Raw genomic sequence first — 57671 nt, 5'->3', positions numbered from 1 at the left:
CGAGTATTGCAATATGGCGCAGGATATTAATCGCATGCTCAATATGCATGCCGATATCCTGCACAAAACCAGTCAGTCCATGCAGTTGCTGGGGCACGGTGATTTTAGCGCCCAGCTGGAAACCTTGCCAGGCGATTTAAATGCTTTGAATGTCAGCTTTGACAGCTTGAAGAATAACGTCAAAACACTGATTTCTGATATGGCACAGGTCTCTGCGGCACATGCACAAGGGGAGATTGATGCCTTGCTGGATATTAGCCAGTTTGATGGTGACTTTAAAGCGGTGGCAGAAGGCGTGAACCACATGGTGACGGCTTATGTCAGTGATACCGAGAAGTTTATTGCGGTGATGGACAACATTGGCCGTGGCGACCTGACAGTGCAACTGGAAGCGATGCCTGGTCAAAAAGCCGCCATGAACAAGAGCGTAGACCGCATTCGCGGTAACCTGAAAGGCATTGTCGACTCTGTGAATTGGGTCAATGCCGAGCATGAAAAAGGCAATATTGACATGACCTTGCGTGCAGATATGTTTAAAGGCCAGTTCTCAGTGCTCGCTGCCAGCATCAACCAGATTGTGGCCGGGCACATTGAATTGAACCAGAAAGCCATGGCCTGTGTGCAGGCGTTTGGCGATGGTGACTTTGACGCACCATTAGAGCGTTTCCCTGGCCAAAAAGCCCAAATTAATCAAACCATTGAGCAAGTACGCAGCAATTTGAAAGCATTGAATGCAGATGCACAAATGCTGGCAGAAGCGGCCCGTGAAGGCCGTGTGACGGTGCGCGCCAATGCCACACAACACCCTGGCGACTATCGCAAGATTGTTGAGGGCATGAACCAGACGCTGGATATGATTGTTGAGCCGGTGCTGACCGTGAAAGCGGCTGCCGAGTCCATCAATATTGCCGCCAAGGAAATTGCCCAAGGCAATGCCGACCTCAGCCGCCGTACCGAAGACCAGGCCGCTAACCTTGAAAAAACAGCGTCCAGCATGGATGAACTGGCTTCGACCGTGAAACAGAATGCTGACAACGCCAAACAGGCCAATCACTTGGCTGCGCAGGCATCAGAAGTCGCCGTTAAAGGCGGTGAAGTGGTCAATGCCGTGGTGAGCACCATGAGTGATATCAACGAAAGCGCACGCAAGATTGAAGACATTATTTCTGTCATCGATAGCATCGCTTTCCAGACCAATATCCTGGCGCTGAATGCGGCCGTTGAGGCGGCACGTGCCGGCGAGCAGGGCCGTGGTTTTGCGGTAGTGGCCAACGAAGTGGGTAGCCTGGCGCAACGTTCATCCGTGGCCGCACGTGAAATTAAAGAGTTGATTAATGATTCCGTAAACAAGACAGCAGAAGGTAGTCGCCAGGTTGAAGAAGCCGGTAACACCATGCATGAGATTGTGGATTCAGTAAAACGCGTCAGTGTCATTATCGGTGAAATTGCCTCCGCCTCTAACGAACAGAGTGCAGGCATTGCCCTGGTCAATGATGCCGTGATCCGCATGGACGATGTGACGCAACAGAATACCGCCTTGGTAGAAGAGGCAGCAGCAGCGGCTGAGTCATTGATGGATCATGCCAATGAACTGGCAACCGCTGTCGGTGTGTTTATCGTGGATGGGCATGCAACAACGCCCGGCCACAAAGCAGGAAATGCAGGCTGGGGCGATGCTTATCGCCAGGTCAGCAACGGTTAGGGTGGTCGCAATCGCCCTTTAATAAGTAGTACTTTTATCAGGAGTTAAAAAAATGGCTGTGATTGATCGAGTGTTAATTGGTGAAGGTTTGGTTATCGAAGATCGCCCAGAGGGTGGCTTGGATTTAAAAAATGTGGCGCACATTGACTTAATTATGGGCCCACGCGGTAGCGCTGCAGAAGACGCATTTTGTCGTACGCTCACCGACCAAAAACAAGGGGTAAACGGTTTATTGGCGATTGCAGCGCCAAACATGATGGTAAAACCAAACACTGTAATGTTTAACAAAGTGACGATTAAAGATGGTCGTCAGGCAACACAGATGTTTGGCCCAGCGCAACGTGGCGTGGCCATGGCTGTGATGGACTGTGTCGCTGATGGCACGATCCCACTGGAAGAGGCTGATGACGTATTTATCTGCGTTGGCGTGTTTATCGACAGCAAAGCAGACATGGATGACCGTATCCAGGACTGGAACTACCGCGCAACGAAAATTGCGATTAAAGCCGCGATTGCCCGCGAGCCTAAAGCCGCTGATGTGGTGAAACAGTACAAAGAAGCCTTGCATCCATTTGCAGCACAAACCCCAGAAGCACAAAACCGCCGTGCTGATGACCAGGCTGCTGCATTGGCAATCTCTCAAATGAAAGAGCGTAGCCAGTTTGCACGCACCAGTGCTGAAACCAAAGCACGTGAAGACAAGCAAGTTGAATTGGCAATTGCACAAATGAAAGATCGTATTGATACAACAAAGGCTTAATTTTTAGCCAATGTTCACCCAACGGATTTGCATAGGATAACGAAGTGAGTGCATTGAAAAAACAAGAACAGGAAGAGCGCGAGTTTTTGTTTACGCGCGATGATTTCGTCAGAATTAAAAGCCTGATTTATCGCCATGCAGGCATTTCATTATCCGATGCAAAGACCGATATGGTGTATAGCCGTATTGGTCGGCGGTTACGCGCATTGGATATGCTCAGCTTCAAGCAGTATCTGGACACGTTGGAGAACCATAACAATGCAGATGAGTGGCAGGCATTTACCAATGCACTGACCACGAATCTGACCTCATTCTTTCGGGAAGAGCATCACTTCCCGATATTAGCGGAACATTTGAGCAAGCTTGCCGCACGCAAGCCTGCCAAACCGATACGCATCTGGTGTTCAGCGGCATCGACCGGGGAAGAGCCTTATTCGATTGCCATCACCGCATGCGAGGCCTTTAATACACTCAAGCCGCCGGTTGAAATTATTGCTACTGATATTGATACCAATGTGCTGGCAACGGCCGCAGCAGGGGTTTATCCTCTGGATCGCATCAAAAAAATGGAAGATGCCAGAGTACGCAAGTTTTTTGAAAGAGGCACTGGCAAGCACGATGGACTGGTGCGTGTGAAGAAGGCGGTACGCGAGTTGATTCATTTCCATCAGCTCAACTTGCTGGATACACAATGGCCATTTCACGACGGCTTTGACGTGATCTTTTGTCGCAACGTCATGATTTATTTTGACAAGCCGACACAAGGCAAGATTATTGATAAATTTGTCACCTTAATGCATGAAGACAGCTTGTTGCTGGCCGGACATTCGGAAAACTTTTTATATGTTTCCGATCACCTGCAACTGTTAGGAAAAACCGTCTATAAATTAAAAACCAGTGGCGCGGCACGTTCCAGCCTGTTTACGCATCGGAAATCGACATGAGTGTCATGCAAGAAGAAATTTCAACCACCCTGTATTTTGACAGGACGTTTAACACAAACGCCGCCAAAATCTCACCAGGGGAGTATTACTACACCGATAAGGACATGCTGATTGTCACTGTGCTCGGTTCGTGTGTGTCTGCCTGTATCCGCGACAGCCGTACCGGCATTGGCGGCATGAACCACTTCATGCTACCGGAAGGTGGCAGTGCGGATAAAGACAGCCCGGTTTCTGAATCTATGCGCTATGGCACCTATGCCATGGAAGTATTGATTAACCAGTTGCTGCGTAATGGCGCCAAACGAGAAAACCTGGAAGCGAAGATTTTTGGCGGCGGCAATGTGTTGCGCAGTTTTACCACCAATAACGTGGGTGACCGCAACGCGGCTTTCGTTAAAAAATACCTCAAAGAAGAAGGTATTAAAGTGACTGGCGAAGACTTGCTGGATATCTATCCGCGTAAAGTCTACTTTTTTCCCAAAACGGGCAAAGTGCTGGTTAAAAAACTGAAACAACTGAACAACTACACCTTGGTCAAGCGCGAACAGGCTTACTCCAGCAAGCTGCGGACCAACGATGTGGGTGGCGATATCGATTTGTTTTAATAATAATTAAAAAGAGGGCATGCCATGAAAACAAAAGTGCTCGTGATAGATGATTCGGCACTGATCCGCAGTCTGCTGAGCGAGATTATCAATGACACCAAGGATCTGGAAGTGGTCGGTACCGCGCCGGATCCCCTGGTGGCTAGAGAAATGATCAAGCAATTGAACCCGGATGTATTGACCCTGGACGTGGAAATGCCACGCATGGATGGGTTGGATTTTCTGGAAAAACTCATGCGCTTGCGCCCGATGCCAGTGTTGATGGTGTCTACGCTGACTGAAAAGGGCTCTGAAATTACACTGCGTGCGCTGGAACTCGGCGCGACAGACTTTGTGACCAAGCCTAAAATGGGCATTGCACAAGGCATGCAACAGTATGCGGACGAAATCACAGACAAAATCCGCACCGCCTCCAGGGCTAAAGTCAGTACTTTGCAAAGTATTGCCAAGGCCTCGAATACGCAGGTGCAACAAAATGCGATCCGCAATCCGCTGATCAGTAGTGAAAAGCTATTGATTATCGGTGCCTCTACAGGTGGCACCGAGGCGATTAAAGCAGTATTGATGCAAATGCCATCAGATTGCCCGGGAATCCTGATTACCCAGCATATGCCAGCCGGATTTACCAAGTCTTTTGCCGAGCGCCTGAACAGTTTGTGCAAAATTGCGGTGAAAGAAGCGGTGGATGGTGAGCGTGTCTTGCCAGGCCATGCGTATATCGCCCCTGGTGACAAACATTTGTTGCTGGCCAGAAGCGGTGCGAACTATGTGACCAAGCTGTCAGACAGCGAGCCGGTCAATAGACATAAACCTTCAGTCGATGTATTGTTTGATTCTGCAGCCATCAATGCGGGTAAAAACGCAGTGGGTATTATCCTGACTGGCATGGGCAAGGATGGCGCTGCAGGGATGCTGCGCATGAAGAATGCTGGTGCCTATAATTTTTCACAAAATGAAGAAAGCTGCGTAGTGTATGGCATGCCGCGCGAGGCAGTCGCGCATGGTGGCGTCCATGAGGTGGGGCATCTGAAAGACCTGCCGCGAATGGTGCTACATTATTTAGCTACTAATAGTGAACGTGCCCTGCGTGTGTAACGTAGTGGTGAACAAACAGACAAATCCCGGTTTTATTGACAATAGCATTGCGTGTCATTTGTCAGATAATCAATGCTACGGGATAGGTAACTAATGATAGTGGAGTAACAAATGGGCAACCCTAATACAAAATTTCTGGTAGTGGACGACTTTTCCACCATGCGTAGAATCGTACGTAACCTGCTCAAGGAGTTGGGTTATAACAATGTGGAAGAGGCCGAAGATGGCGCGGATGCATTGAACAAGCTGCGTAATGGTGACTTTGAGTTTGTGGTCTCGGACTGGAATATGCCGAACATGGATGGTTTAACCATGTTGCAGAATATCCGTGCAGATAACAAGCTCTCTAAATTGCCAGTACTGATGGTGACCGCCGAAGCGAAGAAAGAAAACATCATCGCAGCGGCACAGGCGAAAGCAAATGGTTATGTCGTGAAACCATTTACGGCAGCCACCCTGGAAGAGAAATTATCCAAAATCTTTGAAAAATTGGAAAAAGGCGAGGTGTAACCATGACCGAAGCTGTCAATCCTAATCAGGATAATCTTGTCGTGGACATTGCTGCCACCATCATGCAAGACCTGAATGGAAATCAACAAGAAGAAATGATCAGCCGGATTGGTCACATGACACGCTCGCTGCATGACAGCTTGAGTGGCTTGGGCTATGACAAAGTGCTTGAACAGGTCGCCCAGGAAATCCCTGATGCACGTGACCGTTTGAGCTATGTCGCTAAAATGACAGAGCAGGCTGCAGAGCGTGTGTTAAATGCGACAGATCAGGCCACGCCGCTGCAATCTGAATTGGCAGACCGTGCCGGTGCATTAAAACAGCGCTGGGAAGAGGTGATGCAACGTGCCTCACTGAAGTCAGAATATGATGCCGTGGTGCAGGAAACATTGGCTTATTTGGCATTGGCCAACGAACATACCACCACCACGAAGTCGTTGCTGATGGATATCATGATGGCGCAAGACTTCCAGGACCTGACTGGTCAGGTGATTAAGAAAGTCACCACGCTGGCGCAAGACCTGGAAAGACAACTGGTGCAAGTGCTGGTTGATTTTGCCCCACCAGTGAAAAAAGACGATGATTCTTTATTGAACGGCCCACAAATTGATCCGCATAATACGGTGGATGTGGTGGCTAACCAGGAACAGGTCGATGATTTGCTGGAAAGCCTAGGCTTCTAATGTTGTATCGGCTTATCAAAAAAGGCATCCTTGGATGCCTTTTTTATTTACTGCAAGCCTATGCGTTGCTCAGGCTGCAACTGCGTCAACTCTTCATCTGAATATAAACGGCCACGTGTAATAAACGCCATGCCACTGCCACAATCCAGTGAGAATGAACCGCTGGAACCAGGCATCGCATCCAGTATGGTATGCGTGCTGTGCATAAAGCTGAAGTGGCTGTCGCTCATGTAAAAAATGGCGCCGCCAGGTAAATCACCCAGCTTCACGTCTGCCGGGCTAGGCCTGAATTCTGCGGCTGGCAGACACATGGGGCCACTGCCTTCGCAACAGCCACCAGACTGGAAAAAAACGATAGGGCCATGTTGTGCCGTCAGTTGTTCAATCAGTGCAACGGCCGCTGGTGTTGCAGAAACGCGCTCAGTCATTTATCTCTCCCCGTTGATCTTGCCATCATGACATTATAGATAAAAAAAGGAGCGAAAAATTCGCTCCTTTTTTAAGCCTTCATACTTGCCTGGCGTTTACCCGGAAATTAGAAGAATCCCAATTTTTTCGGGCTGTAGCTGACCAGCATGTTTTTCGTTTGCTGGTAGTGATCTAACATCATTTTGTGGGTTTCACGGCCAATACCAGACTCTTTGTAACCACCAAATGCGGCGTGTGCAGGGTAGGCGTGGTAACAGTTGGTCCAGACACGGCCAGCCTTGATGCCACGACCCATGCGATACGCACGGCTGCCGTCACGTGTCCATACGCCTGAGCCCAGGCCGAAGATGGTGTCGTTAGCAATGCTCAAGGCTTCCGCTTCGTCTTTAAACGTCGTCACAGCCAAGACCGGTCCAAAAATCTCTTCCTGGAAGATACGCATTTTATTATGGCCTTTGAACAGCGTTGGCTTGATGTAATAACCTTCTGCCAAATCACCGCCCAGAATATTGCGCTCGCCACCACACAGTTGCTGCGCGCCTTCCTGGCGGCCGATATCCATGTACGACAGAATCTTGTTCACCTGGTCCTGAGAGGCTTGTGCGCCTATCATGGTGTTTGGATCCAGCGGGTTGCCTTGCTTGATTGCGGCCACGCGTGGCAATACACGCTCCATAAACTTGTCGTAAATGGATTCCTGGATCAATGCACGGGAAGGGCAGGTACAGACCTCGCCCTGGTTAAAGGCAAACAGCACCAGGCCTTCAACAGCTTTATCCAAAAAGTCATCGTCAGCGGCCATGATGTCTTCAAAGAAAACGTTAGGCGATTTGCCACCCAACTCCAGCGTCGCAGGAATCAGGTTGTTGGCAGCCGCCTGGGCAATATAACGGCCAGTGGCGGTTGAGCCGGTAAAGGCGATTTTGGCGATACGTTTGCTGGTAGACAACGGCGCGCCGACTTCACGGCCAAAGCCATTCACCACGTTAATAACACCAGGTGGCAGCAAATCTGCAATCACTTCCATCAAAATCAACAAGCTGATCGGGGTAAACTCTGCAGGTTTCATCACCACTACGTTACCTGCTGCTACCGCTGGCGCCAGTTTCCAGGCTGCCATCAGAATAGGGAAGTTCCATGGAATAATCTGGCCAACGACGCCCAGCGGTTCATGGAAGTGATAAGCCACGGTGTTTTCATCCAGCTCACTGATGCTACCTTCTTGCGCGCGCAAAGCACCGGCAAAGTAGCGGAAGTGGTCAGCGGCTAACGGGATGTCAGCATTCAGCGTTTCACGAATCGGCTTGCCATTGTCCACGGTTTCTGCAGTGGCAATCAGTTCAAGGTTTTGCTCAATGCGGTCAGCAATTTTCAGCAAGAGGTTAGAACGTTCAACGACTGAAGTTTTGCCCCATTTGTCTGCCGCCGCATGTGCCGCGTCTAATGCCAGCTCGACATCTTCAGCGCTGGAGCGTGCAGCCTGGGTATATGGTTTACCGGTAATGGGTGAAATCACATCAAAATATTCACCTTTCACCGGCGCAACCCATTTGCCACCGATAAAGTTGTCATACTTGGCTTTGTATGGGACTTTGACGCCCATCGCCTTAAGAAGATCCAAACTCATAGTTACTCCTGTACTTTTTCTATTAATGTTATAGCAGAACTGCTCTCCAAACCGCTTGCATCAAATCGCAATTAGCTATCGCGATAAACATGCCTTAACACCTTATTTTACAAGGCTTAGGCGACTGTTTGTGTGCTAAACATTAAACCTTCATGCTGACAAAAGCAAGCCTTTTTAGATAACTTTTTGATGATTTATAAGAGTGCTGAGTGGTGTTATAGAGTGCGTTTTTATGGCCTGTTTTGACCGATGCGCGCCTGAAAAAAATCCATTAAATTGTTTGGCGGCAAAGAGTTTTATGGGCTATAATCGCGCCTTCTTTCGGAGAGATGGATGAGCGGTTTAAGTCACCACCCTGGAAAGGTGGCATAGGGGCAACTCTATCGAGGGTTCGAATCCCTCTCTCTCCGCCAGCAGTAAAGTGAAGCCTGTTTTCTGTTACTAATCAATATGTTACAGAGTGCAGGCTTTTTCTTTTTACCTTACGCTTTTACCTTACGTTTTGCGTGATGTTTCTTAGCTCGTTGATGTATTTTTACGACAACATATATAAGGAATAAACATGCAGCGCTTAGCTTCAACTCTTAACAAACTGACAACACCTTTCGCTCACCGTATCGCTTTCGAGACAGTAGAGTCCTCTGGCTTATTCGAGACATGGAGAGAGGGTGGGGCGCTTAATGTGTTGCTTGGAGGGAAGCTTAAGGTCATCCTCTGCTAATGTATACTTGAGGCTATGCATTACTTTTCTGAAAAGCAACGAGTCGAGCAGTTGAGAAGCCTCATAGGCTTTATTAATTTGCTTATTCCTGCCCTTCAGGAAAGTAAGCAATATGTGGATAGTATTGAGACCCTCCAAGAGGCCGCTTTAGAAGCTAATAGGCTTTTGGTAGAAGGGTTTGTTCAGGATGACTTAAGCAATCTTAGTCGAAGCGTCCCACGCCTTTTCTGGTTACATAAGGAATGGTGTCCTCCCCTGGAGGCTGATGGTTTAAGTGAGCCATTATGGTTTAAAACGCTAGCGTCATTAGAAGCGAAAGTGACTGAAGCATCCGAAAGGTTACGAGTTATAGGTGAATACTAAGCTCATCCTTTGGCTTAATCTACGAAGCATACATAGATACAGACATTAATACCCGACTAAAGCATAAGGTTATTAACAAAATAGGTAGCGAGAGAGTCCCTTTAAGGGTCAGCTTTCACTACCTATTATCGTTTCTACTGCATGGCTTGGAGTTTCTTAAGGTCAATCTTGAGGCTGTAACGCTTCTTCAGTAGAGGCTTAATCTTTCTCCATGGAATGTTACATTCATACAGCGATACCGCGAAGGCGTGGGCATCATTGTATAAGTCCAGATACTCAGGAAAGCCCTCAAGGATGTCTCGAATGGTTTTCTTGTACTTTGTGCGAACTTGTCCAGCAGTAAGGCCAGTTAAGACCTCACAGAGATTGTTCAGATGCTTGCTCGAATACTGCACAGAGTTAGCTATGCCGAATCGTATGCATGATGCAACATACAGGCGCTTGTCTAACCGCACTGGCACTGAAGCTCGGCTAAAGTTGAACTCAGCAAGCTTAAAGACAATGCGCTCCATGTCTAGGAAGTAAGAGCGCACCTCCCAGCCTTGCTCAGTGTTTGCTTGCATCGCCAAATGAGCAGCAATGTTCCTGCTTAGGATGTAATCCTTCGTCGGCTTACCTGCTTTGCTAGAGTCTTCAAATACGGAAATTTCCGCATTTAGATTTGGGTTGTCTATATATCCTTTAAGGTGATAGCTAGCCCAATCGGTAAATCGTTTATGGGGCTTCCCAAGCTTAGACCACAGCTTTCTAGCGTCAATGCACGGGATAGTTGCATCCTCCATGTATGGCAAGACACGTCTCACACGCATGGCTCGCTTAGCTGAAGCTACACTCAGACCAAACCTAAGCAAATGCTTAAAGGTGACATTGGAATGGCTGATAGTTAATGAACGTCCATCACGGACTTGGTTAATACTCATATTGATTACTTCCTTATGTTGTACCTCTCCTGACTGTCCCTTCTCCCATAGCCTCATCACCAGCCATCAATAAGGGCTAGCTATAGAAGCAATCAAGAAAGGTACGACAGAAAGATGGTGATTAATTAAAGATGATTAGCCTAGGGTTAGGCTGGAGGGTGTTACTTAGATTGGTATTACTAATGAAACGATGGTTATCGGTAATGACACATTGAGATAATGTCTAACCATTGTTTAAGGCTCACTCCTAACTAGAACTAGGAAGATACTTAAAGGAACGCTTAGAGTGTTTCCTTACCACTAGGGGGAGTTGTAAGTAGCGTTTAGAATTAGCTTTAGTGTTGCTCTACCACTAGTGGGGGGAATTAAAGATAAACACTTTAAGATAGAGCTTGAGTGTTTCCTCTCCACTAGGGCGGGGAACTAACTTCAGCCAGCTAAAGAGTGAGTTTGAGCATGTCTTTACCACTAGTGGGGTAATCCTGAAATAGCTTAAGGAATGTATTGGTGTTGCTCTACCACTACAGGGGGGAATTGAATTGTCTAAAGCTAATCTTTTAGGAGTGTTCTGTTACCACTAGTGTGGGGAAATAGTAACTCATTGTTTTTAATAACAAATGTGTATCTCTTAAAGCAGTCCTAAAAACGCTTCAAAATCCAGCCAATACCGAAGCCTAGGTCAACCCAAAATAACGCGCTGGAGGTCGATTCTGAGGGGCCTGCTACTGTTTGCGATGTCTTAACTTCATCCCCAAGAGAGCTAGTCCAGCAATGCTCAAGGTGAGGGGCTCAGGTTCAGGGACGGCTGAGATTTCAGCTTTAAATGCTAAAACGCCAGTCGAAAAGCCTCCTCTGTGGCTCCAGTCGGTAGAGGTGATTTTTGAGAAGTCATTGCCCGAGTCGGTATAGACAAAATACCCGTCATCATAACCTCCTACTGATAACTGCCAAGTATTAGTATTGGCGGTACTATCATGTAATCCTGATGTGGACAGAAATAATACATACCTCAGCATTCCATCCAAGAAGACATTTGGGTTAAAAGTAACCTCCTTAAACCCAGTAAAATTATCTCCAATGTTGATTACAGAGCTTTCGAATACAGCAGAGCCTGTAGCCTTTAAGCCATCCCACTCGTAAACATAGGCTTTAATGTTTTCATCCAAAGGGCTTAGATAAAATGAAAAGGAGTTAAGTATTCCATCTTCCCCTTTCATTGATATCGTTTGCCCATATGTTGCCGTTTCAGGTTGACCAAATGGGGTCACAGTTGAAAGAGCGTAAGGTGTCGTATCGATAGTACGAGCACTAACGGATTGGAATGAGAGCAGCAAGACAAGGCTTAGTATTATTTTATTCATTTAGAAATTCCGTTAGCGATTAACAATAATTTAGTCATATTAGTTCTCAAATATGACACCTTTATAAGCCGTACATGCGCCGAGAAAGCGCCAACCAACTTTTTTACTTATGACGACGTATAGCTATACCTAACAAGCCAAAACCAGCCAAAAGCATCACTAAGCTGTCAGGTTCAGGCACAGCCGCTATTTGCCCAGAGCTAACTACCCAAGCGTGCGATGAAGCATCTTTGAATTTATCAAATTGAAATCCATATAAATTTATGAATGCCCAGGCTTGGTATCTACCAAAAGGTAGGACATCTGCTGCCAATTCAGTACCCGTCCAAAATATTGCTGTTTCATTGTCAAAGGTAATCGTGTCAGGTACGCTGTAATAGGGCTCGCCTTTTAGTTCGTGATAAAACAATTCAGTTAATTCATCGCCCTCTATAACGCCATTAGTATTCGTGTTATATGCATCATTTCCGATATATGCTGCGGTTGGTAACCTCCACTGGGAGCTACCGCCATAATTTATGCTGTTTAAATAGTTTGCAAAAGCCATTGCTCCCCACCACGTAGTAAGGCCAGTGGGGTCAACGAAATCGGATTCAGTGACGGTGTAAATGCTATTCAACCTGTAGAAGCTGTGGTCGTTGTAACTAATATACCCATTTGGAGTGTTCGTTATAGTAGGGCTTGAGGCAATAATCGCATTCACCACAGTATCGAATCCTTGGCTTGCAATCATGCTGCCAAGTAAATTGCCATCTTTAGTCCAAGTCACATCGCTGACTGAGCTATAAACCAAGTCAACACCGTTTGAGCTATAAGAGGTGAGCGTGGCCTGAGCACACAGGCTATTCAACGCGATAAGTCCACTTATAACAGCCTTACCCATACTGCAACTGGTGAAACGATTAAACATATCTCTCTCAATATTAATTTTTTTGTACAAAACTCTTTAGGATTAAATGTTATTTTTGTGACATACAGCAGAATTCAAATAAGCCTAACGGACTAGAGCAGTATGGGCCTGCCTAGGTCGACCCAAAATAACGCGCTGGGGATCGATTCTGAGGGGCGCTTTGGGGGCATAATCGCTTTGAATACATGTCTTTGGGGAGGATGGGGCAATGAAGGGTGTATGCAAGCTATGTAGTGAACATAAGGTCTTGAAAGAAAGCCATATCATTCCAAGATTCGTTGGTAAGTGGCTTAAGAATACATCCATAACTGGCTACCTGCGGATGAATACTCAGATGGATAAACGCGCCCAAGACACGGCAAAAGAGTATTGGCTTTGTGAAGATTGAGAACAGTTATTTTCTAATTGGGAAAGAGAGTTTGCTAACAAGGTCTTCTATCCTCATGTAGAGAAGAATATTCCAAAGCTTAACTATGACAGTTGGCTGTCCAAATTCTGTGCCTCAATGAGCTGGAGATGTCTTACTTATATCCGAAGCCAGAATCCACGCCCTAAAGATGAGTCAGAAGTAGCCCTTAAAGATGCAGCCGAAAAGCATTTAAGAGCGTATCTATTGGGAGAGGCTGATAATTTACTTCAATACGAACAACACCTAATACCATTAGAAGCAATCCATAAAACAAGCATGACGGATATGCCGCCGAGCATGAATCGTTATTTATTAAGAGCCATAGCTATGGATATTATTGGGAATAACAAGTCGAAATTCATTTATACAAAGCTGCCTTCATTCATTCTGCTGGGTGTACTTGATGTCGCGAATATTAAAGATATGCGCTCCAGCAGAGTTGCGCTTAAATCAGGTCAGATTTCACCTAGGCAGTACATTTTGCCTGCTGGATTTCAGGGGTACCTCTATGATAAAGCTAACCAAATGACAGAGCTGCATAGGACTATTCCACAAAAGCATCTAGATAGCTTCGACAAACATATCAGAGCAAATCCAGAAAAAACCGTAAAGTCTAAACAGTTTCAGGCTTTTCTTCATGACTATAATAGGTTTGGAGATGATGTTTTTGACCGTCCCGTTGACATCGAAACTAGCATTGTAAAACCAACCAAAGAGGGTTAAATCTCCTAGCAGTTCCGAGCTCATACCTGTAGCCAATGTTAGTGCCTCAGCATTCACCAGATAACGCTCTGTAGGTAGTTGCTGGGCGTATAATCAACTCGTACCGACTATGTTCAAGGTTCACTAATGGCAAGCTGCTGCGAAGACAAAGGATGTGAAGTAACGGCTTTAAGGGAATCTCATGGCCGAGTGCTTTGGGCTGTCCTAGTCATCAATGCTGTGATGTTTGTCGTTGAGGCATATTCCGGCATAGTTGCTCACTCAACGTCACTGCTGGCTGACTCCCTGGACATGCTAGGTGATGCAATTGTCTACGGCTTCAGCCTGTTTGTCTTGGCTAAGTCACTCCGCTGGCAGGCTTTAGCTGCTGTGATTAAAGGCGTATTCATGCTGGCCTTTGGTGTTGGCGTATTGCTGGAGGCTGGCTATAAGGTCTTAAATCCAGTTGTGCCTAATGCTGAACTCATGGGGGCGATAGGTGTGCTTGCTCTGTTTGCTAACCTTGTTTGCTTTGGCATGCTTTATAGACACCGAAGCGACAACTTAAACATGAGTTCGACCTGGTTATGCTCTCGCAATGACCTGATAGCAAATGTTGGAGTATTGATTGCAGCAGGTGCTAGTTATTGGCTGACTTCTCGTTGGCCTGATATTGCGGTAGGTACACTCATTGCTGGTCTGTTCCTTCATTCCTCTGCGTCTGTCCTGAAAGATGCGCTTGAAGAGTTGCGTCGGCCGTCGTCTCTAGTGCCAGTTAAGCAGCCTCAGGCTGTTGCGGTAGGTATGCCAGTTAAACGCGGAAAATTCCGCATTTAGGATTGGATGCAGCGCTCTTTCTCTTCAGTAACTACTCTTTTATATTTGGACTCCAGAATGCCTGGGAGATAAAAGGGGAGGCTAGAAGGGTGTCTACAACTTGATTGAGTGAGTCGGTCTCAACGGAGTTGGCTAAGAGTGTTGCCTCAATCTCGATGCTATCAGCACCAAACACATGCATTTGTAATTGCTGTACAGGGAAGTTGCCAGCTTCTAGGGTGCTTTCTAGCAATGCCAAGGCGTCCTTCTGGTTCGCTTTGAGTGCAATGACATAGAACGTGTTAGTCGCTTCAACACGCATGGTGTCAATCGGCTTCCTGTTAATCCCATTCACAATGGGTCTGAGCACCGTATTGGTTGCTAAGACGAAGATAGTCCCCAGCACAGCCTCAAGGATTAAGTCAGCTCCAGCACAAGCTCCGACAGCAGCAGACCCCCAAAGGGTTGCAGCAGTGTTTAGGCCGCGCACATTACCTTCTTCACGCATAATGACACCAGCACCTAAGAAGCCAATACCAGACACCACATACGCAACAATATGGACTGCTCCCTCATTGCCTGTGAGACGGTTCCCCATATCGACAAAGATGGCAGCTCCAACTGCTACCAGCACGTTAGTCCTCAGTCCCGCTGTACGTTGTCTGAACTGACGCTCAAAGCCAATCACCGAGCCGCATATAAAGGCCATGGTCAGGCTAATGGAGCTATCTAACAGAGATACCAGGTTGATGTTTTGAATAACTTGTAATGTCATGGCTTATCCCACTATCCGAATCGCAGTTATTATTCTCAGTGCGCATAGTACACGCTGTGGCAACGCTTGGCACTAGCGAAAGGTAAGCCTCAGCTCGGGCTGGATAGGAGGCTGTAGGTCGTTCCTGAGCGTCACTTAACCCTCGGCAATGAGCCGCCAGTTCAAGAGTCCTAACTTTGCCAGTTGGCAGGAGTTCTCTAAGGCAGTGGGGGTGGCGGGTGAGGAGGCCATTTTATATTTGGAAACTCTAAGAGGAAACGTTCATGCAAAATTGTAGTGTATGCAGAGTAATATTTATCACACTCGGCAGAGAACCAGTGTGGCGGTGGGCACGTGCCATACGGTGTTGAATATGTACCAATTGAGCAAACATATTTTGATGTGTCTTCAATATAAATATCTATCCTTCGGTCAATAGTTCCACGCTCATATTCCATGATTGCGTAACCGCCACATGAAAGTCTATTGTAGATGTCTCTGGTAAAGTCTTCGGGTTTGGTGGGAATTACAATCTCTGCTTGAGCTGTATTGAAGCAGACAAAGAGCAACATAAGGCAAAGACTAGATACTGATTTAGACATGTCTATCACCTCTCCACATCCCTCCGCTTAGCCGTGATGTAGTGGTCTTTAGTACACTCAATAACCTCATTGTTGAGCGTATCAGTGCCTAGGTCTGCCATACACGCTCTAACGTCCTTAGCTCTTACTAAGACTTGCGCAGGTTCGTCTAATCGCCTTTGCTCCTGCGCTTCCTTTTGCTCTTCAAGGCGTTGCTCCATCGTGGCTTGGTGCCTTGCTTGCATCTGCTCAACTGTTTTGACCTGCTTGTCTGCTACTCGCTCCACGAAAGAAACCCTTACGACGTAGAGTATTGTGGCGGTGATGACTATGAATAATATTTTCCCTAGATACTTCTGCATAGTTGCTCTCGTTATTCTTGTTGATTGTCTATGTCACTATTCATTTATGACGGCTGGAGATTAGCAGACTTTAGCTGTCAGGGGATAGCTAATGGATGGCCATGACCCGCACCTCAGGTAGTGCTGCCGCGCAAGCCTAAGCATTTTTTAGTCTTATCTATTGAATCCTGATATGCCAGAGACTTCGCTGGGTTCTTAAGCTCCGACACCATGCTAGCTGGAAGTGGGCAACAATGGGTATAAGATTGCGACCATCAAGTCGCTTTGGATTTGTTGCATTTCGTCAGACAGATTGTACATTTCAGTTAGTGAAACCGGCGTTATTTTCTCCAACCGTTCGTAGCGTTCAATGAATAGTTTGCCAACCGCTGGGGCACCCTCTTGAACTGTCCACACCTGATGAACATACATTGCGCGCCTTTTGAAAGCTTCATTAATTCTTGTACCAATCCCTGCCATGCGGTCATTCAGATGTGGGGATTTGTGTTCTATTAAAGATTTAAGCGTTTCGACCAATTCATTAATCCGCGCTTTACCTGTGAATGCCCGGCCTGTGATGCTATCTAATCCCGCAACATGCCAGATAACAGTTCTGACTAAGACCTCAATGCTAGATGATGAAACGACAATTTGTCCGATAGCCTCTTGATATGCTTTAGGAGGCCAAGTCCAATTTCTCTGAGTAGAACCAGACCTTAGAATATCAACTACAAGCTCGTCTTTAGGCTCACTATCGGCAATTTCCGAGGCCTCCTCTTGCGTTATTGCAATCATCTCACTACTTATAAATGAATCTTGAGACCCGTCCGCCTCATACGCGAATACTTGCCATTTCTCAGGAATATGCTTTTTGTAATACTTCATGCTTGTATCTCCTGTGCTGGTGCGCCAGCAGACTTCAGGTATTTGTAAAGGGTCTCCCGAGATAACCCAAACTCCTTAGCCAGTGCTGAACGCTGCTTGTGTCCGTTCGCTTTGTCCTTAGCCACTAACGCACTTATCTGGTCATCCATGAGGGCTGGCTTGCGTCCTGTGTAGACACCCTTAGTCTTGGCTATAGCAATCCCTTCGCGCTGCCGCTCTTTAATGAGTGTACGCTCAAACTCAGCAAAAGCACCCATGACAGACAGCATAAGCTGAGCCATCGGAGAGTCTTCCCCCGTGAAGGTCATGCTTTCCTTAACGAACTGGACAGCTACACCTTCATCAGTCAGTCCTTTGACAATCGCTCTGAGGTCATCAAGGTTACGCGCTAGCCTGTCCATGGAGTGGACTATAAGCTTGTCTCCCTTACGGCAATGCTTAAGCGCTGCTTGAAGCTGTGGCCTAGCTGTGTCCTTACCGCTGGCCTTGTCGATGAATGTCTCATCAAGCTGGAAGCCTGCAAGCTGCTCCTCCTGCCTGCTGGTATTCTGGTCTAGTGTAGATACACGGATGTAGCCGACTAGCTGGCCTTTGTGCGTGGTTGTCATTGTTAGGTCTCCTTATTGCACTGTCAGGATAGAGTCTAAGACCTTTGGATTGAATTGTCCAGTAATTTAAATAACAACCCTAAATAGACACAATTGAATACGCTGCCTGACGTCCAGTTGAGGTGTACCCTAAGTGGACAGGGCTGCCTGCTGCTGCACTAGGATGGGGGAATTGACTGGCTGTCCTGCGCGGGTGGTTCTAAGTGTGACTGAAGGTGAGGACATCCAGCCGCCGGAAAGAACACAATTAAACGTATGAATTTGAAAAGGGATTGCTGCGGCTACAGGACGAAGGGCGGCCAGGGGGAAGTTGGCTCAGGCCTTAATCTATTAATAACCTCACACAAATTTGCTGTGAAATTTTTTCATTTTATTTTTATATCGGCCTTCTGGTAATGATAATTTTTTTAAATTGAAATGCTGGTTATTTATGTGCCATTTTGTATATATCTGGTCAAATATGGTTATTCTATAATTTCAAGAACACAAAATAATAACCATGTCAACCGCAACATTTTGTGTTTATTCTTTGACTCGGAAACTATATAGAGCTAAATTAGCACTCAGGCAAGGCAGGTGCTAAGCCGAAAAAGAAAAGCCGCCAGAGGGGTGCAACCCAAAGACGGCTTTACAGACACTTTATATTCAGCGGTGTCTGTCCCAGTTCTTGCGGAACAAAAGGTCTTCTACGATAGCTTATTTAGTTTCACTTGGCAATCGTGTCTGACTTGGGTCTTGCTGCTGAATCAATGCCATTTACAAGGAGACTCATCATGGCAATTGGTAAGACACCGGGTTCTAACACCGGAAAAAACGGCGGTATCTTTCAGGAACAAGGCCCTCGTGGAGGGTTGAAGCCAAACTATACGACTGTGCCGGATAACACTAAGTTACCTCCGACATCTAAGCCGAATAGTACTTGGGTGCCGACGCACCGAACACCTAATAGTCATCGCTAAAGGTGAGCAGTAGCAGGGGGCCGCTTCGGCTGTCCTCTGCCTTAATCATTGCCACCTGCTGCGGCTCAGGGACTCTTATAGAAGCTCAGGCAATGGGTAAACCAATTTCTCAATGTCCACCTTAAGCACACTCACAGGGGCAGGCTTGTTGTACACCTTCCCAGTGGTGCCTGCCTTCTCATGGCCGACAATGTCTTGGATGTGCGTTAGCTGTACTCCAGCATCGTCTAAGAAGGTGATTAGGGAATGGCGGAAGCTGTGAGTGGATTTATCCTTGGCAAAGCCCAAGCCAGTCTTGAACGTACCGAATCGTTTACCTATGGCATTAGACCTATCACCATATTTGTTAAAGGTCAGGCCAGACAACAAGTAGCCATCGGTTGAGTTTTCTTTGAGACGCTTAACTACTGACTCAATCTTGCTGTGAATAGGGATGGCTCTAATACCTGCTTTAGTCTTAGCGTCGGTAATGTTGAAGGCGTCATGTGTTACATCCTCCACCTTTAGGCTGCATATCTCTTCAATCCTGGCACCTGTGTATGCCGCCAAGGAGATGAGGTCTACAAGCTCTTGCTTGCCTTTGCGGGTGGCTTCAGTCCATAGCATCAATACTTCCTCTCTCGTCCAAGCGTCTTTAGCGTCCCCCTTGTTCTTCTTGCGTCGCTTATGAGACAGGGCATCTCGGAATGGTTCTACCTCCGCAATCGACTCCTCATATGGCTGTATGAATTTCCAGTAGTTACGGCAGGCGCTAAGGTATCTGCCTAAGCCTTTACCCTTGGACTCCAATTTATCCAGCCACAGCCTCACAGTGCGCGTGCTGACAGTATCCAGTGTGGGAAATTGGTTAATGAATTCCTGTATATCTCGTCCCCATTGGTCTGCTGTCTTCGCCTTAAGGTTAGCCTCGGCGTATGTCTTCCACTGGGTGAAGTAAGTGGAGGAGGGTGTCTGCTTGGACTGGGCTACGGCATAGAACTCTTTGGCCTTCTCCAGCCCTTGAGCTTTCTCAATCCCCTCAACGTGAGTGATAAGGACTTCTTCTAGCACACGTCTATGCTCGGCATCCCTGGCGTTTTCCCTATCCGCTCTAAATTGCATAGCATCGCTTAGAACAGAGGTGTCTGCGCCTTTAGCTTGCTCAATTTGGATTTGCCAACCTGCAACATACTGAGAAGCTATCTTGCAAGCCAGACGTTTATCAGTTGTCCCTGTAGACTTCCTAAAGCGAAGTTTAGGTAGACCATACTTCCCTCTTAGTTCTTTGGGGACTGTAAGGACTGCATCCCAATTGTTTCTAGCTGGTTCTAAGTGATTAGGCATTTTTATGGCAGAGAGTAATAATACGCAAGGATTTTACCTTACGTTTTTACCTTACACAAACCCTCTGAAACCCGCTATAATAGGCGCTTCAACGGGTTAAGTGGTGGTTTACTGGGTGTCCCTCTCTCTCCGCCAAATATAAAAAGCACCCATTGGGTGCTTTTTTGTTTTTACGATTTAAGCTGCAATATTGCTATTTCTTTTTATCTACTTTGATCGCTTCTGCAGATGGTGGCTTTTTACCGCTAATGCTGACATCTTTTTTCAGGTTAGCTAATGTTGCCTGACCAATGCCCGGCACCTGATCGAGTTCATCCACAGATTTAAAACCGCCGCTCTTTTTGCGATATTCAATGATGGCCTGCGCTTTTGCCGGTCCGATGCCATTCAGGCTTTCTAATTCGGCCTGGCTGGCGGTATTGATATCGACGACGGCATAAGCGGCTGGTAACAGAATGAAATACATTAAATAAGCCAAGATGGTTTGCTTCATATATCCTCCGTATGGTCAAAAATAAAAAAACAGGCTGAAGTGGCCTGTTTTTTATTTTACTGACGCACTACAGATGCAAATGCTCCTGCGGCGTTATATTGTTAGTTTATATTAAATATTTTTAATAATTGCGTTTAGCGCAACAAGCGGGTCAGCGGCTTGTGTAATAGGGCGCCCAATCACCAGGTAGTGCGCGCCCAGCGTTAATGCTTGTTCTGGTGTGACGATTCTGGTTTGATCGTCCTGGCTTGCGTCGCGTGGGCGAATGCCAGGCGTTACCAGGCAAAATGCAGCACCTAACGCCTCTTTAAGCATCTGCGCTTCTTGTGCCGAGCAGACCACACCATTCAAACCAGCTTGTTGTGTCATGGTGGCCAGTGCTAACACATGTTCATTTAAAGAACGTTGTATGCCCAGGCTATGCAAGGTGGCTTCATCCATGCTGGTTAATACAGTGACGGCAATGAGTAAGGGGGCATTGCTGCCAAAGGCTTTGTCCAGGCCTTCTCGCGCCGCTTGCATCATGGGCAAACCGCCACTGGCATGGACATTTAACATCCAGACACCCAGGTTAGCTGCCGCCTGACAGGCTTTGGCGACGGTGTTAGGAATATCGTGGAATTTTAAATCGAGGAAAACATCGTATTCGCGTTTGACCAGCGACTCTACGAATGCTGGGCCAGCCGCAGTAAATAACTCTTTGCCGACTTTGAGCTTGCAGAGTGTAGGATCCAGGCGGTCAACCAGGGCGGTGGCAGATGCAGCATCTGCGTAGTCCAGGGCGATAATAATTTTGCTATCAGTCATAAAAGGTGATTCGTATATTCTGGTTAATAAAGACTACTTGCGTTTGAGTAGCTTGATATCTCTGATGGTCGCCTCAGTGGGTTCAGGGGGGAGTGATTCCCAGGCATTACAGGCTGGACATTGCCAGTGATATTGTTTGGCGCGGAAGCCGCACTGGTCACAATAATAAGCAGCACGGTCACCAATGGCGTTACGCACGGTCTGTTGCATCAGTTGCAGGTCATGCTGTTCGTCATCGAGCATGGCGCGTGCTTGCAATAGCTGGTCCAGCGATTTCAGGCTGGGTTTGCGAATCAGCTCATTACGTGCCAGTTTGGCCGCTTTGTCAGCGCCTTCTGCCTGCAACGTTGCTTCATAGAGTACGGACATCATACTGCTGATTTGATAGGTTTCCAGGTATTGATGTAATTGGTTCAGGCCTTCGCTGAGCCCTTTGCTTACCTTGTTGGATTCTGCGTCGCTTTCACCATAAAGTAGTGAGTAGCTTTTGAGCATTTTTTGCGCAATCAGGCCCAAGTGTTCTGGTGCCTGCATTTCAATCCTTTTCCAGAAGGCTATCGCATCTGTATGGTGGCCTTGTTGTGCGGCGATGTCACCTAGCAACACATTAGCTCGCACACAGTTTTTATTAGCGTCCAACGCTTGTTCCAGCTGTGTTTTGGCATGCGCCCAATCCTGGCGAATCATCGCATTGGCAGCCAGCTCGCAATAATATTGCGCGACCTCTTTGCGGTAAGAGATACCGGAAGAGCGTTCCAGCTCAGTAGCAATGGCAATCGCTTCTGACCATTCGCGTTCTTTGACATAGATTTCAAGCAAATGCCGCAAGGCTGCTTGTTCATAGCGTGTATGACGCAGGGTCTTGAAGATCTCTTCAGCGCGGTCATACAAACCGGCTTTAAAGTAATCCTGTGCGAGCTCGACCTTGATCGAGGTCGATTGCTGCTCGGTCAGTTCATAGTTTTCGAGCAAATTCATATGCAGGTGAATAGCGCGGTCGGTTTCACCGGTGCGGCGGAACAGGCTACCAAGCACAAAATGCAGTTCGAGGGAGTCTTTGTTCAGATAAAGCGCTTCGCTAAACGCATCTACCGCTTTGTGATACTGGTCTGCAATCAACAGATTGAGGCCTTTAAAATAGGTGGCTGGCAGTGAAGTGGATTCTGCAATCAATTGCTTGATATCCACGCGGGCGGCAATCCAGCCCAGTGTAAAAAACAGCGGCAGAATCAATAGCCACCAATATTCAAATTCAACCAGCATAGGGGGTCTCTTTTCAGGTCAGGCTTTATTTTACCCAAGCAGTGGTCGATGCGCTATGAATAGCGTTGATCACAGGTAAAAAAAACGGTATCCGAAGATACCGTTTTTGCTTACTACTTAATCAAAAAATTAAGATTCGATAGCGTCTACGCGGTCACGCAGCTCTTTACCCGCTTTAAAGTGCGGCACGTACTTGGCCGGAACTTGTACTTTTGTACCAGTTTTCGGGTTACGTCCCAGACGAGGCGGGCGGTAGTTGAGGCTAAAGCTGCCAAAACCGCGTATCTCGATACGCTCGCCCGTCGCCAGGTTTTCCGTCATCGCATCGAGGATGGTTTTGACGGATAACTCGGCATCTTTCAGCACTAATTGCGGAAAGCGCTGGGCAAGCAAGTCTATCAGTTCAGATCTTGTCATGATCTAAAGCCTTCTTATTTTTTGCTGTCCAGCTTGGCTTTCAACAAAGCACCCAAGTTGGTTGTGCCAGCAGAAGCTTCGTCGATCATCACGTCGTCAGCTTTTGCTTTCTTGGCTTTTGGTTTACCAGATTTGTCGTCACCAATCGGAGCGCTGTTGCCGCTAGGATCTTCAGTCAACTGTTTAACACCCAGAGAGATGCGCTCTTTCTCAACGTCAATGCCCAGGATAACGGCTTGCAGCTCGTCACCTTTCTTGAAGTTGCGGATTGCTTCTTCGCCAGACTGTGTCCATGACAGGTCAGACAAGTGAACCAAGCCATCGATGCCACCTGGCAAGCCGATAAACACACCGAAGTCAGTGATAGATTTGATTTGGCCAGATACTTTGTCGCCTTTAGCGTGAGTAGCAGCGAAATCATCCCATGGGTTTGGTTTGCACTGTTTCATGCCCAGTGACAAACGACGACGGTCTTCGTCGATTTCAAGGATCATCACTTCAACTTCGTCGCCCAATTGAGCGATTTTGCCTGGGTGGATGTTCTTGTTAGTCCAGTCCATCTCAGACACGTGTACCAAACCTTCAATGCCTGGTTCCACTTCAACAAACGCGCCGTAGTCAGTCAGGTTAGATACTTTACCGAACAGGCGTGTGCCTACTGGGTAACGGCGGCTCAATGCCACCCATGGGTCGTCGCCCAATTGTTTGATGCCCAGAGAAACACGGTTTTTCTCTTGGTCGAATTTCAAGATCTTGGCTTCAACTTCTTCACCAACAGTCAGCACTTCAGATGGGTGCTTCACACGGCGCCATGCCAAGTCAGTGATGTGCAACAGGCCATCGATACCACCCAGATCCACGAACGCGCCGTAGTCGGTGATGTTTTTAACGATACCTTTGATGACAGCACCTTCGGTCAGGCTGCCCAGCAGTGCTTCACGGTCGGCACCCAGAGTGTCTTCCATTACTGCACGGCGGGAAACCACGATGTTGTTACGCTTACGGTCCAGTTTGATGACTTTGAAGTCCCACTCTTTGTTTTCGTAAGGAGTCGTGTCTTTAACCGGACGGATGTCTACCAGTGAACCTGGCAAGAATGCCATGATGCCGCTGACAGAAACACGCAGACCGCCTTTAACACGGCTGCTGACAAAACCTTTGACCACGCGGCCTTCGTTCATGGCTTCTTCCAGATCCAGCCATGCTTGCATTTTCTTCGCTTTTTCGCGAGAAAGTTGTGTAGAACCAAAACCATCTTCCAGTTTTTCGATCGCTACTTTAACGAAGTCGCCAACGGCAACTTCCAGCTCGCCTTGAGCATTTTTGAATTCACCAGCGTTGATTACGCTTTCGGATTTCAAGCCAGCGTTCACGATAACGAAATCGTTGTCTACAGACACTACTTCGGCGGTGATTACTTCACCTGCGCGCATTTCCTGGCGGGCCAGGCTTTCTTCGAAGAGGGCTGCAAAAGATTCCATGGAAGAGGATGTATTAGAAATAGAAGCCATTAAAAAATTGTCCAATTTTTACTCGCATGAAAGACAGACATCCTTCAGCGAGCCACTGTTACGCAAGTGCGCAAGCAATGGAAAAGGTTAAAAAATATTGCCCAAGCATGACTTGAGCAATCCGAATCCAAAACTATACACAAAAAAATTATTGAGTTCAATGACTTAAGCGGTTTTTTATGCGGTTTGGCTGGCTTTTTTAAAGGCTTCGATAATGATGTTCACGGCCTGCTCGATATTCTTGTCTGTTGTATCAAGCAAAATGGCGTCTGGCAATTGTTTCAAAGGGGCGGCCGCACGCTGGCTATCGCGCAGGTCGCGCTGTTGCAAATCTGCCAGAATCAGGTCGTAATCGGCTGTTTCACCACGGTTAATCAGCTGGTCGTAGCGGCGTTTGGCGCGGGTTTCGACTGCGGCCGTCAGGAAAACTTTCAATCCGGCATCCGGAAAAATCACCGAACCTATGTCGCGGCCATCCCCTACCAGCCCCGGCGTTTGTCTGAAGTTGCGTTGTGTCTGCAGCAGGGCGGTGCGTACTTCTGGATGCACGGCCACTTCAGAGGCACCTTTGCCCATTTGCTCGGTGCGGATATGAGTGCTGACTTGTTCGCCATTCAAATAGGCTTCACCGTTCTCGAACTTGATATCCAGCTTAGCTGCAATTTCAGCCAGTGTGCGGGCGTCGGACCAGGCAACATTTTGTTGATAGGCAGCATACGCCAGCAGCCGGTAAATGGCGCCGGAATCCAGGTAGTGGAAGCCGAAATATTTGGCCACGCGCTCGGCGACGCTGCCTTTACCTGAAGCAGAGGGGCCATCAATGGCGATGACGTGCGGAAAGGTTGTGTTCGTCATAAATTTTACTTATCAAATGCTTTTAAACAATGAATTGGATTTTGATTTTGCACTTTTGTAACATGTAACCATCGTATTCAAGGAGCCTGTCATGATTAAAACCGCCTCATTCGCCATGCTGCATTTTAGCGTTGCATTTACCGTTGCCTATCTGCTGACTGGCAGCATGTTAGTGGGCGGTCTCATGGCACTGGTGGAGCCCGCTTGCAATACCGTCGTGTTTTATTTTCACGAACGAGCCTGGCAGCGTCACCAGCATAGCCATGCTGCTACACCGGCAGAGCCAGATGAGCATGAGTGGGCCTATGCCGCTTAAGCGGCTTAACGCGCAATGCTGGCAAATACCTTAAAGTATTCTGGAAACGTTTTGCCCACGCACTTTGGATCATTAATGGTAATTGGCACGCCAGCCAGACTGATCAGTGAAAAACACATAGCCATGCGGTGATCATCGTAAGTGTCGATCACTGCATTCGGCGTCAGTTGTGCCGGTGGCGTGACTTGAATGTAGTCAGCACCTTCAACAACGGTGGCACCCACTTTGCGTAACTCTGTTGCCATGGCGGCAATGCGGTCGGTCTCTTTCACGCGCCAGCTGGCAATATTGCGTAATGTGGTTGTGCCCTGGGCGAATATCGCCATTACACCCAAGGTCATGGCGGCATCCGGAATATGATTGCAATCGAGGTCTATTGCTTGCAGCGATTGTGTTTTTTGGGCGCGCACATGGTTTTCGCCATAACTGATATGGCCGCCCATCAAGTTGGCGGCTTCTGCAAAGCGGATGTCGCCCTGGATACTCTGCTCGCCAACGCCGTTAACGGTGACATCGCCAGCCAAAATACCTGCTGCAATAAAGTAAGAGGCACTTGAAGCATCGCCTTCCACATAAATCTCGCCTGGAGATTGATAACGCGCCGCTGCCGGAATATGAAAACGCTCCCAGCCATCACGTTGCACGGTGATACCAAAACGCTGCATCAGGTTAAGCGTGATTTCAATATAAGGTTTTGAAATCAGTTCACCGACGACTTCTATGCTGGCGGCTTGCCCGGTTAACGGTAGCGCCATGAGTAGGGCCGTTAAAAACTGGCTGGAGACATCACCGCGGATTTTAATCGGCTGGCTAACATCCAGCTGTGCAGGGGAGATCTGCAGGGGAGGGTAGCCCTCGTTGGCCAGGTAGTCCACCTGGGCGCCGGCCTGCTTTAAGGCATCTACCAGATCGCCGATCGGGCGTTCGTGCATGCGCGCAATGCCGTGCAAGTGATAGTCACCGCCAGAAAAAGCCAGGGCTGCCGTGAGTGGCCTGAACGCCGTGCCAGCATTGCCTAAAAATAAATCGGCTTTTTTGTTGGGGAAATTGCCGCCACAACCGGTGACTTGCCACGCATTTTCGCCGATATTTTCCAGTTTAACGCCTAAAGCCGTTAAGGCTTCCAGCATGCGTGCCGTATCATCTGAGGCCAGTAAATCGCGAATGACAGTCACGCCATCAGCCAATGCTGCCAATAATAAAGTACGGTTAGAAATGCTTTTAGAGCCTGGCAACGTGATGGTGCCTTGAGCCTGGTGTGCAGCGGGTAAATGCAGTTGTTCCATAATGTAGACTAGTTATTGAATTTTAGACTTGGCCCAGTCGTTGCGCGCACGGCTGGCATGATCAAACAGGGCTTGTAGCGCATCGCCGTTACCTTGCGCCAGCAAGCTGGTCATCTCGCTCAGCGCCTGCTGGTAAGCGTTCAGTTCGCGTAATAATGCGTCTTTGTTTGCCAGTGCAATATCGCGCCACATTTCAGGATGACTTCCCGCAATGCGCGTAAAATCACGGAAACCGCTGGCAGCAAATTTAAACAGTAATTCTGCATTGTTGCGTTTGGCTAAGTCATCTACCAGGGCGAACGCCAATAAATGCGGTAAATGGCTGACTGCGGCAAACACACTATCGTGTTCCTGCGCGGTCATGCTCGAAACGATGGCGCCACATTGTTGCCACAGCGTGGTCACTTTCGCGAGCGCGTCAGTATCCGTGGCTGCATTGGGTGTCAGAATGACATTTTTGCCGATATATAAATCTGCCATTGCCGCTGACGGGCCACTTTTTTCAGCCCCCGCAATCGGATGTCCACCGACAAACTGGCCGACTTTATCGCCAAACTCAGCCTTTGCATACGCCATCACATCTGATTTTGTACTGCCTGCATCTGTAATGACGGTGGCATCACTTAAATGAGGATAAATGGCACGCAAAATCACCGGTGTTTGAGCAACTGGCGTCGCAATTAATACCAGGTCAGCGCCTTGTAGCGCCTTGCTGACATCGGTTTCTACCATGTCAATCAAGCCCAGTTGTAACGCCTCTTGTAAACTCTGGCCAGAACGACCGACGCCGGTGATTTGTGGTGAGTGGGGCTGTTTTTTCAGTGCAAGTGCTACTGAGCCCCCGATCAAACCTACCCCGAAAATCACAATTTTTTTGAACATAAACGAATTGTACCATGTCATATAAATGCGCTCGAAGTTTGGTTCACCAGCTTTTCAGGCGTATAATCCTAAAATTGCATTGGGGCTGACCCGGTTTCGACGTGGGTTGCAAAGCAGTGCAGGGCATACCGAGGATTCAGGTTCCCTCGTAAATCCATCTGAACAAGTATAGTCGCAAACGACGAAACTTACGCTCTGGCTGCTTAATCCAGCCGGACGCTGCACCGAAGAGCCTCTCGGTCGGGCCGGGTAACCGGCAGCAGCGTCATTTAGAGAGGATCGTGTCTTATCGGGTTGCTTGGTAAGGCATTAAATCTAAGGCAACTCGCTAGTCATCTGCTTGCTCGTTGGTGGGTGCCTGGTTAAACATAAACAACACAGCTAAGTATGTAGAACTGTCTGTGGAGGGCTTGCGGACGGGGGTTCAATTCCCCCCAGCTCCACCAATAATAGTAATAGATTAATTTAATCCTTTAATTGATTGTTTTTAATGGATTATTTAATTTTTAAAATAAAAAACCACCCTTAATGGGTGGTTTTTTATTGCCTGTGCCGTCCGGTGATGAATGCTTATTCCTCAAGCATTTCAGTTGTTTGATTGTCGGCTTCCTGTTTTTTACTGTTCACTAACAGTGCCTTTTTAAAGCGCTTGCAATAACGGCGCTTGGTGAGCGTCGTCATCTCATCAAACAGCATCATTTTCCATAAATACTTGGTCTCAACTAACTCTGCATTCAGTGCCACTTCATTGGCGTAGCTTCTTAGTACGTGATGGCTGTAGCCAATCCGATAGGGTGCAAATGCCCGTCTCTTAATGATATTCAATTTGATCTCTGGTGCAGCTTGTTTTCCCGATAGCCATCGATCGAGGGTGTCTGTTTTGACATTTACCAGGTGCGTAAGCTCCTTGAGTGACAGTGTTCCCAAATACTCACCAATTTTAAGGCACCAAATTAAGGTGTATTGCGTATGTAATTTCTTTAAGCGATTTCTATCTTGCATAGCCACTCCCGTAAAACCTTGCACAAACTACATTTGGATATTAACACTTGTTTTGTAAATGTAAATGACATGAAAGGTGCTATTGAAAAATGATTGTTATGTGCATTTGTGGCAATGTAATTGATCATCCATATTAATATTCGCATAATGTATATTATGTTAAATAGAAGAAAAATTAAGACTGAGCTGTTTGACAGAATCCTTGCAATAACAGAGTCCGTGGAAGTAAATGTGTAACATCTGTTGAAGTAAATCAGTAACAATAGCTCTTTACATTCAAGTTACACATTTACTTCATAATTGTCTGAAGTTTTCGCATTAATGTTACGGACTTACTTCAAAAATGTCGTCATGCCACACATTACTTCTAAGAGCTAAGTTTCCTGCACTAATGTGGCACATTTTCTTCAATTTAAAAGGTTCAGCTTACTTTCAAATAGACTAAAAGAATTACTTGAGCAGGATCAAAAATGATTCGAATCTTATAGATTTCGCTCACTTTGCACATCAGCTTTTGAATTTGGAGACCTGGTAACATTATCTTTTGATACAGCGTTTTTCTTTTGATGGGATTTTAACTGACCTTTCAGAAGCCCTATGTTTTCTCTTAGTGCATTGATTAGCTTTTGGCTCTTGGCCGTCTGAGCGATGAATGAACTTTGTGCTTTAGAGGCTGCTTTTATGTTTAGTTTAAGATCACCTTCAATTTTTGCTGCACGCTGCCGCTCACGATCTAACTCCATCAGGGTTTTTGCCTCTAGTTTGCGGTAACGTTCATCAGAAAGCCTCAGGGACGCATGCATCTTGTTAACTTCATGCGAAAACTCTTGCTGCGAGTTTTTTAAATCAGCCTCCAATTTTTCATTGTCATTTTTAAGCTCCAGGAGCGATTTGTTTTGATTGGCTAATATCTGAGTATCAACCAGTATCTTTTTATTGGCTTCTAGGAGCTCATTTTTCAGGCCTCTTATCTCTTCTGCTAGCTGATTTGTATTTTCAAGGGACTTCTTAACGATGATGGCCGCTTCAGACGCTTCCTTTTCACACTTGATTCGTAGCTGATCCATTTCAGCTTTAACTGATTCAAGATTTTGATTTGCTGCATCAAGTGCTGCATTCCAAATAACGCTAAAGGCATTTCCGGCGACATCACGTACATTTTCGGGTAAACCAGGATGCTCAATGGCCACGCGACTCTTTTCTCTAAGTTCAATCCAAAAATTTGAGACTGCCTGTGCCGGCGTAGCCATCGTACCTTTTCTGATCAGCTGATAAAGCTTATTTGCTGTAGGTTGAATCCCATATCTAAAGAACAACAGGCTGCATACCTCTCGGTACAGTTCTTTCGTTTGAGGAAATTGAGCCCGCAATTTCTCAACGTCTTCAATTAATTTTCCTTCAAAAATGTCAATGCTTGCCATGTTTTGATCCAAAATCATTCTTACAAATCAAATAATACAACGTATTACGTTAAATATTTAACTATTAGTGACTTAAATTTGACATTATTATTCTAATGTCAAATAATTAATCGGGTTTATTGTTCAACCTGTCATGAGCCTTTTTTACCTTGAATCAAAACTTTCCCACATCAAATTTATTAAAAATTGTCCCAATCGAGCATCTAAGCCTCTCCTCACAGCTTGATGGCAGCCTAGGGGCAAATCGTGCGGTCGGTAACCGGCCACAAATCGCAGCAAATACCGACATTGAGGCGATTAAGGTTTGGCTCGCCAGGTATTTAGATACCAAGACCACATTTGATAGCTATAGAAAGGAAGCCGAGCGGTTATTGATATGGTCTGTGTCAGAATTAGGTAAACCGTTGTCTTCATTGACCCATGAGGATCTGTTAGTTTTTCAACATTTTTTGGCCAACCCCCAGCCAGAACATAAATGGATCATGCCGAATCGAAAAGTTGCTAGAGAGGATGATCGCTGGCGGCCATTTGCAGGTCCCCTCTCCCCTACCAGTCAAAGACAGGCGTTTGTTATCTTGAACGGCATGTTTTCCTGGCTTGTAAATGCCGGCTATTTAGCTGGTAATCCGTTATCACTATCCAGAAACAGGCAGCGAAAAGCCAAACCACGTGTAACCAGGTTTTTAGATGAAGAATTGTGGAATGAGGTGAAAATCTCTATTGAGAGCATGCCCAGAGAAACTAACCGGGAACGTGAGCACTACCATCGAGCCAGATGGTTAATCTCGTTACTCTACGTGACGGGAATTCGAATATCAGAGGTCGCGGAGAACACTATGGGCGGGTTCTTTGGGCGAAGAGACAAGGACAATGAAATTAGATACTGGTTAGAAATTACCGGTAAGGGTGATAAAACCAGAGTTGTGCCAGCAACAAAATCTTTGATGGATGAGCTCTACAGATACCGTAGAGAAATGGGATTGCAGATTACACCTGCGGAGGGCGAAGAAACACCCTTGCTAATGCCAATTGGAGGTAGACAGCAGGCTATGACGAGAAGCGCTATTCACCTCATACTTAAGAAGATATTTGCAAATACAGCAGAACGATTAAGGGCTAGAGGATCAGATTATGCCGGTAGAGTTGCAAGGTTAGAAGCTGCGTCAGCACACTGGATGCGGCATACTGCAGGGTCAAATATGACTTCAGGCAGTATGGACATCAGGCATGTCAGAGATAATTTAGGTCATGAGTCCATTACGACAACTAATAATTACCTTCATTCTGAAGACGATAAACGGCATCAAGATACTGAATTGAACCATAAGCTCAATTGGTGAATATCCTCCTGACAATCGGGATATGACTTAAGAGTTATATCCCCCTAATCTTTACTCCCATTGATAACCAGTTGGCACAAAGTCAAATCCCTGTTCGGAGAAAGACTGTGAGAGTGCACCCAAGGCCTCAACAATTGCCGGGACGTCTTTAATAGGAATCTCTGATACCAGCATCCAGAGGTCCATCAATGCTGTAATCTTTGCCCTGACCTCTAAAGAGCTTGCTTCATTCAAACCTATATCGGTCCTATATTGAAGCATGACCATATTGTCAGCTATGGAATGCGCCAATAACGAAAGTGAAATTTTACTTGTTTCCAATTCACCTCGTGGGTCCACAAACTCATCAAGTCTTCTCTGCGCGATGGCTGAATAGTTTGTAGCGGGACAATCATAAAATCCATTATCCCGCTCGAATCCCAGTATCTTATGAAATAAAGTGAGTGAAAATTCAGATCGAGGTAATTGGTTAATGCGATCCCATTCTTTAATCTGCGAAGGTGACTTAGATGCAATACTGGTTATTTTTCCAGGTATGGTGTTTAACGCATGTCTGTATGAAGTGCATTCGTCAGTCTGTTGAAAAGCAGCTGCATTATAAAATGCGGACGATATCATCGAATGTATCTTAGAAACGCTAAACGTCTTCAAAAGCGACTTACAGATTTCATCCAGTTTCACTGAGTCTTGATGGAAATTGTAATTTGAAGCACGATTGTTTGCATACTCAATACACTCGGCCAGAGCAATCTTCTCCCACAAGTAAAGCAACTGATCTGTCCATTCTTCATACCAACAACCCTTCATGAATAATGAATGAATGTGATCCAAGGATTTGGATGGACTTCGGACAGTTTCAATAGGAATATCAGTTCCCCAAGTGATATTGGGCAGATAATTCACTTTATAAATATAGTAATTTTTCCCGTCATCAGTGAAGTCTGGAATCCGGCTATTGTCGACATCAACAATAATCGCATTGTGATTGAAAGCGCTGATCAAAAAATCCTTAAAGTTGTCATGATCCGGATACAGTCCTTGATAATAGTCGTTCGCTGATTTTATTGTGTCCTTATCAGTTTCAGTGCCTACGGACATTAGAGCCATGACTGTGACTATCACATCCAAAGGTAGATCACACATAGGCACTGGTTCTTTGAGATGGTGGTTTGACCAGTATTTCAGGATGAGGTCTCGTTTGGCCGCAGCAGGATCTTCTGGAGTGTCTATTTGCGTTGGTGGAGTAGTTTTTTTTCTCGCCATATGAACTACCTTATTATTGATCTCAATTTACCAAATACTGAGTTTGATTGTAAGTTGCATTGGCGAAAGTCAACTGAATGAGGTCTTCAGACCAGTTTCTATTTGATCTAAAACTTGGCTGACATCCTCAATGTTCTGAATTTCTTCGGGCAAACTTTGTAGCTCCTTCAGTAAACGCCAGGCTTGATACTCATGGAATGGGTTTAATCCCATAACATTTCCCAATGTCAGATCAGGATCCTTATGTAAAGATATCTTGGCAAAGTCTTTCAAAGCATTCGTGATATTCCAATCGTTTACATACAACAATACCGCACTGAAAGCGACTAAGGGGGAATGTCTCAATTCAGGAAAATGGTGGTTGTGAGGGAATTTTAGATAATGATTAAGATATCTTGTTAATTCGATTGTAAGTTGATACTCGTTTTTCAGAACTGTAGGATCGAAAACTTCGGTTTTTTGATGGACTTTAATAATGCTGCTAACTTTTTCTGCATGATCGTGTAATTGCCATAATTTTAGGCCTTGGATACATTCAGATAGGTCTGCGTTGAGTAAATATAATTGCCTATGAGCTTCGAGCTTCCAGTCGAAGCCTTTAGCGGCAGCGATATCCTTGCTCAACTCTACTGATGCTGGAAGCGTCCCAATTGAGCTTCCTTTAAGTATGGCTCTAGTCCAGGCAAGCAATCTTATTGGAAAATCCGCATCCAAGTTGACTTCGAATGATGAACCAGCTTTAGTTTTATAGAACCATTCACGCATGTCTCGGATTTTGACCTGGCTAATTATTCCAAGCTCAATCGCAGAACATACTAATACTCTCACTTGCCGAGTAATACTGTTGTTGGCTTTACCAAAGTCAATAAGGTTTTCAGGGGTTTTGATCGTTTCTGAATTTGAAAAGTCGCAAAACTTTCCATGGCCAGGTGTCGTAAATCTAAAATATGGCTGCCTTATTAAAGCCCCGGTTTTTTTGGAAGCTGCACCAGAGACAAGCTCTGCTCCCGTCACAAAACAACCAGGGCACTGAATATCGACAGCTATAAACGAACGTATATGATCATTGATTCCAGCAAGGTTTGTTAGATCTCTAACCTCTTTGTCACCGTTCAAATGAGATAGAAGCTGCTCAACATCAAGCTCTTTACCATACAAGGTTGAATATGCTGTCAATGGCATATGTACCTCTCCAAAAAGTAATATTAATAGTTAAATGTTTACCAACTTTCCGACTTTTGAAGAATGGTGCTCATCAATTGGTAAATGCACACCCCATGTATACCGTTTCTGATTTGGATTGTATTGATACACAGCAATTTCAGGGAAATTACGTTGATCGTAATGACTTCCTAATCTTAAGCTGATAGAGGGAGATGCTGCCAGAGCCAAATGTACGCGTTTGATTCCTCTATTGTGAAGTTTGGCCATTACATCTACAAAAGCTTCAACAATTAATATTTGATCGTTTTCAGTCCAAATTGTACTAGGTGTAGCATCAGGGACAGTGATTCTAATAATTTTGAGCTTTGACCAAGTGTTGGCCAGCGGCTCATCCGAAATCTGATAGGTTGCTGACAGGGCTAAAACTACTTCAGATGCTTTCCCGAGTTTCACCTGGTCAAGGTTATCAACGATTTGCAGTGTTGCATCGTTGTTGTCCAGTGGCTGCCACTCTTTCCGAAACCTTTCATACTCCCAAATATTGGGAATGAATTCATCATCAAGTATAGCGCCAAGCAAAAATTGGAAAGGGACAGGTGCAATCATTCCAGCATGAATCACTATATCTTCTCTAGCTTTTCCTGCAATGGCAGTTTCTACTCTAGAGCGAGCATTATTAACTTTCTCCAGAGCTCTCTCCAGCTCTGGTTTTGTTTGCGCGCTTACATGAGACCTGATGTCAATTAAAACTTCTTCAACTTGACCAGGATACGCAACAGCAATTTTGTCTTGTAATGGAGTATTTACGGAACCATCCAACCCTCTCAGTTCAATGACTATGTTCTTCAACCGGGTATTTCTTCTATGGGTTGCAATCCAATCAAAGCCACCTATGAAACAACCTGCAAGAATCATCGCAAATGCAAAGAAAGTTACGAGGTATGAGATGATTTCTGGGATTTCTGACGTACTGAAGTCCAGTTTGAGATGATTTATATCACCCACGTGCTCGAAAATAACATTTCCGTTGTAGCCCCATACACCCAGGAAAAGAAGAACACCTGCTGTAATAAGTTTCCCTGCAAAACTAGGTCTGAAGAATTTTATTAATTTTAAAATTTCATCGAATACATATTTAATACTCATAACGGCAAGTACCCCACTAATTGAATGTTATTATTCTTGTCACCCATCCACACTCCGAATTCTTCCGTACCAATGATGATGGAAAGTAGATAACCGGAATTAAAGGCGGATGCAGCTATTACCTGTTTGAAATCAGCATAATCAACCGAAGATGGTGTAGGCCTCGGTTCAGGATGAGTGTGCCATATACCTAAGCTGACTCCCTTTTCATTAGTTTCTCTCCACCATTTTTCAGCTTTCTTCTGGTGCTTGTTACTCCTGTAAAACGAAAATCTGGTTCGTTTATCCCCGAAGCAAGGAACAGTGCATTTTTCGATCAATAGACCATTACTATATAGATCCAGGTAGCCTAGCAAGATACCACCAGCCTCTCTAGACATGAAATTTGTTTGTTTGTATTTTTTAAACTGTTCAATAACGCTTACGTCAATATTGCCGCTTACATTAGCTAACTGAAAGTAAACTCTGCCCTCCCCTATGTATTGCAGCATGGGCAGTTGCTTTCATATATTTCTTGGCTTGTGAAAAGCATTTTTGATTGTTTTTCAATCGCGCTTTTATAAGTATCAGATGTTTTAATATCGTTTTCATTAGCACTGGTATCTGGCCCAATCCACCGCGCATAGCCTGTTTTATTCAATAGAACGAAATCAACAATCAATTGTGCTGTTTTGATCGCATCTAATCCTGAATAAGGCAGAAAACCGCTACATCCCTTGAGATTCTTAGTCACTTTTTGATCAGGCTCGATAAACGAGCATCTGCTTTCATTACCTGGATGACTTCCATCAATGATATATAAACATTCTAGGCAACCTTTTTCATTTGTCGCCATCGATATGGAGTGTCCACCAAGCCCAACTGGCTCTACCCATCCGGAGATAATCTTAAAAGGCCATTTCTCTCTCATTGCCCTGCTGATGATCAGCCTTTCCAAGACGATATTACCAGTCGTTAAAACCAAGAAATCTATGTCCGGTATCAACTCACTAAGATATTTTTCGACGGGGTCTTTGATGGGTTTAATGTTCAAGCCTAAGAATCTGGAATTCAAATGCTCAGTCAGCGCTTTTACTTTGACCTTGCCCGCATCGTTCATGCCCAATACATGGCGATATAGATTATCTCTGCTGAAAATATCTGAATCTATCAAAGTTAAGTCAGTGATGCCGGCTATGCATAAAAATTCCGCAACTCTTGATCCAACAGCTCCAACACCAGCAACAGCCACTCTCGACTTTCTAAGTTCACTCCCACCGCGTTGGGAATAATAGTCTGGATCCAATTCCCTGGTGGGATAGAAGTTTACTTCAGCGATATTTGTTTTTGCATCACGTACATAAGTAATTGCTAAATTGGCGAAACCATAAGCGTTTTGGACCCTTAACATCAACGCTCCAGTTTTCTTGCGAGACAGGTTCAGCTTAGGATTCTTTAATACTAGAGAATTTAACCAGGACGAGTCAGGCTTTTTATTCATCGGAGGTACCAAGTCGATCGTAGTCTCCAAAAAATCCATCTTAATGTTGGGATGTTTTGAACTTTTACTTGGCTCTGATCCGTTAATTGAAATTAGTGCATGTGTTTTTTTTATTTCTTGGATCTCTGCGTAATGGGCTTGGGCGGGATCGATTTTCCCATTAATCCATAGCGTTGACTGAGGGAACCAGACAGCTAAGTAATCCTGCAATTCGTCTGCAAAAAGGATATGTCGTTCTTGAACGCTATGGGAGTTGTAACTTTCAATAAGCTCTAATGCCTGAGTTATCACAAAATTTACAAGAGTGTTTACGTTCTCTGGATCAAATACAACGCCTTGATCATCTGATATACAAATTACACCGGTTGGAGAAATGTGAGGGTGACCCCAAAAATACTGGGGATCAGTTATTGAAATCGTAGGTAATTCAATCAAGGAGCTGCCATCAATGCTCATCTCAAGCGGCAGTGTGTTCTTAACAAAATTGACCTTCAGAGTTTCAAAAGAAGATTCTTTGACAGAAATGCTCTCAGCCTCGACCGCAGCCAAGGCTAAGAGGATCGATGGTTCTAAAGGATTTTGGCTGCTCAAGCCGAACTTCCCGCTACCACAACAGGTCTTTGGGCGTTTTGTTTCGCCGATTCGGCCTCGGGTATTGGGAAATCATCTCCAAGTTGTTTAGCGAGCTTGCAGCAAGCTTTGTGTGTATCAGTTTCTGTCTCGGCGTCTTCCAAAGCAGTTATTAAAAGTTCTAGCTTGTCCTTTAGTGTTTCTTTTTGCAAGTCAGTTAATTTTGAAGCTAGATTTGTATAAGGGGCTACTGGTAGTTGAATATTGAACATTCCCCAGTCTAGTTTGTTCTTCATTGTTGTAGCTAAATCCTTGAGCGCTAGCAAGTCACGAGGCTTGTTATCATTCAGAACATCAAACTTTGGAACAAAGTACTCACCTGCGAATACGGTTAATGCAATACTAGGTAAGTTTGAATGGCCGATTTTCAAATTTCTCCAGCGCTTCATGTATGAAAGCACCCGCCTAAATTGGCTTCGATCATCACCTTCAAAGCAGTCCTGTACCCAGGTAATCAAATCTCTAGGCGCTGCAATTTCCCAAAAAGTATCATCTTCCTCTGAGTTCAAATCACCTTTGGCAATGTAATATTGATCATCTTCTTTGCAATAAATCGCTAGATCCACATGAAAATCTACCTCGCCATCTTTCATGTAGTTAACTCGGACACATGGATATTTGATCTCTACTGAGCGATTTCCCTTGTTTAAAGTATTACAGATAATTTTCTTGATTGCTAAGGGGGTGTAGTTTGATCTATCCATCTCAAATACGAGGCCCACGTCAATGTCGTAATTGCCATCCAACGGCATCACTCCCGTGAACATCGCGTAACTGCCTTGATTAAAATATGTCCAATTCGGAATGTCCTCTGGCAGTCCGGATTTTAAGGCATCGATCAATATACGGCGTTTTTCTATTAAATTGGCTTTCTCTTCATTAATCTTAATTGCTTGGTAATACTCATTGAACTGTTGCTGACAGTACATATATATCCCCTTACATAAATGAAAATGTTAAGCCTAGGAAAAACAAGATATTGAGTTTTTGGGAGGCCATAATTACTATATTTGGGGTCCGTGTAGGAATTTCAAGCCTATCAAGCATTTTTTTATCATTATTTTCAAAAGATATGTTTTTTTGGTCAGAATGCGTGATACAGCCATTGTAATTTTCTGATGATAACTTCATTTTTAAACAGTAAGATTTTCATCTTATTTGAGTAAGATTTAATCATTTGATTTATAATTAATGCTCATTTGAGTAGTACAAAGAGGAGTGTATGAGCCTGAAAGCACAAAAAGCATCGAGAGCGGCGCCAGTTGGGAGAGTACGCACTAAACGTTCCGGCATATCCGCACTGTCTGCCTACCAAAATTTTAATCAAGCCATAGTGAGAGCTAATCCTAGCGAAAGAATTTCAATCATTCGTGGTGGAGTGGATCCGCGAATGTTAGTGGGAGGTAGCGAATTTTTTCAGATACCAAACCAAAACTTTTTTAGAATCATTGGAGTTGCCTCAGCTACTGCAGCCAGAAAAATTAAAAATAAAATTGCATTAGGCCCTTATGAAGCTGAAAGACTTGCTAGAGTGGCGCTAATTGAATCAGAGGCTGAGTCGGTATTTGGCTCTGAAGCACTAGCTAAACAGTGGCTTCTCACTGAAAATCATGCTCTAGGAAGTGCGCCTCTCCAATTGCTGGATACCGAGATAGGTGCGAATGAAATAAAGAAAGTTCTTGCTGCCATTGCTTATGGCGGGTCCGTCTAATTATGCAGGCGTGGCGGATTTCCAAGCAGCAGTACGCGCTTGATCGAATTGGTACTGGCGCGCGAATGTTTGGGGGGCGTTGGAATTCTATTGGAGTCGCAGCGATATATGTCGGTATGACACCAGCAATTTGCTCGCTAGAAAAACTTGTTCATACAAGCAATATTTTGATAAATGATCTGGTGTTAGTAACAGTTGAGTTGCCAGATGATCCTCAGTTATATCACACATACAGAGTTGAAGACTTGCCCGCTGATTGGGATGCATTGCCAAGCTCAACTTCTTCAGTGGCAATCGGAGACTCATTCGTTGCCGAGGGGAAATATCTAGGTATTCAAGTTCCCTCAGCTATCATGCCAGAATCATACAATATGGTAATAAATCCGAATCATCCAGCTTTTGCTCAGGTAACTTTTAATATTGAGCGCCCTTTTATCTTCGACACACGCCTACGAAATCCTGAATAAAGACAAATAGTTTGCCTTAATAAAAGGGTTACTCAAAACTATCATCATCTTCCTCTTCAGGAGTTAATAGTTCCCCAGAGATCAATTGAATCGTTTTCCAATCTTTTTCACTTATTTCACTTACACCCAAGGACAGCTTCCTTGATGCGTGCATTCGATCAGTTAGCTTGGCTTCCTTATTATTTTTCCATGTCGAACGTCGACATATCAAAAGCTCAATTAACACCCGCCAAAACGCGATCCCATGCTTGAATCGACCTGAATGTAACTTGGATACCTTTTTTTGTCCGTCAATCCAATTACCCGCAGGATCTAGAAGCTTATCTACAGGGATTAAAGTTGCCCCGTAATAAGAAGGTATAGAACTTGAGGTCTCATAGTCGGCTCCTTGTTCATAAGTGTTAAAGCCATATCTTTTCTTATTTAAAAGACCTCCAGGAACATAAATGAGTAAGAAAGCTAATTCACCAACAATATTTCTCGCTGATAACAATTGATTACGAAGGTTTTCCCAGCCCGTCTTGCTATCGCAACGAAGTTTTTGGGTATTTGGATCAAAGACTTTTGCTTGAATCAAACATCTCTTTACGCCCAAAGGACTAGATACTATGAGCTCTAAATCAGCACCGTTGAATGCTTCCTCGGATACAGTTGTTTTACCCAAGGTAAATTTAAAGCTTTGCGATCCGTGGGAGGTATCTAAAAACTTGCCTTCTTTACCAAGCCAAATGCAGAGCATATCGCAAAGTTCATCTGTTAGCGTTCTCTCATCAGAGTTGAACAATTCTAATTTTGCAGCAACATGAGCACCTACAGATTTAGCAGGACCTGGTATTGAACCAATATCAATATAGCTCGAGAATTTGAAGTTAGTTGGCACAGTGTTATTTTAGGTATTTAATCTATTTGTTGAATTGTAGTTCTGTTAATACACCTGGTTCATTCCTAAACTATTTTCCAATACAGTCAAATTAAGAAGTTCAAAAGTTAGTCAGTGCGTTAATCATCATTTGAATCATGGAGTTATTGCGATTACCAAGACTGATTCCACCGCTTTATCCACAGAACATGTGGAAAACAGCTTAAAAGAATCATACCGATAAAAATCAGCTTTTTTCAGCAAGAAGTTTCCGAATTACAGACTCAGTTTCCTGATAGTTACCCTCTCCGAAATGGCGGTAAACGATCTTCCCCTTCTTATCAATTAAATACAGGGCTGGCCAGAATTGATTGCCATATGCCTTCCAGGTGGCATATTGATTGTCCTGCGCAACTGGAAACTGGATATCAAATTTGTTAATCGCTTTAACAACATTTTCTGGAGCATATTCCTCGGGATATTCAGGGGTATGCACGCCCACAACCACTAAACCTTTATCCTTGTACTTTTTATACCATTCTTTTGTATAGGGCATGGCGTGAAAGCAGTTGATGCATTCATAGGTCCAAAACTCGACCAAAACCACGTTTGAACGTTGCTCACTCATTTTCAATGGCTTGGAATTTATCCAATTTGAGATTTGCATAAATTCTGGAGCATCCACTGGTTGTTTGAGCGTTCCCCCATATGCAAGTTGGGAAAAAGCAACGATGGATAAAGTGGTTATTAATCTTCTAAGATATCCCATATATAAACTCCTTGAATTGCCTATTCTTTTCATCACAGTCCCTATAAATATCTGGGTTAAATGAGAATTTAAAAAGGGGTATTGAGTTCTGGCACTTTAATTATGCATAATATTTCTGCATCTTCTCACAAATGCAGAGCCCTATGAAACCTGGTTATATCTATGTTTTGGTTCACCCTTCGAATCCTAAACTGCACAAGATAGGGATAACCACTCGCAACCCTGAAAAACGACTCAAAGAACATAACTCAGACTTCACTCAATACACGGGTCGCATAGTCAAAGAGTCCGGCCAACTATGGGTGTTGAAGGAATATCATGAAGTTGCAGACACGCAATGGGCTGAGGTTTGTTTCTGGGCTTCAACTGGGCTTAGTGTTATTCCATATAGGGGTCGGATTGAGGTTGAAGAACTAGATTGGCACACTGTAGAAAAAGGGATTGCTGCAGCCAAATCCGCCGGCGTTCGCCCTCCTGAGCCTGAGCCGGATTATGTACTTGCGAATAATACCTGGATGAGAAAACGATTAGAGGGAAGAAACGTTACCCTACTAAGCAATATTCGAAGCAAGTTTGGAAAAGCTAATTTTAAATGCTCCGCAGGACATGAATGGAGAACGGTTCCTAACCAAGTCGCTGACGGAAGCGGTTGCCCCGTATGCGGTATTGGTAACAAGCCATTAGAAGAAATTATTCTTGATGTTAAACCTGCTAATGTTTATCTGCTGACTAGTCCCGATCATCCAGGCATGATCAAAATCCGAATTCAACCATGTGGCTCAGAAGAAGATACTTCAAGCTCCTGGAATCCGCACCGTTTCAGATACACTGAAGATGTTGAGTTAGCCGAAACGGTAATCTGGAGGCTGCTAGGTCGTGAAGCACCGTTCGACGAGTCTGCGTTCGAATACAATTTACAAGCAGCCGAAGATGCATTCCGTAAATTTACTTACGAAATGCATACCCAGCTGGCATTCAAAGAAAAAGGCGGATATTGATCAGCTTCAGGTTCAGTAAGTCTCTCTAATGCTTAGTTACCAATCATCTCCAAATTCGACGCTCCTGGCGGAACGATAGGCAGAACGTGTTGATGGATATCTACGCTTGAGTGGATTAAGCAGGGTCCCCTGCCCTGCAATGCCTTCATTAAGCTTAGCTCCGGATTAGAGGAAGTATCCAGATCAACTGCCGCTATACCGAATCCCTCTGCAATCATCATAAATTTCGAAGCAGTTTGATATTTAGACGCAAAAATCCTTTTATCAAAGAACATAGCTTGTTGTTGATGAACCATGCCTAGTGATTGGTTATTCATCAGAATGATTTTGATATTAACGTTCAATTCAGCAGCTGTAGCTAATTCCTGAATATTCATCATGATTGAACCATCACCAGTAAAACATACAACGGTTTTCTTAGGATTTGCTACTGCGGCACCGATAGCCGCAGGTAATCCAAATCCCATGGTGCCAAGCCCACCAGAGGTTAGCCAGTGGCGAGAACGGTTCAAAGGATATGATTGTGCAACCCACATCTGATGCTGCCCTACATCCGTAACGATAATGGCATCACTGGGTAAGCAATTTGCCGCTGCATTTATCAGCCCAAAATGCGTAGAAATATCATCAATCCCGGGCTTGGATAGTGGATGTATAGTTTTAAGCTCATTGATCCTTTCAATCCATTGTGGTCGCTGATTCAGCTCTATCATTGGCAAAATCGACTTCAAAAAATGACCGGCATCGCCAACTATCGGTAAATGCGGCATTCTTAATTTTCCTATTTCCGAAGGATCGATATCTACGTGAATGAGCTTGGCCCTCGGACAGAATTTCTCAATCTTTCCGGTTGCTCTATCATCCAGCCTTGCTCCAACAACAATCAACAGGTCACACTCATCTAACGCGAGATTGGTATAGCGCGCGCCATGCATACCCAGCATTCCAAGAGATAAACTATGTGTCATCGGTAAGGTACCGAGTGCCATCAGGGTCATTACAGTCGGGATTGATGATTTCTCGGCAAATGCAATGGCAGCATCGGCCGAGTCGGCATGAACTACCCCTCCTCCAAGATAAAGGATAGGTCTTTTTGCCGAGTTAATTAGTGACGCAGCTTCCTCATAATTATTCTCGGATGAGTGACTTGGCTGAGCTTCAATTTGTCCAGGCTCAGGAAATTCGCTGATGTCCAAGATTTCATTTTGAACATCTTTCGGTAAGTCGATTAAAACAGGCCCCGGCCTGCCAGACATGGCAATTGAAAAAGCACGTGGAATAACGTCAAGTAATTCCTTAGCACTCTTAATCAGAAAGTTGTGCTTTGTGATGGGTAGAGATAGGCCATAGGTATCAACTTCCTGAAAAGCATCCGTACCAATCATAGACTGAGGAACCTGGCCAGTGATTGCAATTAACGGGATTGAGTCCAGTTTGGCGTCAGCGATGGCAGTCAGTAAATTGGTAGCCCCTGGTCCTGAAGACGCAACGCAAACTGCTGGTAAGCCAGTAGAGCGCGCTATGCCTTGTGCGATAAAACCTGCGCCTTGCTCATGTCTCGCCAGAATATGGGTGATCTGATCGGATTTAGATAAGGCATCATAGAACGGTAGGATAGGCCCGCCTGGAATGCCTGAGATAATCTTGATACCTTGCCGTTCAAGTAGCTTGATGGCGATTTGCGCGCCTGTGTAAATTGCCATTGTAAGTCTCCGTTTGAAGTCTGCTCAAAACGGCGAGTCGCAAGATGCAAAAAACCCCGCCGGTTTTGCCGACGGGGTTTTGGGATAAATTCTTTTTTACTATTCCAAATGCTCACTCATCGGCGAAGTCAAGACGACCACGACGACTGACATTAAAGACGTATATGTCCCTGCGCTGTTCAAAATAGCGCTTTTAGTCTTTGTGTGTTGAGTTTGAATTAACATAAGTAATGATTATAACGTCATATTCTGATTTTGTTCAAGATGCTATCTTTTGCTCTTAGAAAGACAGCCAAAACAGTATGGAGCTTAGATTACCGCACTTCCAATAGTTCATTCCAACTGCCAGTGTAATTGGGACTGAGGTAGTTACGTTGCATCTTCCATGCCTGAACTTTGCCTTCAGCGGCAGACTTAACTGGATTGTTTGGGTACTTTTGTTTGATACGATCCATGACATCCATCAAGGCTTCAGATTTTGGATCACCTTCGGTGAAACCAAACATATCGCTTTGCAAACCACAGCTTGAAACAGTATCCAGCAACATTACACCGCACTTTTGATAATAAACACCTGGTCGGTAGATTTTCTTTAAAAGCCATAATGCTGTTTTAATGATTTTGGTTGTCGAGTTCGTTGCCGCTGGAAAGCCTACTGATAACTGGCCAGAGTAATATTCTGCCTGGTCATGTGGACTGTTCTGGGCAAAGACATAGACACCGTTCGCATATAAACCTTTACCTCGCATTCGTTCAGCTGCAATGCTGGCGTGGAAAGCCACTGCTTGGCTTAGGTCTTCCATAGTAGAGGCACGTACGCCAAATGAACGAGAGCTCATTACCTGCTTGGCTTCAGGCAGCTCATCTTCCATCTCAATCCAGACTTCACCATTGAGCTCTCTTACTGTACGTTCCAGAAGCACACCGAACTCATCACGAATACGTTTCGGATCAGCGTATTTAAGGCGTAACACACTATGTACACCGAGCTTATTAAGTCTGGCAGCAAGCCTACTACCTACTCCCCAGACTTTATCAACTGGTAATGTTGCCAGGATGGCATCAATCTCATCTTCCGACATGGAGGTGAAGTCACATACGCCATTCCAGTGGTCCTGCTTCTTGGCGCAATGATTAGCGAGTTTTGATAAAGTCTTGCTGTAACCAAACCCCACACAGATAGGCAGGCCTGTAGAGGCTTTCACATCCTGTCTGATGGTCTGGCCATAATCGGTGTAATTGACATGAATACCGGTCATTTCTAGAAAGACCTCATCAATGGAATACTTCTCCATGCGTGGTGAGTATCTGGACATCACTGCTGCAAATCGATTGCTCATGTTTGCGTACAGCTCGTAGTTAGATGAGAACACTATGGTGCCAAGCTTCTCAGCTTCTTCCTTGATTTCAAACCAAGGTCTAGCCATATAGATTTCTAAGGTGGCTTTAGCAAGCTTGTTTTGTGCAATGACGCAGCCGTCATTATTAGATAAGACGACAACTGGTTTGCCACGGATGTCTGGACGGAATGCTTCCTCGCAGGAGGCATACATGGAGTTAACATCTGCGAGCGCAAATACCCGTCTAAGTACTCGCTTAAGGGAATGAAATAATTGCATGCTTTACTACACCCCAGATCTCCAATTCCTGATCCTCAGTAAAGTCTATGGGTGGGTAAGCTTTAGCCTTGTTCTCAGATAACAGGCGCACGGATTTAAATCGTTTAAATAAACGCTTAACAAGGAATTCGCCGTTCACAACAGCTACAACGATGTTAGATGATCTGGCCCTTGGAGCCAGGGCACGATTCACAATCAGCCTGCATTCTGGATGAATGCCAGCATCCACCATCGAGTCGGCATCCCTGGCGACCTGTACGATGAAAGTAGCTGGCGGATCTTGAATAAGAAACTCCTCAAGATCAAGATCCTTCATTTCATAATCTTGAGCCGCCGATACAAACCTGGATTGACCTGCATTCACCTTACCTTCGTAGAAAGGGATGATAACCCGTGAAGGACTAAGCTCAAGTTTAGCGATTAGGGAAATCTCATCACTCATTTGAATCTCCTGAATGAACCAGTCACAACACCCGTGATTTCAAACTGCATTTGTTTCAAGATGGGAATGGGCTGGTATTTACCAGATGAGTTTGCCGGCAGCAATAATGGAGCGCCGTTTTTCTGTTTGGCCAAAGTCTTGATCGTGAATTCACCATCTATCATGGCCAACACAACATCACCAACCGATGCAGAGTGAGTTTTGCTCACGATTGCCTTATCACCTGGTAACAGACCAGCCTCAATCATGGACTCACCCTGAATTGTGACGATGAAGGTGCTTTCTTCCTTGCCTATGAGGTATTTGTTTGGGTCCATATGTTCCTCTACATCACTATCTGCAGGGGATGGCACACCAGCTGGCACTTTGGATTGAAACAGAGGCAAACTCACGGCGTGAAGCTGTTTTGAAATCTGAGTAAACTCTTCAACACTATCCAAATTGTCCTTGAGTTCAGCCAAACGTTGCTTCTTAGCGTATGCCTCCAGAAAGTCACTGATTACTGGCTTCTGGCTATTTGGCACCCGAATGACGGAAGTATCTTCTCGGAACGGACCACTGCCAGGCTTTCGTCCGGAGCCTTCTCTTTTGCCACCATTTTTTTTGAACTCATCTTTCATGTTTTTATTGTAACAATAATAAGTTTTTAATGTAACATTAATCAGTTTTAAAAATTTATTAAGTTTTGATTTACATCTCATCGTGCGATCGAAGATTCTTGTCCTGGAGTGGTTTGTTGCTTAACAATCGGATAGTTTTACCTGACTTGGCGTGGTTGCCGGACATGGTCGTCTTGGATATAGAGACGACTGGTGGTTCGCACCTCTACGACCGCATCACTGAGATTGCTTTAGTACGTATACAAAATGGTGAGATTGTCGATATCTGGCAATCCTTGATTAATCCTGGAAAACCAATCCCTATCACGATTACTTATCTCACAGGCATTACTGATGAGATGGTTAAAGATGCGCCAACGTTTGAGGATATCGCCCCTGCCCTATATCAATATCTTGAAGGTGTACCTCTAGCCGCACACAATGTTAGGTTCGACTACGGCTTTTTGAAAGCCGAATACCAACGCATTAACGCAACCTTAATGCTTAAAACACTCTGCACAGTGAAGCTCTCACGCAGACTGTTCCCGGAACACAGAGGCCATGGCTTAGACGCCATTATGCGACGTCATGGATTAACAACTAATGCACGTCATAGAGCTATGGGTGATGTCATTCTGGTACTTGAGTATCTGGAGAAAGCCCGGCTGGCCTTAGGATCCCTGAAGGTCATTGAGGAAATCAACCACCAGAGTAAAGGCCCTAGCTTACCTATAGGCATTGAGAAAGGAATTCTGGACAAAATACCTGACAGCCCCGGCGTATATCTGTTTTTTGGGGAAACTGATCTACCTATCTATATAGGTAAAAGCATCAAGCTTCGTTCAAGAGTCATGAATCATTTTAACAGTGATCATACTTCTTCAAAGGAAATGAAGATCGCACAGGAAGTGAAGCATACTGAATGGATTGAAACTGCCGGTGAACTCGGTGCCTTATTGCTTGAATCTAGACTCATAAAAGAACGACAGCCAGTTTATAACCGGATGTTAAGACGCAATCGCCAGCTGCAGTTTATAAGGCTTGCTGAGACTTTGAATCAGACGCCATGGATAAGTTATGTTTCTGCTGATGAATTTGATCCTGGCAATTTTGATTTACTTTACGGCATGTTCAAATCCAAAAAAGCTGCTGCCGAAACAATGAGGCAAATAGCGATCGAACATAGATTATGTCCACGCCTGCTAGGACTTGAGTCAGGCAAAGGAGCTTGTTTTGCGTTTCAATTGAAAAAGTGTTCCGGCGTATGTGCTGGAAAAGAGTCGCCTGAAATCCATTATTTACGCCTTAAACAAGCCTTGATTGGCATGAGATTAGAGTCATGGCCATATCAGGGGCGCATTGGTATCCGAGAGGTAGATAAGATATCAGGCAAGACACAAATTCAAGTGTTCGAGCAATGGTGTCATCTGACTACTGTAGAGGATGAAATACAGATGAATGAGGCAAGGCAATGCCGATTTGAACTTACTTTTGATCTAGATATTTATAAGTTGCTTAAGAAGCGTTTGAAGCAAGCGCCGGAAATCATAAATTTTATGCAATATCCTGCATCAGAAATCCCCTGTTTTGGCTTATAAGTCTCTTCTCACACAAGGAACTTCACCAGCGGTAAGCACTGCAATAGTTCGTGTAATTTACCGTTGGAATTTTCATTAAAAGTGCACAAGGTAAAGATCCCTCCATTAGCGAATATACGGTCCAATACCTTTAGAATATGAAAACTATTAAAAACTTGGTCTAAATGTCTATGCCCAATTGCGATGCATGTAATCAGTTACGCCGACAGCCGTCTCATGTTGCGCCTCATTCAGCTCTCAAACCGCGTATTGCCCCCTCCCTCGTCACAAACAGTGACACGGGAGGGACGCAAGCACAGTTTCAATGCCAGATGTGCGGCGCCGTCATGATCAATGACGCCAAGGATGACAACTCTAACCCAATTTGGGATCTCTACGCCGGGTGACGAGATGAAAGCAGTACTAACTAACTGAATTGGATTTAGTGGTAGAACGCCTCACCGCTTCTGTCAAATTAGTTAATCTGCCAGGAATCATTGACTGAAAGACCTCATCACGCAGATAGAAATGGTGGAAGAGAGCTGCAGCTGCATGCGCTCCAGCAACCCAGATGATGACGTTGGCGAGGATGCTGTGTATGTTCATGATTAGCTGTCCCGACTCTTTCGCTCGCGTAAATTGGGGGTCGATGTCCAATCCGAGAAGGGTAACGGGAATTCCCTCAAGCCACGTGCCGAGCACCGCCGTGGCTGGAATCGAGAGGAGGAGCGCATAAAGTGTTAACTTGACGAAACTGGCAGCCACAGCCATCCATCGCTGCATCGGCCGTTTCTTAGGCGTTTTGTCGATCAATCCCCATAGCAGTCGAAGCATGACGACGATAAAGACGAATAGCCCTAATGTCTCGTGAATCCTGCGGAGCCCATCGGCGGCGGGAGAGTAGAGTGAATACCCATCACCTTCGCTCACCACATAAGCAGTGAGTACTAGAATGACAGTCAGCCAATGGAAGGCCTGGACGCCAGTGCCGTAGCGATAGGAAGTAGTCAAATTGAAACTCCGCCATCTACATTGATCATTTGACCAGTGATAAAACTGGCAAGGTCTGAGGCTAAATAGGCCACTGCAGAAGCTATTTCGTCAGCCTTGCCTAATCTTTTCATTGGGATTTTAGATATGATTCTGGAAGTGATTTCACAATTCTCCGGATTGTTTGAAACGACAGATTCGGTTTCAGTGGGCCCTGGAGAAACAATATTGGCAGTAATCCCAAAATTGGCGAATTCGACTGCCATGGATTTAGTAGTGTTTTCCAAGGTCGAGTTTGAAACTGCATAACTCATTCGGAATATGGCGCCCTTATTTGCCTGGATGCTGATGTTAATTATGCGCCCAAAGCCTGCAGATTTCATGGATGGAAGCAAAGCTTGAGTTAGCTGTATCGCAGGCCAGCGATTGAGAAATAGTAGTTTTTCAAAGTCTTCTTGCCCGTCTTGGCCAAAATGCTCGTTGATCACCACACCAAAGTTATTCACGATACCCAAGATATCCTGGCGACTCGATAATTGCTCACAAACTGTTGAGAGTGATTTGTCGTTAGCTAAATCACACTCAATAAATTCTCCTTCAAATTCTTCAGGTCTCTTCAAAGCCACACCTACGACGTTCCAGCCAGTTTGAGTTAATAATTTTGCACTGGCCAGTCCTATCCCCCTAGAAACGCCAGTAACCAAAATTGACTTCTTCATGCAAATTTCCTTTGTCTGATTCTAATACTCTGAGATTTATTCTTTTGATTTATGTTTGTTAGCAACAGCTAATGGAATACTCCTGAAACTAATGGCCATGCGGTTATAAGCATTCATAAGCCCAATAGCAATGGTGAGGTCAACCAACTCGCGTTCACTAAATACTTCACTAACTGCTTGAAAGCTTTCATCTGGAACACCCGTGTCTGCAACCAGAGTGACTGTTTCTGCCCAAGCTAGAGCTGCTCTTTCTTTATCGTTAAATAACTCCCCTCCTTCTTGCCATGCTTGTACCAAAGCCAGTTTTTCTATAGGCACTCCCTTTTTCATCAGGTCGCGCGTGTGCATGTCCAGGCAATACGCGCAATTATTTATTTGTGATACGCGTAAAAATACTAATTCTATGAGTGTGATTGGAAGTTCACTTTGTATTACATAACCATAAACAGCACCCAGTGCTTGTACGCCGACTGGGGCAATATTGTTGTAATCAATACGAGAACTCATTATTTCTCAACCGGGACCACGAGTTCTTTGTCGTTAGAATCTACAACAAACACCGCTAGCAGCTTCGCCGGTTTCGTGGCGCTTGCATTTCGACTAATTGAATGTGTGGCCCCAGGCGTTTCATGGAAACTCTCGCCCGCTTTGTATATGCGCTTTGGACCATCATTTACTTGGGATTCAATTGCACCTGATACTACGTAGGCGTAAATGAACGCGGACTTGGCATGCTTATGCGCCGGTGACGACGCTCCCGGCCCATATTCGACTTCAACAGCTATCAGAGACTTTCCAGGAATGTTTGTAATGGGTTGGTTGAAGTTTGGTATAACTTTTTCAGCCGGTTCATGAGCAGTTGCACATATCCCAAAACTCATAATAGTTGCAACGAAAATTGTCTTGGCAATATTCTTATAATGCATAGATACACCCAATCAAAATGAGGAATAAGAATATGAATTTTCATTGTTTAGTGATACAAGTTAAAGTACCTAAACTAAACAATTTTTATGTACCAAGATCATGGATAAATTTTTCGATCTTCAACTTGACCGCACCGCGAAAACACCATTGGTGGAGCAAATAAGAAAAGGAATTGCGGCAGCCATACAAAGCGGAGTCTTGATTCCTGGAGCCAGACTTCCTTCCTGGTTGGATTTGGCTGCTCAACTTGGCATTTCCCGCGGAACTGTCAAACAGGCTTATGACAGGTTGAGTGATGATCAGCTTATTGTCGCCGATCGAGCCACAGGAACAAGAGTTGCCGACCGACCAAAGGTATACAAGTCTGCAGAAGAAAAATCCGAACCAGGTTCATTCATGAATATGCACCAGGCATTAATGGCAGGTCCGGCCATCTTCCAAATGGGAGTGCCGGCTCAGGAAACACTTCCCGCAAAGTTATTCACGCGAATTCATTCGTATGCTATTCGTGCCGAGTTGAGCAAAGCCGCACTCTATCCCGACCCGAGGGGGGAATTAGAGTTACGTCGAGAAATTGCGGCATACCTCGGAATTGCTCGCGGTATTGAATGCAGTCCCTCTCAAATTTTGATCACAGGTGGGTTTAGCAATGGACTAGGGATCACCTTGAATGTGCTTGAAACACAAGGTCATAAAGTGTGGGTTGAAGACCCGAGTTTTATCTTGACCAGGCACGGTCTGAATCTGGCAGGTTTGTCGCTCGCGCCTATACCCGTAGACGAGGAAGGTATTAATTTATCCTATGCATTAGAGCATCACTCTGATGCCAAGATTTGTGTGGTGACGCCTGGTCAACAAGCTCCACTCGGTATGACAATGTCTCTGACTAGAAGATTGGAGCTATTAGACTATGCCACTAGGAATGACATGTGGATAATCGAGGACGATTATTTAAGCGAGTTGCAGCTCAGGTCTAGGGCAGCACCTGCATTAGCTTCTTTAGACCGAGCTGGCCGTGTCATTCATATTGGCTCATTTAGCAAGACTATCACTCCAACATTAAGGTTAGGGTTTATTGTCATGCCGTTATCGCTAAAAGCACGATTTACTGAGGTCACTGCATGTTTAGCACCCCCTCCAATTCCGGCTGTTCAATTAGCGATGGCTGAATTTATGCGTGATGGCCATTATTTGAGGCACCTCAGACGAACAAAACGTTTGTATCAGACGCAGCAAGAAGCACTACTGGAGTATCTAAAACCCCGCACTATCCATCAGGTAGATACAGCAGGTCTAGCTGCTTTATTGAGGTTGCCCGAAGGGATTGATGACGTGTCGATGGTTCGGGAGTGTCTAGCTTTCGGTTTGGCCCCTGCCCCATTGTCTGGATGGTTTAGTTCTAGGGAAACAGCAGATTCTGGTTTATTACTAGGCATATCCACATCTCCTTTAAAACATCTGGAAAGGGCGTGCGATAGACTTTTGGAAATAATCAACCGGTTCATTTGAAAATCACCAGATGTTGTTAAAGGCTGGCTAGTTCTAGATTTGGTATTTCTTAAAAACAATAATACATTGCCGTTACACCAGAGCTTCTCTGAAGTGACCTCCATGAATAGCATGAGAATAATTAGAACCACTCTTGGATGCACAGCTTTTTTAGTATTAATTCCTATTTAAGCGCTAATTCCTGCACGTCTTCATCTTAGAGTAATTCACCGTCATCACGGTAAAACTCCCAAACTTAAAGATTTGGACGAATATTAACCAAAACGAGACCATAGAGAACCCTGACATGAGTAAGATGATTTGTGATTAATCGAAGAAACCTTCTCATCAATTACTTATAAAGGAAATCAGATGTCTTACACAAAAAAAATGACTGTAGTTGGTATCTTTATGCTTCCCTTGATCTCTTCAGTTTCTATTGCCCAACCTGATTTAGATACTGGTGGTTACGCCAGAGAGCTCCAAACTATGGAAATGATGGAGATGATAGATGCTAATAACAATCAAATGGTTTCGAAGATGGAATTCAACACGTATTACACCAAGCTTTTCGTCAGACTGGATAAGAATAAAGATAATTACTTGGACGAAAAAGAATGGATTGGTGAAAAAGAAGATCATGTAATTGCCGAAGCTACAGGAGGTTACCTTCGAGAATTACGTTCGATGAAAGTGATGGGGGCAATGGATGCCGATGCTAATGGCAAGGTCTCATTACAGGAGTTTTTGTCATTCAATGAAGTTATCTTCAATAGGATGGATATTAAACAAGAAGGCGAAGTTGACCCAGGCAATTGGTTGAGCAAACAGACTCACTATTAATTTTGCAGCGTATTAGGTTTGAGTATGTTTAATGATAATTAGAATCGTGAAACCACTATCTGTCATTTGGTTCACTTAACTTTAGCTGTCATGGAATCGACCTTTCATTCCATGACAGTAAAAATCCTTTCATCTTTAGAAAAGCTAATTAACTGGAAATCGACTAAGGCAAAGTTAGCTTTAAACAAAGTTGAAATAATACGATAAGAATAAAAAATCTCTATTTAAGCTTTAAAGTTCTGTCTGTTTTTGTGTGCTAGTCGTCGCCAATGCCCAGCTGTTACGCCCATTCTCTGGGCAAAAACTTTACGAAATCCCGACACTGATTGATAGCCCACTAATTCGGACACAGCTTCTACAGTCATCGAGGATTTTTTCAATTCGTTAGCTGCCAAATTCATCCGAATATCTTGTAGTAATTCACCGGCTGAATGCCCCACCTTTTCTTTAAAGGTTCTCATGAACGTAGCACGGGACATGTTGCACAACTCTGCTAAGTCAGAAATATTCCACGCTCGGGCAGGATGTTCAAACATAGCTGATATGGCAGGAGCTAGTCGTGGCTGGCTTGCAAGAGCAAGTAACCCGGCCGGAGGGGCCTTTGACTTACTTGCGGCTCGTAATGTTAATGTAAACAAGACTGACGATAGTGAGTTTAGAGCGGCACTGGCCCCGGGTTTGTCATCATTAGACTCTATACGCATTAACTCGATAAGATTAAACAAGCGATTGCCGGTTTCAACCCCGACATCACTGGGCCCTACTGAGTGCACAACGAGGCGGGTAGGCAAATAATTACGTATCAAGCGGTCATGGGGTGCTTCAATACAAAATCGCCCGCATAACATGTCCAAACGTTCGCCCTGGCTATCATTTTCACTCAGTGTCCACCCACCTGTCGCCTTTCAAATTTGCTTTTTCCCAGGTACGGCACCACTTCCATCGTGAAGTTTATGAGCTGTACCGTGTGGAAAAAGCACAATATCCCCGGCTTTCAGTTCTTGAGTAGTGCCGGACTCATCATCTTCAATAATCGCCCTACCTGAGAGAACTATATGATAGGGAATCTCGTACGCTGAAGCCTTGGCCCAAGTAATATCCCATGGTGCTCCATAGGAGCAACGGACTTCTAACAGGCCGGAAATTGTAAGCATCTTTAAAAACTGGCTCAGCCAGTCATGTTGAGACATTGAAGGCAGGTCGGTCATTTTGAGCATTAATCACATATTTATAGGTAAGAGAGTTAATTAAATTCGATCATGCCGTCACTAGCAGACCTCGTTGCACTGCGGGGCGATTAAGACCCCTTTTTAGCCAAGATTGAACATGAACGAACTGGTCGAAATGGACAAGATCACGCGCCTCGTAAAAGCCGATCAAATTACGGACCCATCCTAAGAGTGAAATATCTGCTATGGTGAAATCGCCGCCCATGACCCAATCACGGCCGTCTAGTCGATCATCAAGAACCTTTAATAGCTTGGTTGATTCTGTGACATACCGGTTTAGCGGTCTTTTATCTTCAAAGTCCTTACCGGCAAATTTGTTAAAGAACCCAACCTGGCCAAACATAGGCCCTACTCCTCCCATTTGCCACATTAACCATTGAATAGTTTCATAGCGTAAATGAGGGTCTGCAGAAAGAAATTGGCCTGTCTTTTCTGCTAGGTAGATAAGGATTGCACCGGACTCAAACAATGCAAGCGGCTTTCCATTCGGTACATTTGGATCGTAAATTGCGGGAATCTTGCCATTAGGATTGAGCGCAAGAAAAGCCGCCTCATGGCTTTCATTTGAAGTAATGTCGATTCGATGAGCCTCATACTCGAGGCCAGTTTCTTCCAGCATAATCCCGACCTTCACGCCGTTGGGTGTAGGCAACGAAAAGAGTTGTAGCAGGTGAGGATATTTCGCCGGCCAGCGAGTAAAAATAGGATGATCTAAAGTCAAAGTATATCTCCAGTATTATTGCTATTCATAATGATCCCGCTGGCGGCACCGGTGGGTAATCCTTTTCAGGATCGAAAACATTGTTAAAGAAATTGGTTAGTGAAAACATTGCCACCAACGAGATAATTTCAAGAATGTTTGCTTCTGAAAAATCTGCTTCGCGTATTGCCTTGAATTCAGCGTCAGTAACAATTCCACGTTGTTCTATTACTTTGCGTGCAAATTTAACCGCTGCATCCCGCTTCGGATCGTTGGACATGCCTTTTCGAGCCAAAATAATTTCTTCTGCCGGCATCTTGACCAAATTGGCTGCATAGGTGTGGACAGCAAGGCAATAGTTGCATCCGTTCACTTCAGACACGATCAGACTGATAGCCTCGCGAGTTTTCATATCTAGCGTTCTGTTTAAAGCAGTCCGAAGCCCAAACCATGCGTTAAAGGCAATCGGGCTCTGCGCGAAAAGCATCAACATATTCGGCGTGAACCCTAAGTGATTAGTAAATAAATCAAGCGTTGGTTTCGATTCTGCCGGGACTAGTTCAAGCGTGGGTGAAGCTGTTCTTTGCATTGAGTTTCCTTAATCTGTTAGCTTGCTTCCTGTCCATGAGTGTCCTCTTTAAAACTTCTAAAGAGGTCGTTTTAGGACCTGGTTTAAATTGAACCAGCTACTTCAACAGGCGGAAAATCTTTCTCGGGATCGAAAACATTGTTGATGAAGTTTGTGAGTGAATACATGGCGACCAGGGATACAATTTCCATAACATTTGCATCGGTGTAACCTGCATCCCGGATTTCTTCGAAGTCTTCATCACTCACCCGGCCACGTTTCTCTACGACTTTTCGAGCGAACTGAACTGCCGCATTTCTTTGAGGGTCATTCGCATGACCTTTTCTAGCCAGTATGATTTCTTCTGGAGATAATTTAGCCATATGTTGAGCAGTAAAACTGTGCACAGAAAGGCAATAGTTGCATCCATTCACTTCTGATACAGCAAGACCAATACTGTCTCTTGTTTTTACATCCAGGGCTTTGCTCAATGATCCGAGCAACGTAGCCCAGGCGTTAAAAGCAATCGGACTTTGCGCAAATATAGTCATCATGCTTGGAGTGAATCCAATATTTTTAGTAAACATGTCTAGTGTCTGCTTAGATTGAGCAGGAACTTGATCAGGTGTTAAAACAGTAGCTCTTGTCATGAGTATCTCCAGTTATGAGTCATTCGATCAGTAAACAGGAAATGTGTCAGTAATATTTCCCGTTCAAGAGCCTCTACTTTAGGCGTCCATACAGGTATTTTCGAGACTGAAAATTCTCAAAAAAAGGCTCAAAAGGATCAAATGCCGCACAATAATTTTCCTTGTTGTGCGTCGGAGTGATCATTTTGAATCCACACGTGGTATTAGTTGAGTACTGGACATTAGGAGTATATTTACATGAAGTCCAAAACTTCTTTTACAGGACGACGTGGTTTTTGCGCCCAGTTTCCTGAACGCTCAGCACCAATTGAAAGAAGCATTACAGGCACTTCGTTGGGAGCAAGATTAAATTCACGATGTACGGCGTCCGCATCGAACCCAATCATTGGAGTCGAACCCAGATTCATAGAGCGCGCTGCATAAATAATCGCTGCCGCACCAAAGGTTCCTGTTCTAACAGCCTCGTCTCTTTGGCGTTGTGGGAAGTTCTGGTAGAGATCTCGAGCTGGGGTTTCCCATTCTTGTACCATGGATGCCGGCATGACTCCCATTTCAACTAATGGAGCCAAGCGCGCAGGAATTACGCTAGCGTCTGCCAGCTGCCCACAGATGATGAAGGTTACAGATGCTTCCATAATGGGAGGTTGACTCCAAGCGATAGGGCTCAAACGAGCTTTAGCTTCCCGGCTCCGTACCGCGATAAAACGCCAGTTTTGAAGATGAAATGATGTCGGTGCTGAAGTACCAATTTCAACTAATTGGCGGATTTGGTCATCACTCAAAGTAGCTTCAGGGTCATAGTATTTTGCCGCGCTGCGACTTAACAAAGTTTCGATGACAGGGTTAGTCATGGTGATTCCGTGGTTCATTTGGCCTCCAGTAAAATAAAAAACATGTTGAGAGTTTGGATTTTTTGTAATGAAAATCGATTTACATTCATGATTTACGCGTTTTTAATTCCCCCGAAAAAGTTATTTAATTGCTAATTGATGAGCTTTTTTTATGTCAGCAGCAACTGAAGCACGGGATGCATTTACTTCAGGTAAAGCAGCAAGCAGTTGTTCCCAATACATTGCTGCATCTTCGAAACGGCCTTCCTGAAATGCGGCAGTGCCGGCTAATTTAAGGCTGATTAGTTCTTGAGGATTACTAGCTAAAGCCTCTTCAATCATTGATTGCAGTTGGGGAGTCCAACGTTTGCCGCCGGAGAAGTACAATGCCTGGGCTTGACGCCCCAACAACTCTGGCGATCTTCCGTCTATGGAAGCAGCCTTTTCGAAAGCGCGTACTGCATCATCCAGACGTTCATCTTGCATATATGCCCGTCCTAATAGTGTCCAGCCCTCACCGGAGTCGGGGTTTTCCTTCAGCAAAGTTTCCAGATGAGCGATCGTTTTCTCAATCCCCTGTCGAGGCTGAGTTTGTTGATTTCGAGCTGCTAAAATTTGGTCCTGGGCGCCCCACTGTGTGTATAGAAAAACAGCAATGAAGGGCAAAGACAGGCTCACTAGAATCGGAAGCGGCCTCCC

The 57671-nt window shown here is 45.0% G+C and carries 60 protein-coding genes, 1 tRNA gene, 1 other RNA gene and 1 pseudogene (2 of these 63 running past the window's edge); 20 read left to right on the top strand and 43 right to left on the bottom strand.

Features of this window, described 5'->3' with window-relative positions:
* The 7 genes from INP79_RS12350 to cheZ all read left to right on the top strand — a co-directional run.
* Positions 1–1702: the 3' portion of a methyl-accepting chemotaxis protein gene (locus INP79_RS12350; protein ID WP_194754523.1), read on the top strand. The gene continues 866 nt to the left of window position 1, outside the view; 1702 of the gene's 2568 nt are visible here — the last part of the coding sequence; the start codon falls outside the window, past its left edge; it ends in the stop codon at positions 1700–1702.
* Positions 1703–1754: 52 nt separating this feature from the next.
* The gene (fae, locus tag INP79_RS12345; RefSeq protein ID WP_194754522.1) at positions 1755–2462 is read left to right on the top strand and encodes a formaldehyde-activating enzyme; all 708 of its coding nucleotides are present in this window, start codon (positions 1755–1757) and stop codon (positions 2460–2462) included.
* Positions 2463–2506: 44 nt separating this feature from the next.
* The gene (locus tag INP79_RS12340) at positions 2507–3406 is read left to right on the top strand and encodes a CheR family methyltransferase (RefSeq protein WP_194754521.1); all 900 of its coding nucleotides are present in this window, start codon (positions 2507–2509) and stop codon (positions 3404–3406) included.
* The gene (cheD, locus tag INP79_RS12335; RefSeq protein ID WP_194754520.1) at positions 3403–4011 is read left to right on the top strand and encodes a chemoreceptor glutamine deamidase CheD; all 609 of its coding nucleotides are present in this window, start codon (positions 3403–3405) and stop codon (positions 4009–4011) included. The genes INP79_RS12340 and cheD overlap by 4 nt, the downstream gene beginning before the upstream one ends.
* Before the next feature lie 24 nt (positions 4012–4035).
* A complete protein-coding gene (locus INP79_RS12330) occupies positions 4036–5106 on the top strand; it encodes a chemotaxis response regulator protein-glutamate methylesterase (RefSeq protein ID WP_194741958.1) in 1071 nt (356 codons plus the stop codon).
* Between the two features lie 111 nt (positions 5107–5217).
* Positions 5218–5616 (top strand): chemotaxis response regulator CheY, encoded by a 399-nt coding sequence (gene cheY / locus INP79_RS12325; protein ID WP_019882316.1) that lies wholly within the window; start codon positions 5218–5220, stop codon positions 5614–5616.
* A 2-nt stretch (positions 5617–5618) separates the two neighbouring features.
* A complete protein-coding gene (cheZ, locus tag INP79_RS12320) occupies positions 5619–6299 on the top strand; it encodes a protein phosphatase CheZ (protein WP_194754519.1) in 681 nt (226 codons plus the stop codon).
* A gap of 47 nt (positions 6300–6346) precedes the next feature.
* Here cheZ and INP79_RS12315 read toward each other — a convergent pair whose 3' ends face one another.
* Complete coding sequence (locus tag INP79_RS12315) at positions 6347–6727, bottom strand: DUF779 domain-containing protein (protein WP_194741960.1); 381 nt, start codon at positions 6725–6727, stop codon at positions 6347–6349.
* A gap of 107 nt (positions 6728–6834) precedes the next feature.
* Complete coding sequence (locus tag INP79_RS12310) at positions 6835–8355, bottom strand: aldehyde dehydrogenase family protein (RefSeq protein ID WP_194754518.1); 1521 nt, start codon at positions 8353–8355, stop codon at positions 6835–6837.
* Positions 8356–8678: 323 nt separating this feature from the next.
* Between INP79_RS12310 and INP79_RS12305 the strand changes: the two genes are divergently transcribed.
* Both INP79_RS12305 and INP79_RS12300 read left to right on the top strand, forming a co-directional pair.
* Positions 8679–8768: transfer RNA gene (locus tag INP79_RS12305), tRNA-Ser, on the top strand.
* 323 nt (positions 8769–9091) lie between these two features.
* A complete protein-coding gene (locus tag INP79_RS12300; RefSeq protein WP_194754517.1) occupies positions 9092–9439 on the top strand; it encodes a hypothetical protein in 348 nt (115 codons plus the stop codon).
* A gap of 134 nt (positions 9440–9573) precedes the next feature.
* On the opposite strand, the gene INP79_RS12295 is transcribed toward INP79_RS12300, so the two are convergent.
* The 3 genes from INP79_RS12295 to INP79_RS12285 all read right to left on the bottom strand — a co-directional run bounded on the left by INP79_RS12295 (position 9574) and on the right by INP79_RS12285 (position 12630).
* On the bottom strand, positions 9574–10359 hold the full coding sequence (locus INP79_RS12295; RefSeq protein ID WP_194754516.1) for an antA/AntB antirepressor family protein: 786 nt from the start codon (positions 10357–10359) through the stop codon (positions 9574–9576).
* 722 nt (positions 10360–11081) lie between these two features.
* Entirely contained in the window at positions 11082–11720 is a 639-nt protein-coding gene (locus INP79_RS12290) for a PEP-CTERM sorting domain-containing protein (protein ID WP_194754515.1), read from the bottom strand.
* Between the two features lie 103 nt (positions 11721–11823).
* On the bottom strand, positions 11824–12630 hold the full coding sequence (locus tag INP79_RS12285; protein WP_228519934.1) for a PEP-CTERM sorting domain-containing protein: 807 nt from the start codon (positions 12628–12630) through the stop codon (positions 11824–11826).
* A gap of 505 nt (positions 12631–13135) precedes the next feature.
* Between INP79_RS12285 and INP79_RS12280 the strand changes: the two genes are divergently transcribed.
* Both INP79_RS12280 and INP79_RS12275 read left to right on the top strand, forming a co-directional pair.
* The gene (locus tag INP79_RS12280) at positions 13136–13762 is read left to right on the top strand and encodes a hypothetical protein (protein ID WP_228519932.1); all 627 of its coding nucleotides are present in this window, start codon (positions 13136–13138) and stop codon (positions 13760–13762) included.
* 126 nt (positions 13763–13888) lie between these two features.
* A complete protein-coding gene (locus tag INP79_RS12275; RefSeq protein ID WP_194754514.1) occupies positions 13889–14578 on the top strand; it encodes a cation diffusion facilitator family transporter in 690 nt (229 codons plus the stop codon).
* Between the two features lie 31 nt (positions 14579–14609).
* On the opposite strand, the gene INP79_RS12270 is transcribed toward INP79_RS12275, so the two are convergent.
* From INP79_RS12270 to cmk, 11 genes are all read right to left on the bottom strand, one after another.
* Positions 14610–15332 carry an MgtC/SapB family protein gene (locus INP79_RS12270; RefSeq protein WP_019882020.1) on the bottom strand — a complete coding sequence of 241 codons (723 nt, stop codon included), beginning with the start codon at positions 15330–15332 and terminating at the stop codon, positions 14610–14612.
* Positions 15333–15918: 586 nt separating this feature from the next.
* Positions 15919–16254, bottom strand: a complete 336-nt coding sequence (locus INP79_RS12265; protein WP_194754513.1) for a hypothetical protein — start codon at positions 16252–16254, stop codon at positions 15919–15921.
* Positions 16255–16467: 213 nt separating this feature from the next.
* Complete coding sequence (locus tag INP79_RS12260; protein WP_194754512.1) at positions 16468–17118, bottom strand: hypothetical protein; 651 nt, start codon at positions 17116–17118, stop codon at positions 16468–16470.
* Positions 17115–17726 (bottom strand): recombinase family protein, encoded by a 612-nt coding sequence (locus INP79_RS12255; protein ID WP_194754511.1) that lies wholly within the window; start codon positions 17724–17726, stop codon positions 17115–17117. Before INP79_RS12255 ends, INP79_RS12260 begins: the two co-directional genes overlap by 4 nt.
* Before the next feature lie 1034 nt (positions 17727–18760).
* Complete coding sequence (locus INP79_RS12250) at positions 18761–20008, bottom strand: tyrosine-type recombinase/integrase (protein WP_194754510.1); 1248 nt, start codon at positions 20006–20008, stop codon at positions 18761–18763.
* 193 nt (positions 20009–20201) lie between these two features.
* A complete protein-coding gene (locus INP79_RS12245; RefSeq protein ID WP_194754509.1) occupies positions 20202–20501 on the bottom strand; it encodes a ComEA family DNA-binding protein in 300 nt (99 codons plus the stop codon).
* Positions 20502–20612: 111 nt separating this feature from the next.
* The gene (gene pyrF, locus INP79_RS12240; protein WP_194754508.1) at positions 20613–21308 is read right to left on the bottom strand and encodes an orotidine-5'-phosphate decarboxylase; all 696 of its coding nucleotides are present in this window, start codon (positions 21306–21308) and stop codon (positions 20613–20615) included.
* A gap of 33 nt (positions 21309–21341) precedes the next feature.
* Positions 21342–22571 (bottom strand): lipopolysaccharide assembly protein LapB, encoded by a 1230-nt coding sequence (lapB, locus tag INP79_RS12235; protein ID WP_194754507.1) that lies wholly within the window; start codon positions 22569–22571, stop codon positions 21342–21344.
* Between the two features lie 129 nt (positions 22572–22700).
* Positions 22701–22988, bottom strand: coding sequence for an integration host factor subunit beta (locus INP79_RS12230; RefSeq protein WP_018985241.1), 288 nt, complete (start codon positions 22986–22988; stop codon positions 22701–22703).
* Between the two features lie 14 nt (positions 22989–23002).
* On the bottom strand, positions 23003–24469 hold the full coding sequence (gene rpsA / locus INP79_RS12225; RefSeq protein WP_228519930.1) for a 30S ribosomal protein S1: 1467 nt from the start codon (positions 24467–24469) through the stop codon (positions 23003–23005).
* A gap of 207 nt (positions 24470–24676) precedes the next feature.
* Complete coding sequence (gene cmk, locus INP79_RS12220; RefSeq protein WP_194754506.1) at positions 24677–25354, bottom strand: (d)CMP kinase; 678 nt, start codon at positions 25352–25354, stop codon at positions 24677–24679.
* Positions 25355–25445: 91 nt separating this feature from the next.
* Here cmk and INP79_RS12215 point away from each other — a divergent pair, with 91 nt between their 5' ends.
* On the top strand, positions 25446–25670 hold the full coding sequence (locus INP79_RS12215; protein ID WP_194754505.1) for a DUF2061 domain-containing protein: 225 nt from the start codon (positions 25446–25448) through the stop codon (positions 25668–25670).
* A 5-nt stretch (positions 25671–25675) separates the two neighbouring features.
* Here INP79_RS12215 and aroA read toward each other — a convergent pair whose 3' ends face one another.
* Positions 25676–26956 carry a 3-phosphoshikimate 1-carboxyvinyltransferase gene (gene aroA, locus INP79_RS12210; protein WP_194754504.1) on the bottom strand — a complete coding sequence of 427 codons (1281 nt, stop codon included), beginning with the start codon at positions 26954–26956 and terminating at the stop codon, positions 25676–25678.
* Between the two features lie 12 nt (positions 26957–26968).
* Positions 26969–27838: a prephenate dehydrogenase/arogenate dehydrogenase family protein gene (locus INP79_RS12205; protein WP_228519928.1), complete on the bottom strand. Its 870-nt coding sequence runs from the start codon at positions 27836–27838 to the stop codon at positions 26969–26971.
* A gap of 81 nt (positions 27839–27919) precedes the next feature.
* Here INP79_RS12205 and ssrA point away from each other — a divergent pair.
* Positions 27920–28284: a transfer-messenger RNA gene (gene ssrA / locus INP79_RS12200) on the top strand.
* Between the two features lie 124 nt (positions 28285–28408).
* On the opposite strand, the gene INP79_RS12195 is transcribed toward ssrA, so the two are convergent.
* Positions 28409–28840 carry a hypothetical protein gene (locus tag INP79_RS12195; protein ID WP_194754502.1) on the bottom strand — a complete coding sequence of 144 codons (432 nt, stop codon included), beginning with the start codon at positions 28838–28840 and terminating at the stop codon, positions 28409–28411.
* Positions 28841–29322: 482 nt separating this feature from the next.
* Positions 29323–30261: a DNA-binding protein gene (locus INP79_RS12190; RefSeq protein WP_194754501.1), complete on the bottom strand. Its 939-nt coding sequence runs from the start codon at positions 30259–30261 to the stop codon at positions 29323–29325.
* Between the two features lie 149 nt (positions 30262–30410).
* Here INP79_RS12190 and INP79_RS12185 point away from each other — a divergent pair, with 149 nt between their 5' ends.
* Positions 30411–31601: a tyrosine-type recombinase/integrase gene (locus INP79_RS12185; protein WP_194754500.1), complete on the top strand. Its 1191-nt coding sequence runs from the start codon at positions 30411–30413 to the stop codon at positions 31599–31601.
* A gap of 51 nt (positions 31602–31652) precedes the next feature.
* Here INP79_RS12185 and INP79_RS12180 read toward each other — a convergent pair whose 3' ends face one another.
* The 6 genes from INP79_RS12180 to INP79_RS12155 form a co-directional block, all read right to left on the bottom strand.
* A complete protein-coding gene (locus tag INP79_RS12180; protein ID WP_194754499.1) occupies positions 31653–32864 on the bottom strand; it encodes a hypothetical protein in 1212 nt (403 codons plus the stop codon).
* 69 nt (positions 32865–32933) lie between these two features.
* Positions 32934–34046: a hypothetical protein gene (locus INP79_RS12175; protein WP_194754498.1), complete on the bottom strand. Its 1113-nt coding sequence runs from the start codon at positions 34044–34046 to the stop codon at positions 32934–32936.
* A 30-nt stretch (positions 34047–34076) separates the two neighbouring features.
* A complete protein-coding gene (locus INP79_RS12170; protein ID WP_194754497.1) occupies positions 34077–35174 on the bottom strand; it encodes an SAVED domain-containing protein in 1098 nt (365 codons plus the stop codon).
* The gene (locus tag INP79_RS12165) at positions 35171–35665 is read right to left on the bottom strand and encodes a Mov34/MPN/PAD-1 family protein (protein WP_194754496.1); all 495 of its coding nucleotides are present in this window, start codon (positions 35663–35665) and stop codon (positions 35171–35173) included. The genes INP79_RS12170 and INP79_RS12165 overlap by 4 nt, the downstream gene beginning before the upstream one ends.
* The gene (locus INP79_RS12160; RefSeq protein WP_194754495.1) at positions 35650–37245 is read right to left on the bottom strand and encodes a ThiF family adenylyltransferase; all 1596 of its coding nucleotides are present in this window, start codon (positions 37243–37245) and stop codon (positions 35650–35652) included. The genes INP79_RS12165 and INP79_RS12160 overlap by 16 nt, the downstream gene beginning before the upstream one ends.
* On the bottom strand, positions 37242–38213 hold the full coding sequence (locus INP79_RS12155; RefSeq protein ID WP_194754494.1) for a cyclic GMP-AMP synthase DncV-like nucleotidyltransferase: 972 nt from the start codon (positions 38211–38213) through the stop codon (positions 37242–37244). The genes INP79_RS12160 and INP79_RS12155 overlap by 4 nt, the downstream gene beginning before the upstream one ends.
* 293 nt (positions 38214–38506) lie before the next feature.
* Between INP79_RS12155 and INP79_RS12150 the strand changes: the two genes are divergently transcribed.
* Both INP79_RS12150 and INP79_RS12145 read left to right on the top strand, forming a co-directional pair.
* Entirely contained in the window at positions 38507–38995 is a 489-nt protein-coding gene (locus tag INP79_RS12150) for an antitoxin Xre/MbcA/ParS toxin-binding domain-containing protein (RefSeq protein ID WP_194754493.1), read from the top strand.
* 2 nt (positions 38996–38997) lie between these two features.
* Entirely contained in the window at positions 38998–39462 is a 465-nt protein-coding gene (locus INP79_RS12145; protein ID WP_194754492.1) for an RES family NAD+ phosphorylase, read from the top strand.
* A 28-nt stretch (positions 39463–39490) separates the two neighbouring features.
* On the opposite strand, the gene INP79_RS12140 is transcribed toward INP79_RS12145, so the two are convergent.
* Both INP79_RS12140 and INP79_RS12135 read right to left on the bottom strand, forming a co-directional pair.
* Positions 39491–40342, bottom strand: a complete 852-nt coding sequence (locus INP79_RS12140) for a hypothetical protein (protein WP_194754491.1) — start codon at positions 40340–40342, stop codon at positions 39491–39493.
* Between the two features lie 226 nt (positions 40343–40568).
* Positions 40569–41090 (bottom strand): redoxin family protein, encoded by a 522-nt coding sequence (locus INP79_RS12135; protein ID WP_194754490.1) that lies wholly within the window; start codon positions 41088–41090, stop codon positions 40569–40571.
* Between the two features lie 143 nt (positions 41091–41233).
* On the opposite strand from INP79_RS12135, the gene INP79_RS12130 reads away from it, so the two are divergent.
* The gene (locus tag INP79_RS12130; RefSeq protein WP_194754489.1) at positions 41234–42088 is read left to right on the top strand and encodes a GIY-YIG nuclease family protein; all 855 of its coding nucleotides are present in this window, start codon (positions 41234–41236) and stop codon (positions 42086–42088) included.
* A gap of 32 nt (positions 42089–42120) precedes the next feature.
* Here INP79_RS12130 and ilvB read toward each other — a convergent pair whose 3' ends face one another.
* The 4 genes from ilvB to INP79_RS12110 form a co-directional block, all read right to left on the bottom strand.
* Positions 42121–43791, bottom strand: coding sequence for an acetolactate synthase large subunit (gene ilvB / locus INP79_RS12125; RefSeq protein ID WP_194754488.1), 1671 nt, complete (start codon positions 43789–43791; stop codon positions 42121–42123).
* A gap of 314 nt (positions 43792–44105) precedes the next feature.
* Complete coding sequence (locus INP79_RS12120; protein WP_194754584.1) at positions 44106–45344, bottom strand: Y-family DNA polymerase; 1239 nt, start codon at positions 45342–45344, stop codon at positions 44106–44108.
* A gap of 43 nt (positions 45345–45387) precedes the next feature.
* Positions 45388–45852: a LexA family transcriptional regulator gene (locus tag INP79_RS12115; RefSeq protein ID WP_194754487.1), complete on the bottom strand. Its 465-nt coding sequence runs from the start codon at positions 45850–45852 to the stop codon at positions 45388–45390.
* The gene (locus INP79_RS12110; protein ID WP_194754486.1) at positions 45849–46472 is read right to left on the bottom strand and encodes a LexA family transcriptional regulator; all 624 of its coding nucleotides are present in this window, start codon (positions 46470–46472) and stop codon (positions 45849–45851) included. The genes INP79_RS12115 and INP79_RS12110 overlap by 4 nt, the downstream gene beginning before the upstream one ends.
* Before the next feature lie 113 nt (positions 46473–46585).
* On the opposite strand from INP79_RS12110, the gene INP79_RS12105 reads away from it, so the two are divergent.
* On the top strand, positions 46586–48049 hold the full coding sequence (locus tag INP79_RS12105; protein ID WP_228519926.1) for an exonuclease domain-containing protein: 1464 nt from the start codon (positions 46586–46588) through the stop codon (positions 48047–48049).
* A gap of 402 nt (positions 48050–48451) precedes the next feature.
* Here INP79_RS12105 and INP79_RS12100 read toward each other — a convergent pair whose 3' ends face one another.
* The 4 genes from INP79_RS12100 to INP79_RS12085 are packed head-to-tail and all read right to left on the bottom strand — an operon-like array spanning position 48452 to position 50663.
* Entirely contained in the window at positions 48452–49039 is a 588-nt protein-coding gene (locus tag INP79_RS12100) for a cytochrome b (protein WP_194754485.1), read from the bottom strand.
* Positions 49036–49737, bottom strand: a complete 702-nt coding sequence (locus INP79_RS12095; protein ID WP_194754484.1) for an SDR family oxidoreductase — start codon at positions 49735–49737, stop codon at positions 49036–49038. Before INP79_RS12095 ends, INP79_RS12100 begins: the two co-directional genes overlap by 4 nt.
* A gap of 36 nt (positions 49738–49773) precedes the next feature.
* Positions 49774–50244 (bottom strand): carboxymuconolactone decarboxylase family protein, encoded by a 471-nt coding sequence (locus INP79_RS12090; RefSeq protein ID WP_194754483.1) that lies wholly within the window; start codon positions 50242–50244, stop codon positions 49774–49776.
* Positions 50244–50663, bottom strand: a complete 420-nt coding sequence (locus INP79_RS12085; protein ID WP_194754482.1) for a cupin domain-containing protein — start codon at positions 50661–50663, stop codon at positions 50244–50246. Before INP79_RS12085 ends, INP79_RS12090 begins: the two co-directional genes overlap by 1 nt.
* A 100-nt stretch (positions 50664–50763) precedes the next feature.
* Here INP79_RS12085 and INP79_RS12080 point away from each other — a divergent pair, with 100 nt between their 5' ends.
* A complete protein-coding gene (locus INP79_RS12080) occupies positions 50764–52173 on the top strand; it encodes a PLP-dependent aminotransferase family protein (protein ID WP_194754481.1) in 1410 nt (469 codons plus the stop codon).
* Between the two features lie 351 nt (positions 52174–52524).
* Positions 52525–52995, top strand: a complete 471-nt coding sequence (locus INP79_RS12075) for a calcium-binding protein (protein WP_194754480.1) — start codon at positions 52525–52527, stop codon at positions 52993–52995.
* Between the two features lie 224 nt (positions 52996–53219).
* Here INP79_RS12075 and INP79_RS15510 read toward each other — a convergent pair whose 3' ends face one another.
* From INP79_RS15510 to ccmI, 7 genes and pseudogenes are all read right to left on the bottom strand, one after another.
* Positions 53220–53531 carry a helix-turn-helix domain-containing protein gene (locus INP79_RS15510; RefSeq protein WP_228519960.1) on the bottom strand — a complete coding sequence of 104 codons (312 nt, stop codon included), beginning with the start codon at positions 53529–53531 and terminating at the stop codon, positions 53220–53222.
* Positions 53532–53618: 87 nt separating this feature from the next.
* Positions 53619–54185 (bottom strand): annotated as a pseudogene (locus INP79_RS15505) (cupin domain-containing protein); the annotation flags it as partial.
* A 67-nt stretch (positions 54186–54252) separates the two neighbouring features.
* Entirely contained in the window at positions 54253–54945 is a 693-nt protein-coding gene (locus INP79_RS12065) for a glutathione S-transferase N-terminal domain-containing protein (RefSeq protein ID WP_194754479.1), read from the bottom strand.
* Positions 54946–54970: 25 nt separating this feature from the next.
* Positions 54971–55513, bottom strand: a complete 543-nt coding sequence (locus INP79_RS12060; RefSeq protein WP_194754478.1) for a carboxymuconolactone decarboxylase family protein — start codon at positions 55511–55513, stop codon at positions 54971–54973.
* A gap of 83 nt (positions 55514–55596) precedes the next feature.
* The gene (locus INP79_RS12055) at positions 55597–56142 is read right to left on the bottom strand and encodes a carboxymuconolactone decarboxylase family protein (protein WP_194754477.1); all 546 of its coding nucleotides are present in this window, start codon (positions 56140–56142) and stop codon (positions 55597–55599) included.
* A gap of 233 nt (positions 56143–56375) precedes the next feature.
* The gene (locus INP79_RS12050) at positions 56376–56993 is read right to left on the bottom strand and encodes a nitroreductase family protein (protein WP_228519924.1); all 618 of its coding nucleotides are present in this window, start codon (positions 56991–56993) and stop codon (positions 56376–56378) included.
* Between the two features lie 120 nt (positions 56994–57113).
* Positions 57114–57671, bottom strand: the 3' portion of a protein-coding gene (gene ccmI / locus INP79_RS12045; protein WP_194754475.1) for a c-type cytochrome biogenesis protein CcmI. Its footprint extends 270 nt past the window's final position; only the last 558 of its 828 coding nucleotides appear in the window; the start codon falls outside the window, past its right edge — the gene reads right to left on this strand; the stop codon is at positions 57114–57116.

The organism is Methylophilus sp. QUAN, from assembly GCF_015354445.1.
Taxonomy (GTDB): Bacteria; Pseudomonadota; Gammaproteobacteria; order Burkholderiales; family Methylophilaceae; genus Methylophilus.
This window is presented reverse-complemented; position numbering and strand designations above follow the sequence as displayed.

Bases quoted from the DNA above. Each gene is read 5' to 3' on its own strand.
- fae (WP_194754522.1), top strand. From the start codon at position 1,755: ATGGCTGTGATTGATCGAGTGTTAATTGGTGAAGGTTTGGTTATCGAA.
- cheD (WP_194754520.1), top strand. From the start codon at position 3,403: ATGAGTGTCATGCAAGAAGAAATTTCAACCACCCTGTATTTTGACAGG.
- INP79_RS12330 (WP_194741958.1), top strand. From the start codon at position 4,036: ATGAAAACAAAAGTGCTCGTGATAGATGATTCGGCACTGATCCGCAGT.
- cheY (WP_019882316.1), top strand. From the start codon at position 5,218: ATGGGCAACCCTAATACAAAATTTCTGGTAGTGGACGACTTTTCCACC.
- cheZ (WP_194754519.1), top strand. From the start codon at position 5,619: ATGACCGAAGCTGTCAATCCTAATCAGGATAATCTTGTCGTGGACATT.
- INP79_RS12315 (WP_194741960.1), bottom strand. From the start codon at position 6,727: ATGACTGAGCGCGTTTCTGCAACACCAGCGGCCGTTGCACTGATTGAA.
- INP79_RS12310 (WP_194754518.1), bottom strand. From the start codon at position 8,355: ATGAGTTTGGATCTTCTTAAGGCGATGGGCGTCAAAGTCCCATACAAA.
- INP79_RS12300 (WP_194754517.1), top strand. From the start codon at position 9,092: ATGCATTACTTTTCTGAAAAGCAACGAGTCGAGCAGTTGAGAAGCCTC.
- INP79_RS12295 (WP_194754516.1), bottom strand. From the start codon at position 10,359: ATGAGTATTAACCAAGTCCGTGATGGACGTTCATTAACTATCAGCCAT.
- INP79_RS12290 (WP_194754515.1), bottom strand. From the start codon at position 11,720: ATGAATAAAATAATACTAAGCCTTGTCTTGCTGCTCTCATTCCAATCC.
- INP79_RS12285 (WP_228519934.1), bottom strand. From the start codon at position 12,630: ATGTTTAATCGTTTCACCAGTTGCAGTATGGGTAAGGCTGTTATAAGT.
- INP79_RS12280 (WP_228519932.1), top strand. From the start codon at position 13,136: ATGAGCTGGAGATGTCTTACTTATATCCGAAGCCAGAATCCACGCCCT.
- INP79_RS12275 (WP_194754514.1), top strand. From the start codon at position 13,889: ATGGCAAGCTGCTGCGAAGACAAAGGATGTGAAGTAACGGCTTTAAGG.
- INP79_RS12270 (WP_019882020.1), bottom strand. From the start codon at position 15,332: ATGACATTACAAGTTATTCAAAACATCAACCTGGTATCTCTGTTAGAT.
- INP79_RS12265 (WP_194754513.1), bottom strand. From the start codon at position 16,254: ATGCAGAAGTATCTAGGGAAAATATTATTCATAGTCATCACCGCCACA.
- INP79_RS12260 (WP_194754512.1), bottom strand. From the start codon at position 17,118: ATGAAGTATTACAAAAAGCATATTCCTGAGAAATGGCAAGTATTCGCG.
- INP79_RS12255 (WP_194754511.1), bottom strand. From the start codon at position 17,726: ATGACAACCACGCACAAAGGCCAGCTAGTCGGCTACATCCGTGTATCT.
- INP79_RS12250 (WP_194754510.1), bottom strand. From the start codon at position 20,008: ATGCCTAATCACTTAGAACCAGCTAGAAACAATTGGGATGCAGTCCTT.
- INP79_RS12245 (WP_194754509.1), bottom strand. From the start codon at position 20,501: ATGAAGCAAACCATCTTGGCTTATTTAATGTATTTCATTCTGTTACCA.
- pyrF (WP_194754508.1), bottom strand. From the start codon at position 21,308: ATGACTGATAGCAAAATTATTATCGCCCTGGACTACGCAGATGCTGCA.
- lapB (WP_194754507.1), bottom strand. From the start codon at position 22,571: ATGCTGGTTGAATTTGAATATTGGTGGCTATTGATTCTGCCGCTGTTT.
- INP79_RS12230 (WP_018985241.1), bottom strand. From the start codon at position 22,988: ATGACAAGATCTGAACTGATAGACTTGCTTGCCCAGCGCTTTCCGCAA.
- rpsA (WP_228519930.1), bottom strand. From the start codon at position 24,469: ATGGAATCTTTTGCAGCCCTCTTCGAAGAAAGCCTGGCCCGCCAGGAA.
- cmk (WP_194754506.1), bottom strand. From the start codon at position 25,354: ATGACGAACACAACCTTTCCGCACGTCATCGCCATTGATGGCCCCTCT.
- INP79_RS12215 (WP_194754505.1), top strand. From the start codon at position 25,446: ATGATTAAAACCGCCTCATTCGCCATGCTGCATTTTAGCGTTGCATTT.
- aroA (WP_194754504.1), bottom strand. From the start codon at position 26,956: ATGGAACAACTGCATTTACCCGCTGCACACCAGGCTCAAGGCACCATC.
- INP79_RS12205 (WP_228519928.1), bottom strand. From the start codon at position 27,838: ATGTTCAAAAAAATTGTGATTTTCGGGGTAGGTTTGATCGGGGGCTCA.
- INP79_RS12195 (WP_194754502.1), bottom strand. From the start codon at position 28,840: ATGCAAGATAGAAATCGCTTAAAGAAATTACATACGCAATACACCTTA.
- INP79_RS12190 (WP_194754501.1), bottom strand. From the start codon at position 30,261: ATGGCAAGCATTGACATTTTTGAAGGAAAATTAATTGAAGACGTTGAG.
- INP79_RS12180 (WP_194754499.1), bottom strand. From the start codon at position 32,864: ATGGCGAGAAAAAAAACTACTCCACCAACGCAAATAGACACTCCAGAA.
- INP79_RS12175 (WP_194754498.1), bottom strand. From the start codon at position 34,046: ATGCCATTGACAGCATATTCAACCTTGTATGGTAAAGAGCTTGATGTT.
- INP79_RS12170 (WP_194754497.1), bottom strand. From the start codon at position 35,174: ATGAGTATTAAATATGTATTCGATGAAATTTTAAAATTAATAAAATTC.
- INP79_RS12165 (WP_194754496.1), bottom strand. From the start codon at position 35,665: ATGCTGCAATACATAGGGGAGGGCAGAGTTTACTTTCAGTTAGCTAAT.
- INP79_RS12155 (WP_194754494.1), bottom strand. From the start codon at position 38,213: ATGTACTGTCAGCAACAGTTCAATGAGTATTACCAAGCAATTAAGATT.
- INP79_RS12150 (WP_194754493.1), top strand. From the start codon at position 38,507: ATGAGCCTGAAAGCACAAAAAGCATCGAGAGCGGCGCCAGTTGGGAGA.
- INP79_RS12145 (WP_194754492.1), top strand. From the start codon at position 38,998: ATGCAGGCGTGGCGGATTTCCAAGCAGCAGTACGCGCTTGATCGAATT.
- INP79_RS12135 (WP_194754490.1), bottom strand. From the start codon at position 41,090: ATGGGATATCTTAGAAGATTAATAACCACTTTATCCATCGTTGCTTTT.
- INP79_RS12130 (WP_194754489.1), top strand. From the start codon at position 41,234: ATGAAACCTGGTTATATCTATGTTTTGGTTCACCCTTCGAATCCTAAA.
- ilvB (WP_194754488.1), bottom strand. From the start codon at position 43,791: ATGGCAATTTACACAGGCGCGCAAATCGCCATCAAGCTACTTGAACGG.
- INP79_RS12120 (WP_194754584.1), bottom strand. From the start codon at position 45,344: ATGTATGCCTCCTGCGAGGAAGCATTCCGTCCAGACATCCGTGGCAAA.
- INP79_RS12115 (WP_194754487.1), bottom strand. From the start codon at position 45,852: ATGAGTGATGAGATTTCCCTAATCGCTAAACTTGAGCTTAGTCCTTCA.
- INP79_RS12110 (WP_194754486.1), bottom strand. From the start codon at position 46,472: ATGAAAGATGAGTTCAAAAAAAATGGTGGCAAAAGAGAAGGCTCCGGA.
- INP79_RS12095 (WP_194754484.1), bottom strand. From the start codon at position 49,737: ATGAAGAAGTCAATTTTGGTTACTGGCGTTTCTAGGGGGATAGGACTG.
- INP79_RS12090 (WP_194754483.1), bottom strand. From the start codon at position 50,244: ATGAGTTCTCGTATTGATTACAACAATATTGCCCCAGTCGGCGTACAA.
- INP79_RS12085 (WP_194754482.1), bottom strand. From the start codon at position 50,663: ATGCATTATAAGAATATTGCCAAGACAATTTTCGTTGCAACTATTATG.
- INP79_RS12080 (WP_194754481.1), top strand. From the start codon at position 50,764: ATGGATAAATTTTTCGATCTTCAACTTGACCGCACCGCGAAAACACCA.
- INP79_RS12075 (WP_194754480.1), top strand. From the start codon at position 52,525: ATGTCTTACACAAAAAAAATGACTGTAGTTGGTATCTTTATGCTTCCC.
- INP79_RS15510 (WP_228519960.1), bottom strand. From the start codon at position 53,531: ATGTTTGAACATCCTGCCCGAGCGTGGAATATTTCTGACTTAGCAGAG.
- INP79_RS12060 (WP_194754478.1), bottom strand. From the start codon at position 55,513: ATGCAAAGAACAGCTTCACCCACGCTTGAACTAGTCCCGGCAGAATCG.
- INP79_RS12055 (WP_194754477.1), bottom strand. From the start codon at position 56,142: ATGACAAGAGCTACTGTTTTAACACCTGATCAAGTTCCTGCTCAATCT.
- INP79_RS12050 (WP_228519924.1), bottom strand. From the start codon at position 56,993: ATGACTAACCCTGTCATCGAAACTTTGTTAAGTCGCAGCGCGGCAAAA.